This window comes from Lamprobacter sp. (assembly GCF_034860625.1).
Classification (GTDB): Bacteria; Pseudomonadota; Gammaproteobacteria; order Chromatiales; family Chromatiaceae; genus Lamprobacter.
Genome location: NZ_JAYESN010000035.1, coordinates 1 through 45,935 on the forward strand (window position 1 = coordinate 1; position 45,935 = coordinate 45,935).

The 45,935-nt window shown below is 61.8% G+C and carries 42 protein-coding genes, 2 tRNA genes and 2 pseudogenes; 19 read left to right on the forward strand and 27 right to left on the reverse strand.

Features of this window, described 5'->3' with window-relative positions:
* On the reverse strand, nt 1-764 hold a 764-nt coding region (locus tag VBE63_RS11145; RefSeq protein ID WP_323683100.1), incomplete at its 3' end, for an HAD family hydrolase.
* A gap of 329 nt (nt 765-1,093) precedes the next feature.
* Between VBE63_RS11145 and VBE63_RS11150 the strand changes: the two genes are divergently transcribed.
* Entirely contained in the window at nt 1,094-1,564 is a 471-nt protein-coding gene (locus tag VBE63_RS11150; protein ID WP_323683101.1) for a YbhB/YbcL family Raf kinase inhibitor-like protein, read from the forward strand.
* A 10-nt stretch (nt 1,565-1,574) separates the two neighbouring features.
* On the forward strand, nt 1,575-2,111 hold the full coding sequence (locus VBE63_RS11155) for a hypothetical protein (RefSeq protein ID WP_323683102.1): 537 nt from the start codon (nt 1,575-1,577) through the stop codon (nt 2,109-2,111).
* Nucleotides 2,112-2,155: 44 nt separating this feature from the next.
* On the opposite strand, the gene zwf (VBE63_RS11160) is transcribed toward VBE63_RS11155, so the two are convergent.
* The 3 genes from zwf (VBE63_RS11160) to glgX form a co-directional block, all read right to left on the reverse strand.
* The gene (zwf, locus tag VBE63_RS11160; RefSeq protein ID WP_323683103.1) at nt 2,156-3,721 is read right to left on the reverse strand and encodes a glucose-6-phosphate dehydrogenase; all 1,566 of its coding nucleotides are present in this window, start codon (nt 3,719-3,721) and stop codon (nt 2,156-2,158) included.
* Nucleotides 3,721-4,737, reverse strand: a complete 1,017-nt coding sequence (gnd, locus tag VBE63_RS11165; RefSeq protein WP_323683104.1) for a phosphogluconate dehydrogenase (NAD(+)-dependent, decarboxylating) — start codon at nt 4,735-4,737, stop codon at nt 3,721-3,723. Before gnd ends, zwf (VBE63_RS11160) begins: the two co-directional genes overlap by 1 nt.
* A gap of 130 nt (nt 4,738-4,867) precedes the next feature.
* Nucleotides 4,868-6,940 carry a glycogen debranching protein GlgX gene (gene glgX, locus VBE63_RS11170; protein WP_323683105.1) on the reverse strand — a complete coding sequence of 691 codons (2,073 nt, stop codon included), beginning with the start codon at nt 6,938-6,940 and terminating at the stop codon, nt 4,868-4,870.
* 185 nt (nt 6,941-7,125) lie between these two features.
* Between glgX and VBE63_RS11175 the strand changes: the two genes are divergently transcribed.
* The 7 genes from VBE63_RS11175 (at nt 7,126) to VBE63_RS11205 (ending at nt 14,807) form a co-directional block, all read left to right on the forward strand.
* Complete coding sequence (locus VBE63_RS11175) at nt 7,126-7,722, forward strand: NUDIX hydrolase (protein WP_323683106.1); 597 nt, start codon at nt 7,126-7,128, stop codon at nt 7,720-7,722.
* A gap of 588 nt (nt 7,723-8,310) precedes the next feature.
* Nucleotides 8,311-9,462 (forward strand): cobalamin B12-binding domain-containing protein, encoded by a 1,152-nt coding sequence (locus VBE63_RS11180; RefSeq protein WP_323683107.1) that lies wholly within the window; start codon nt 8,311-8,313, stop codon nt 9,460-9,462.
* Nucleotides 9,462-10,436 (forward strand): GGDEF domain-containing protein, encoded by a 975-nt coding sequence (locus VBE63_RS11185; protein WP_323683108.1) that lies wholly within the window; start codon nt 9,462-9,464, stop codon nt 10,434-10,436. The genes VBE63_RS11180 and VBE63_RS11185 overlap by 1 nt, the downstream gene beginning before the upstream one ends.
* Before the next feature lie 105 nt (nt 10,437-10,541).
* Nucleotides 10,542-11,717, forward strand: a complete 1,176-nt coding sequence (locus VBE63_RS11190) for a hypothetical protein (RefSeq protein WP_323683109.1) — start codon at nt 10,542-10,544, stop codon at nt 11,715-11,717.
* A gap of 109 nt (nt 11,718-11,826) precedes the next feature.
* Complete coding sequence (locus VBE63_RS11195) at nt 11,827-13,041, forward strand: HD-GYP domain-containing protein (protein ID WP_323683110.1); 1,215 nt, start codon at nt 11,827-11,829, stop codon at nt 13,039-13,041.
* Between the two features lie 387 nt (nt 13,042-13,428).
* Nucleotides 13,429-14,220, forward strand: a complete 792-nt coding sequence (locus tag VBE63_RS11200) for an N-acetylmuramoyl-L-alanine amidase family protein (protein WP_323683111.1) — start codon at nt 13,429-13,431, stop codon at nt 14,218-14,220.
* A 50-nt stretch (nt 14,221-14,270) separates the two neighbouring features.
* On the forward strand, nt 14,271-14,807 hold the full coding sequence (locus VBE63_RS11205) for a hypothetical protein (protein WP_323683112.1): 537 nt from the start codon (nt 14,271-14,273) through the stop codon (nt 14,805-14,807).
* 426 nt (nt 14,808-15,233) lie between these two features.
* On the opposite strand, the gene VBE63_RS11210 is transcribed toward VBE63_RS11205, so the two are convergent.
* The 12 genes and pseudogenes from VBE63_RS11210 to VBE63_RS11265 all read right to left on the reverse strand — a co-directional run bounded on the left by VBE63_RS11210 (nt 15,234) and on the right by VBE63_RS11265 (nt 26,237).
* Nucleotides 15,234-15,407, reverse strand: a complete 174-nt coding sequence (locus VBE63_RS11210) for a UPF0175 family protein (RefSeq protein ID WP_323683113.1) — start codon at nt 15,405-15,407, stop codon at nt 15,234-15,236.
* A gap of 39 nt (nt 15,408-15,446) precedes the next feature.
* Nucleotides 15,447-15,815, reverse strand: coding sequence for a recombinase family protein (locus VBE63_RS11215; protein ID WP_323683139.1), 369 nt, complete (start codon nt 15,813-15,815; stop codon nt 15,447-15,449).
* Nucleotides 15,816-16,136: 321 nt separating this feature from the next.
* A complete protein-coding gene (locus VBE63_RS11220; protein ID WP_323683114.1) occupies nt 16,137-17,423 on the reverse strand; it encodes a dihydroorotase in 1,287 nt (428 codons plus the stop codon).
* A 328-nt stretch (nt 17,424-17,751) separates the two neighbouring features.
* Nucleotides 17,752-18,714: pseudogene (locus VBE63_RS11225) on the reverse strand (aspartate carbamoyltransferase catalytic subunit); the annotation flags it as partial.
* Nucleotides 18,715-18,905: 191 nt separating this feature from the next.
* Nucleotides 18,906-19,424 (reverse strand): annotated as a pseudogene (gene pyrR / locus VBE63_RS11230) (bifunctional pyr operon transcriptional regulator/uracil phosphoribosyltransferase PyrR); the annotation flags it as partial.
* 13 nt (nt 19,425-19,437) lie between these two features.
* On the reverse strand, nt 19,438-19,950 hold the full coding sequence (gene ruvX, locus VBE63_RS11235) for a Holliday junction resolvase RuvX (protein ID WP_323683115.1): 513 nt from the start codon (nt 19,948-19,950) through the stop codon (nt 19,438-19,440).
* Nucleotides 19,951-19,985: 35 nt separating this feature from the next.
* A complete protein-coding gene (locus VBE63_RS11240) occupies nt 19,986-20,549 on the reverse strand; it encodes a YqgE/AlgH family protein (protein ID WP_323683116.1) in 564 nt (187 codons plus the stop codon).
* Nucleotides 20,550-20,693: 144 nt separating this feature from the next.
* Nucleotides 20,694-21,758 carry a TonB family protein gene (locus VBE63_RS11245; protein WP_323683117.1) on the reverse strand — a complete coding sequence of 355 codons (1,065 nt, stop codon included), beginning with the start codon at nt 21,756-21,758 and terminating at the stop codon, nt 20,694-20,696.
* Between the two features lie 80 nt (nt 21,759-21,838).
* Nucleotides 21,839-22,954: an FAD:protein FMN transferase gene (locus VBE63_RS11250; protein WP_323683118.1), complete on the reverse strand. Its 1,116-nt coding sequence runs from the start codon at nt 22,952-22,954 to the stop codon at nt 21,839-21,841.
* Nucleotides 22,944-23,909 (reverse strand): glutathione synthase, encoded by a 966-nt coding sequence (gene gshB / locus VBE63_RS11255; RefSeq protein ID WP_323683119.1) that lies wholly within the window; start codon nt 23,907-23,909, stop codon nt 22,944-22,946. Before gshB ends, VBE63_RS11250 begins: the two co-directional genes overlap by 11 nt.
* A 238-nt stretch (nt 23,910-24,147) precedes the next feature.
* Entirely contained in the window at nt 24,148-25,059 is a 912-nt protein-coding gene (locus tag VBE63_RS11260) for an efflux RND transporter periplasmic adaptor subunit (protein ID WP_323683120.1), read from the reverse strand.
* An 83-nt stretch (nt 25,060-25,142) separates the two neighbouring features.
* Complete coding sequence (locus VBE63_RS11265; RefSeq protein WP_323683121.1) at nt 25,143-26,237, reverse strand: hypothetical protein; 1,095 nt, start codon at nt 26,235-26,237, stop codon at nt 25,143-25,145.
* 205 nt (nt 26,238-26,442) lie between these two features.
* Here VBE63_RS11265 and polA point away from each other — a divergent pair, with 205 nt between their 5' ends.
* Nucleotides 26,443-29,256 carry a DNA polymerase I gene (gene polA / locus VBE63_RS11270; RefSeq protein ID WP_323683122.1) on the forward strand — a complete coding sequence of 938 codons (2,814 nt, stop codon included), beginning with the start codon at nt 26,443-26,445 and terminating at the stop codon, nt 29,254-29,256.
* 28 nt (nt 29,257-29,284) lie between these two features.
* Here polA and VBE63_RS11275 read toward each other — a convergent pair whose 3' ends face one another.
* The 7 genes from VBE63_RS11275 to VBE63_RS11305 form a co-directional block, all read right to left on the reverse strand.
* Nucleotides 29,285-30,016 carry a 16S rRNA (uracil(1498)-N(3))-methyltransferase gene (locus VBE63_RS11275; protein WP_323683123.1) on the reverse strand — a complete coding sequence of 244 codons (732 nt, stop codon included), beginning with the start codon at nt 30,014-30,016 and terminating at the stop codon, nt 29,285-29,287.
* 16 nt (nt 30,017-30,032) lie between these two features.
* Nucleotides 30,033-30,428 carry a DUF423 domain-containing protein gene (locus VBE63_RS11280; RefSeq protein ID WP_323683124.1) on the reverse strand — a complete coding sequence of 132 codons (396 nt, stop codon included), beginning with the start codon at nt 30,426-30,428 and terminating at the stop codon, nt 30,033-30,035.
* Nucleotides 30,429-30,604: 176 nt separating this feature from the next.
* On the reverse strand, nt 30,605-30,958 hold the full coding sequence (locus tag VBE63_RS11285; RefSeq protein WP_323683125.1) for a TusE/DsrC/DsvC family sulfur relay protein: 354 nt from the start codon (nt 30,956-30,958) through the stop codon (nt 30,605-30,607).
* A gap of 297 nt (nt 30,959-31,255) precedes the next feature.
* The gene (locus tag VBE63_RS11290; RefSeq protein ID WP_323683126.1) at nt 31,256-31,723 is read right to left on the reverse strand and encodes a DUF302 domain-containing protein; all 468 of its coding nucleotides are present in this window, start codon (nt 31,721-31,723) and stop codon (nt 31,256-31,258) included.
* 65 nt (nt 31,724-31,788) lie between these two features.
* Nucleotides 31,789-32,292 (reverse strand): hypothetical protein, encoded by a 504-nt coding sequence (locus VBE63_RS11295; protein WP_323683127.1) that lies wholly within the window; start codon nt 32,290-32,292, stop codon nt 31,789-31,791.
* Between the two features lie 216 nt (nt 32,293-32,508).
* Nucleotides 32,509-33,432 (reverse strand): hydrogenase nickel incorporation protein HypB, encoded by a 924-nt coding sequence (gene hypB, locus VBE63_RS11300; RefSeq protein WP_323683128.1) that lies wholly within the window; start codon nt 33,430-33,432, stop codon nt 32,509-32,511.
* Nucleotides 33,433-33,570: 138 nt separating this feature from the next.
* Nucleotides 33,571-33,939: a hydrogenase maturation nickel metallochaperone HypA gene (locus tag VBE63_RS11305; RefSeq protein WP_323683129.1), complete on the reverse strand. Its 369-nt coding sequence runs from the start codon at nt 33,937-33,939 to the stop codon at nt 33,571-33,573.
* A 138-nt stretch (nt 33,940-34,077) separates the two neighbouring features.
* Here VBE63_RS11305 and VBE63_RS11310 point away from each other — a divergent pair.
* The 3 genes from VBE63_RS11310 to VBE63_RS11320 all read left to right on the forward strand — a co-directional run bounded on the left by VBE63_RS11310 (nt 34,078) and on the right by VBE63_RS11320 (nt 36,247).
* Nucleotides 34,078-34,153 (forward strand) — tRNA-Lys (locus VBE63_RS11310).
* A 151-nt stretch (nt 34,154-34,304) separates the two neighbouring features.
* Nucleotides 34,305-35,213, forward strand: coding sequence for an OmpA/MotB family protein (locus VBE63_RS11315; RefSeq protein WP_323683130.1), 909 nt, complete (start codon nt 34,305-34,307; stop codon nt 35,211-35,213).
* 179 nt (nt 35,214-35,392) lie between these two features.
* Nucleotides 35,393-36,247, forward strand: coding sequence for a motility protein A (locus VBE63_RS11320; protein WP_323683131.1), 855 nt, complete (start codon nt 35,393-35,395; stop codon nt 36,245-36,247).
* A 111-nt stretch (nt 36,248-36,358) separates the two neighbouring features.
* On the opposite strand, the gene VBE63_RS11325 is transcribed toward VBE63_RS11320, so the two are convergent.
* Nucleotides 36,359-36,433: transfer RNA gene (locus VBE63_RS11325), tRNA-Glu, on the reverse strand.
* 106 nt (nt 36,434-36,539) lie between these two features.
* Here VBE63_RS11325 and pcnB point away from each other — a divergent pair.
* From pcnB to panD, 5 genes are all read left to right on the forward strand, one after another.
* The gene (pcnB, locus tag VBE63_RS11330) at nt 36,540-37,898 is read left to right on the forward strand and encodes a polynucleotide adenylyltransferase PcnB (protein WP_323683132.1); all 1,359 of its coding nucleotides are present in this window, start codon (nt 36,540-36,542) and stop codon (nt 37,896-37,898) included.
* Between the two features lie 4 nt (nt 37,899-37,902).
* Complete coding sequence (gene folK, locus VBE63_RS11335; RefSeq protein WP_323683140.1) at nt 37,903-38,511, forward strand: 2-amino-4-hydroxy-6-hydroxymethyldihydropteridine diphosphokinase; 609 nt, start codon at nt 37,903-37,905, stop codon at nt 38,509-38,511.
* 73 nt (nt 38,512-38,584) lie between these two features.
* Nucleotides 38,585-39,421 (forward strand): 3-methyl-2-oxobutanoate hydroxymethyltransferase, encoded by an 837-nt coding sequence (panB, locus tag VBE63_RS11340; protein WP_323683133.1) that lies wholly within the window; start codon nt 38,585-38,587, stop codon nt 39,419-39,421.
* Nucleotides 39,422-39,431: 10 nt separating this feature from the next.
* Entirely contained in the window at nt 39,432-40,355 is a 924-nt protein-coding gene (panC, locus tag VBE63_RS11345) for a pantoate--beta-alanine ligase (RefSeq protein ID WP_323683134.1), read from the forward strand.
* Nucleotides 40,356-40,495: 140 nt separating this feature from the next.
* Nucleotides 40,496-40,876 carry an aspartate 1-decarboxylase gene (panD, locus tag VBE63_RS11350; protein WP_323683135.1) on the forward strand — a complete coding sequence of 127 codons (381 nt, stop codon included), beginning with the start codon at nt 40,496-40,498 and terminating at the stop codon, nt 40,874-40,876.
* A gap of 103 nt (nt 40,877-40,979) precedes the next feature.
* Here panD and glgA read toward each other — a convergent pair whose 3' ends face one another.
* On the reverse strand, nt 40,980-42,491 hold the full coding sequence (gene glgA, locus VBE63_RS11355; protein ID WP_323683136.1) for a glycogen synthase GlgA: 1,512 nt from the start codon (nt 42,489-42,491) through the stop codon (nt 40,980-40,982).
* A 79-nt stretch (nt 42,492-42,570) separates the two neighbouring features.
* Here glgA and zwf (VBE63_RS11360) point away from each other — a divergent pair, with 79 nt between their 5' ends.
* Nucleotides 42,571-44,046 carry a glucose-6-phosphate dehydrogenase gene (zwf, locus tag VBE63_RS11360; protein WP_323683137.1) on the forward strand — a complete coding sequence of 492 codons (1,476 nt, stop codon included), beginning with the start codon at nt 42,571-42,573 and terminating at the stop codon, nt 44,044-44,046.
* Here the strand turns inward: zwf (VBE63_RS11360) and VBE63_RS11365 are convergent.
* Together VBE63_RS11365 and VBE63_RS11370 are read right to left on the reverse strand one after the other, a co-directional pair.
* Nucleotides 44,016-44,843, reverse strand: a complete 828-nt coding sequence (locus tag VBE63_RS11365; protein ID WP_323683138.1) for a biliverdin-producing heme oxygenase — start codon at nt 44,841-44,843, stop codon at nt 44,016-44,018. The two genes, zwf (VBE63_RS11360) and VBE63_RS11365, sit on opposite strands and share 31 nt — an antisense overlap.
* Before the next feature lie 220 nt (nt 44,844-45,063).
* Nucleotides 45,064-45,935: AMP-binding enzyme (locus VBE63_RS11370; protein ID WP_416274538.1), on the reverse strand; the 872-nt coding region annotated here is incomplete at its 5' end.

The following is a 45,935-nucleotide window of genomic DNA, read 5'->3' on the forward strand; positions in this document are numbered from 1 at the left end:
GTTGCTTCGGTTGCTTCGGTTGCTTCGGTTGCTTCGGTTGCTTGGGCTACTAGCGTTGCGGTCCCCGCTGTGGGCAGCGGCTCGGGGTCGAGCTGCAGGGCATGTAGGACGCGCCAGCCCAACTCGTCTGGCGAACGGCTGATGACCTCGGCGGGGATCTCGTGCTTTAGGTGCAGCCGGTCAAAGTCTTCGAAGCCGTAGGAGACCATGAACGGATGCATGCCTGAGTTGATAGCGGCGCGAAAATCCTTGGCCTCGTCACCGCAGGCAAAAGCGCAAGCGGGATTGATACTGAAGCGCTCCCGCGTCTGCCGGAAATAGCCGAGCTTATCCTCGCTCAGCGGCAGGTGCACGAGGAAATCCAGTAGATCCGGCTCGATGCCATGCCGATCGAAGAGTTTGGTCAGAGTCACCAGGGGTTCGTTGGTGATGTTGCGCGTGACGATGCCGACCCGCACATCGTCGGCAGCGGCAAGACGACGCACCAGCGCCTCGATGCCGTCGAACATGCGTGCCTCTTCGCGATAGACCTCGGTCAGTGTATCGATGAGCTTGGTGCGCCGTCCGGGGCCGATCTGGCGCCGCAGGTTCTGCGGCATCTCCTTGAATCCACCAATGTATTTGAACAGGTTGCGGCGCTTCTGAAACCGCGCGAGTGGGCCGATATCCATGCCGAGGTGAGCGAAGGCCTTCTCGATGGCGCGAAAGGCGTCGATCGTGGTGCCATCGGCATCGAGGATCACAAGGCGTTTGTTGCTAAACATTGCGCTTACCGGGCTCAGCAATGGTCTTAGAAAGGGCCTTGCAGTGGCGAGTTGGCGAGGGCTGGTGCTTCGCTGGTCGCCTGCTGTTCTTGGGGACGACGAATCGCACGGCGGCGTGATTTTCGCACATTGGCGGCCTCTGCGGAGCCATTCTGCTGCGCAACGCACCGCGATTCCGTCGCGTTCGTGGCGACCTGCTCGTTGCTGTCGACCGGGCAGGGCGAGTCTGTGCTTGCGACAGGGCCAAGCCAGCTAGTCCGGAGCCTGTACAATGAGCCCTTGCGCAGGTTTGACCCTTGTCGTTTCCTTGTCATCGCACCGAGGTAACCATGCCGTTAACGATTCGATCGAGCGCGTTTGCGGAGGGCGGGGTCATCCCGGTCCAGTACAGTTGTGACGGTGAGGACCGCTCGCCGCCACTGGAGTGGGATGGGGTGCCGGAGGGTACCGAGAGCCTGGCCTTGATCATCGATGATCCGGATGCGCCTGACCCCGCCGCGCCGACCATGACCTATGTGCACTGGGTACTCTACAACCTGCCGCCCTCGCTCGGCAGGCTGCCGGAGGCCTTTGAGCCGGCGACCCTGGCCACGGTGATCGGCGAAGGCATCAACGATTGGCGGCGCACGGCCTACGGTGGGCCCTGTCCGCCAATTGGCCGCCATCGCTACTTCCATAAGCTGTACGCGCTGGATACCAGCCTGTACGGCCTGCTGCGCCCAACCAAGGCCGATCTTGAGCGCGCGATGCGCGGACATGTGATCGAGCAGGCGACTCTGATCGGCACCTATCAGCGCTGAAATCCCAGACATGACGCTCAAGCTGCCGAAGCGCTATATCACCTTCCTCGCCATCTGCATGGTGGCGGGGCCATTCATCTGGCTGGTGCTGACCGAGGACGGTCAGCGGCGCAGCGATCTGTTTCTGCTGCATCTGCTGGGGCATCGGCCGTTCAATCTAGCGGTCGCGAACCTACTACCGGAGGTCGATGAGGAGGCGCTGCTGGCGCAGTTCTCGCGCATCGAGTTTGCCTGCGATGATCAACCGCGATCGTTTGGCGATCGCCGTTGTGCCGCTAAGATTGGCTCATTCAATGGTGTGCCAGCACGCAGCGCTGAGCTGTTCTGGAACAACGGCCAACTCAAGGCGGTGCGGATCGACTACCGGGGGCGCTGGCATCACATTCTGCTCGAAGAACTGAAACAGCGCTATGGTCCGCCAAGGCGCGACAGCATCGGCTCTGGCGTGGTGCTGGCTTGGCGGTTCGATGGGGGCATGCTACTGGTTCCAGAGGCGCTGGTTGCCGACGAGCCACCGGTCTTGATGTGGGTGAGCGGTCAGGGTTGAGCCTTCCGACTGGCTCGGCATGACCAACCTGTTGCGGGTGAAACTCAACCGCGTGGATGTGCCTTCGGCGTCTCAATGCGACGCCATTGGCGGCCGTCGCGCTTGATCATATCGCCAGCGGCTGGTGGTCCCCAGGTGCCCGCCGCGTAGTTGGGGAACTCGCGCGGTGGCAGCGCGGCCCAGACGTCGATCACCGACTGCACGATCTCCCAACCCTTCTCGACTGTGTCGGCGTGCTTGAACAGGGTCGCGTCGCCCTTCATGCAGTCGTAGATCAGGGTCTCGTAGCCGGTGGCCGGCTTGTTGCCGAAGTAGTCCTCGTAACAGAAGTCCATGTTAACGGTGCCGATCTTCATCGTCGGCCCCGGCACCTTGGCGCCGAAGCTCATCTGAATGCCTTCGTTGGGCTGGATGCGCAACACCAGCATGTCGGCCTCGAGTTCGTCGACGTCGGTGTCTTGGAACATGATGGTGGGCGCCTTCTTGAAATGGATCGACACCTCGGTGTACTGCGCGGTGAGCCGCTTGCCGGTGCGCAGATAGAAGGGCACACCAGCCCAGCGCCAGTTGTCCATGGTCAGCTTGAGCGCGGCGAAGGTTTCGGTGTGCGAGTTGGGCTTGACCCCGGGCGAGGTCCGGTAGGCCTTGACCTGCTCGCCATCAGGCATGGTGCCAGCGCTGTATTGGCCGCGGACCGTATGGGTGAGCACCTGTTCCGGCGTCAGCGGTTGGATCGCATCCAGCACCTTGTTGACCTCGTCGCGGATCGCCTTGGCATCGAACGAGTTCGGCGGCTCCATGGCCAGGAAACCCAGCAGTACGAGCAGGTGGTTCGGCATCATGTCGCGCAGCGCGCCGGCTTCCTCGTAGTAGGCGCCACGATGCTCGACACCGACCGATTCGGCCACCGTGATCTGTACGTGGTCGATGTGGTTGCGGTTCCAGAGCGGCTCGATGAAGCTGTTGGCGAAGCGGAACACCATGATGTTCTGCACCGTCTCCTTGCCCAGATAGTGGTCGATCCGATAGACCTGATCCTCGTCCATGTTCCGGTGCAGGTCATCGTTGAGGGCGATCGCGGAGTCCAGATCGCGCCCGAACGGCTTCTCGATGATCAACCGTCGCCAGTCGTCCTCGGTCTCATGCAGCAGCCCGACCTCGCCGAGATGATCGGTGACGATGCCGAACATGCTCGGCGGGATGGCGAGGTAGAACAGATAGTTGCCTTCGGTACCGCGCTCGGCATCGATGCGGCTCAGGTTCTCGCATAGCCGCTCATATTCAGAGCCCTCGAGCATGTCGATCTTCATGTAGTGGATGCGCGCTTCGAGCTGCGCCCAGACCTTTGGCTTGAACGCCTCGCCCGAGGTCTCGTGCAGGTGCTCCGACATCATGTTGCGGAAGCCTGCGTCGTCGAGATCCAGCCGGTCGAGGCCGAGCATCACGAAACTCTCGGGCAGTAGTCCGGCGGACCAGAGGTGATAGAGCGAGGGGATCAGCTTGCGCTTGGTCAGATCGCCGCCGGCGCCGAAGATGATCATGACGTTGGGTGGCGCCGGTGGCGCCGTGTTGAAGCCGGTATGGTTCAACGACATGGTTTGCGGTTCCATCAGCCCTCCGATTTCTCGTGGTGGCCGCCGAACTGGTAGCGCATCGCTGAGAGCAGTTGATTGGCGAAGCCGGCCTCGCCCTGCGAGTTGAAGCGCTCATAGAGCGCGGTGGTGAGCAATGGGGCCGGGGTGCCGCTCTCGATCGCGGCGATGCTGGTCCAGCGGCCCTCGCCGGAGTCGGAGACGCGGCCGCCGAAGGCCTTCAGCTCGGGGTCTTCAGCCAGGGCATTGGCGGTGAGATCCAGCAGCCAGGAGGACACCACCGAGCCGCGCCGCCAGACCTCGGCGATGCGTGGCAGGTCCATCTCATACTGATAAAACTCGGGGTCAGAGAGCGGTGCGGTTTCGGCATCGACGGCATGATCGGCGCGTCCAACGCCGGCGTGCTTGAGGATGTTCAGTCCCTCGGCATAGGCGGCCATGAGCGCGTACTCGATGCCGTTATGGACCATCTTGACGAAGTGGCCGGCACCGTTCGGCCCGCAATGCAGATAGCCAAGCTCGGCCTGGTCGTGTTCGCCACTGCGGCCGATGGTGCGCTCGATGTCGCCGGCACCGGGCGCGAGTGCTGCAAAGACGGGGTCCAAGTGTTTGACGGCATCGTTGTCGCCACCAATCATCAGGCAGTAGCCGCGCTCGAGGCCGAAGACACCGCCACTGGTGCCGCAGTCGACGAACTGGATGCCCTTGGCATGCAACCGCTTGGCGTGGCGGATGTCCTCCTTGTAGTAGGAGTTGCCGCCGTCGATGATCATGTCGCCGGGCTCGAGATGCGGCTCGAGCTGGTCGATGACCTTGTCCACCACGGCCGCTGGCACCATCACCCAAGCCGCGCGCGGCTTGCTGAGCTTGGCGCAGAAGTCGGCGATGTCGGTGCTACCCGTGGCGCCTTCTTTTTCGAGCTCCGCGACAGTGGCTGGGTCGGTGTCGTAGACGACGCAGTCATGGCCGGCGCGCATCAGTCGTTGCACCATGTTGGCGCCCATGCGCCCGAGGCCGATCATTCCGAGTTGCATGCTGGCTTATCCTCTCTGTCGTGGGTTCTACCGAGATTAGGCAAGGGGTTTGCACGGGTTGGCGCGGCGAGCTGACCTCGGCCGCGCGGGCGTTCAACAGATGAAGACCAGGGTCGACGCGCGGGTTGCTTCAGCGAGCCTCCAGCACCAGGACGCTGCGCGCCTGTGCACGGATGCCGTCGCGGTCGATCCGCTGCTGATCGTGAAGGGACCAGATGTAGGGTGCTTGGGCGGTATCGATGGCGCTATACCAGCGCCGGCCGGGCATCGGTGGCAGCTCGAACTCCTTCGGCTCTTTCCACATGTTCATGATCACATGCAGATGTGGTTCGTGCGGCTCAAATCCGGCCAGCGTGAAGGCGAGCACGCGGGTTCCCGGATCATCCCAGAGTGGTGTGTCGAGCTTGGTCCCGTGCCAGCGGATGTCCGGGATGCCGCCCTCGTGGGCGGGCTGGCCGGTGAGAAAACGGTCGCGCCGCAGCGTGGCATGGCGATGCCGAAAGGCGATCATCGCGCGGGTAAACGCGAGCATGGTGCGATTGTCATCGGCCAACCGCCAGTCGATCCAAGACAGCGCGTTGTCTTGGCAGTAGGTGTTGTTGTTGCCCTGCTTGGTGCGCAGCAGTTCGTCACCGGCAAGCAGCATGGGCACGCCTTGGCTGAGCAGCAAGAGTGCCATGAAGTTGCGCGCTTGTTGCTGGCGCAGGCGGAGGATCTCCGGGTCGTCGGTCGGGCCTTCGACGCCGCCGTTCCAGCTCAGGTTGTGATTGTGGCCGTCGCGGTTGTCCTCGCCATTGGCCTGGTTGTGCTTTTCGTCGTAGCTGACCAGGTCATGCAAGGTAAAGCCGTCATGGCAGGTGATCAGGTTGATCGAGTTGGCGGGGCGGCGACCGCGGCTCTGATAGAGGTCGCTCGAGCCGGCAATGCGGGTGGCGACGTCGCCGATCAGACCGCCATCGCCGCGCACGAAGGCGCGCATCACATCGCGATAGTTACCATTCCATTCGGCCCAGCGAAAACCCGGGAAATCGCCTACCTGATAGAGCCCAGCGGCATCCCAGGCCTCGGCGATGATGTGTGCGCGGCCTAGCTCGGGCGAGAGCTCGACCGACCAGAGCACCGGGGCGTGATACTGCGGCTCGCCATCTTCGCCGCGCGCCATGGCGCTGGCGAGGTCGAAGCGGAAGCCGTCGACGTGCATGTCGCGCGCCCAGTAGTGCAGCGAATCGATGAGGAAGCGCGTGACGATCGGGTGGTTGCAGTTCACGGTGTTGCCGCAGCCGGTGTAGTCGCGGTACTGGCTGCGGTCATTGAAGTCGAGGTGGTAGAAGACCTCGTTGCCCATGCCCTTGAAGTTCATGATCGGGCCCTCGGCGCCGCCCTCGGCGGTGTGGTTGTAGACCACGTCGAGGATCACGCCGATGCCAGCGCGGTGCAGCGCCTTGACCATGTCGCGGAACTCGTCACGCGCCTGGCGCGGGTCGCAGGCATAGTGCGGGTGCGGCGCGAAGAAGCTATGGGTGCTGTAGCCCCAAAAATTCTTTAGCCCCATCTGTGCGGTCTTCGGCGGCACGTCCTGGAGATCGAAGGCCATGATCGGCAGCAGCTCGACATGGGTGATGCCAAGCTCGGTCAGGTAGGGGATCTTCTCGATGATGGCGCGGAAGGTGCCCGGATGCTGGGTATCCGCCGAGGGATGACGGCTGAAGCCGCCAACGTGCAGCTCGTAGATGACGGCCTCGGTGAGCGGCACATGCAGATGCTGGTCGCCCTCCCAGTCGTACGCGTCGCGGATCAACAGCGAGCGCATCGCGGTGGCGAGATTGCTGCCTGGGCGACAGGCAGCGGCCCGGTCCCAGAGTCGATCACTCACGGCGGTGCACCAGGGGTCGAGCAAGAGCTTGTCGGGATCGTGGCGACAGCCGCTCTCGCGAGTATCACTGGGGCCGTCGATGCGCCAGCCGTAACAGATGCCGTTTGACAGTCCTTCAACCAGCACATGCCAGAAGAAGAAGGTGTGGTTGGTGTTGGGGTCAAGCTGGATGATCTGGAACGGTTCGCGGCTGTGTTCATGCTCGAACAGCAGCAACTCCACCTGGGTGGCATGCCGCGAGAAACAGCAGAAATTGACGCCGTTGTCGGCGAAGGTCGCGCCGGAGAGTCCCCAGTCTCCAGCTTGGGTGCGATAGTGCGTGGCGGCCATGAGCGGGGTTTCCTTCTAAGTCGGGGCTGTGCGAGCCAGGCGCCTTTCAGCTTGGCGCCGAGTCTCTCTTACCCCAATGGTAATGCCTTGGCGCAGGCGAAGATACGGCCCTGTGCTCAGGCCGTCGCCAATAAGGCGGCGGTGAGCGCGTAGAATGTCGAGAGTTCAATCTGAGAGCATCACGAATGCGATATTGCAGCGAATGTGGGTCGGGCGTCACCTTCACCGTGCCAGAGGGCGACAACATGCCGCGGCACGTCTGTGCCCAGTGCGGCGCCATCCACTATCAAAACCCGAAGATCGTCGTCGGCTGCATTCCCGAGTGGGAAGATCAACTGCTGCTGTGCAAGCGCGCCATCGAGCCGCGCTATGGGCTTTGGACGCTCCCAGCCGGGTTCATGGAGAATGGTGAGACGGTGCAAGAGGGTGCGGCACGCGAAACTTTAGAAGAAGCAGAAGCTCGGGTTGAGGTCGGCGCCCTCTATGCACTGTTCAACCTGCCGCACATCAATCAGGTCTACATGCTCTTTCGGGCGCGCTTATTAGCGCCCGAGTTCGGGCCGGGGACCGAGAGTCTTGAGACGCAGCTGATGAGCGAGTCCGAGATCCCCTGGGATCAGATGGCCTTTCCGGTGATTCAGGAATCTTTGCGGCTGTACTTCCGTGACCGCGCAGCCGGTCATTTTCCGCTGCGCGCTGGTAGCATTCGACGACTCGATGGACCCGGGCGACGCTACGAGGTCAGGCTCGAGGACCTCGCTGCGGGTGTGGGTGGCGGTTGAGTCGACTGGAGGCTGGAACCATGTCTTGCCAGAACCCCATGCCGCAAACGATTGGTCACAGGTTGCTGCGATGGACTGCTCTGTTAATGGCGCTGATGGGGCTTGCGGGCTGCGGACCACAGATCGTCTACGATTTTGTACCGCCGGAATCTAGCGAGGGGCGTCTCTGCACTGCTCAGTGTCAGCATTCAGCGGCCCAGTGTCGTCAGATGAAGCAGATGGCTCGTCAACAGTGCCAAACAAACTACAGCGCGATGCGGCAGAACTACAACGCCTGTAAAGAGAGTGGCGCTAAGCACTGTGTTGGACCAACCCCCTGTCCCTATGACAGCACGAGGGAGTGCGATCAGAATTTTCGCGAATGCTTCGCCGCTTGCGGTGGTCAGGTGATCGCTCGCGTTATCCATTAGGGACATGCGTGTTGGTGCGCGAAGGCGCTCAACGGCTGCCGGGCGGGCATGGACGCATTTAGTGTCCGCGTTTGAGTTGATCTGGTTCGTCCAGCTGTCCATAATTCTGGCAAGGGTAAACCGTCAAGGGTAAAAGTCTTGTATTTGCTATGGATAACCTTATTCCAAGAGCAGAATGATGGCCGCATCCGAGCGACAGGTTGCACTCTTTGCGAGCAGCAAGATGCTGCCGGCAATCCCCCCGGAGGCCAGCACTGGCTACACCCAGGTGTTGCCAGAACTGGTGCTTGCGGTCAATGAACGGATGCGCGCCCATCCAAGCTACGCCGAGTGGTTGGGGGCCCATCCCCCGCAGTTGCTGTCCGACAACCATCGCCATGCCGGGCAATTCATGGATGAGATCTTTGCGACCAGCAACTTTGATCTGCTCGCGGCCAGCCTACCTTGGGTCTACAACGCCTATCACATGCGCGGCGTACCTTATGACTATTTCCAGCATGAGCTTAGCTGTTGGAAGGAGGTTGTTGCAGGTGCGCTGCCCTCACAGCAGGCGAAGGCGATAAACCAGGTCTATGACTGGATGCTTGCTCAGCATGAGTCTGTGATCGCGCTGGCCGCGGAACGTGCGCCCCTGGTCAAACCAGTCGACCCTGAGCTCGCCGAGATCTTCGCGTCCGTGATCGATGCAGCACTCGCTCACGACGCCGATCGTGTCTTGCAACTCTGCCGGGCGAAGCGCGAGGAGGGGATGACGTTGCCGGCACTGTTGCAGCTGTTGATCTATCCACTCATGAGGCGCGTCGGTTGTCTCTGGGAGACGAATGAGCTGTCATTCTCCGCCGAGCATGAGATCACGGCGATGATCAACCGAGTGCTTGCGGCACTGTACTTTGATCAGCCGTTTCCGATGCCGGCACGCGGTCGAGCGCTGGTTGCCGCGAGCATGAATGAGTACCACGAGATGGGTGCTTGGATGGTCGCGACCTGTCTTGAGCTCGATGGCTGGGATGTGGACTATCTCGGCGTCAACCTAGACCAGACGGCGCTTCTGAGACGAGCCGGCGAGTTCCAGCCGCACCTGGTTGCATTGTCGGTTTCGATGCCCTTTAACTTGCGTGCTGCCCGACAGGCCATTGCGGCGCTGCGGGAACAACTGCCAGGGACGACCGTCATGATTGGCGGTCAGGTCTTTCAATTGCTACCGGAGCTCGCCGAGGGAATGGGAGCCGATGTCTGTCTGCATGATTGCCAGGCGGCGATGCATTGGGCGCGCTCAATGTCCTGCGGCTTCGACGGTGATCAGTCGCTCAATGGCAGAGAGGATGACTGATGTTGGGGGCCGATAGTGACGCGTTTCGGCAAGCGCTGGATGATTTCGCCCTCGTTTCCGGTTATCTCATCGTCGCCATTGTCGATCGGTCAGGCATCGTTCGCGACATCAATAAGGGCTTCGAGATCGGGGTTCGCCCTGCGGGCGACCCCCGTGGGCAGCCCTTGGCCAGCTTCTTGACAACGGCCTCAGAACAGCCCCTGGATGTGCTGCCCGGTCTGCCTGGTGGCGCGCCGTTGCCCTATTGTTTGCGCACTTGGGATGGGAAAGACCTGCTTGTAAACGCCTACCCCCTCGCCGATGAGCTTGTGCTCTTGATTGGTGCTGTCACGAGCCCCGATGAGTCACAGACGGTTCAACGCATGTCGCGACTGACAACCGAGATGGGGAATCTGGTGCGCTCACTAAGACGCGCAAATCAGCGCATCCAGTGCCTTGCTGACCAAGACGGGCTCACCCAGCTGGCCAACCGTCGCTATTTCATGGAACGCTTGGGGGTCGAATTGGCGCATGCGCTGCGTCACGGGCGGCCGGTCTGTCTGCTGATGCTGGACCTGGATCACTTCAAGCGTATCAATGATCGTTTCGGTCATGCGGGTGGTGACACCGTATTGCGAGGGTTTGCTGAACTGTTAAGAGCGCGTGCGCGTGCTTCTGATCTCGCGGCGCGGTTGGGTGGCGAAGAGTTTGTCCTGATGTTGCGCGATGCCAATCCCGAGGATGCACTAGAGGCTGCTGAGCGTATTCGTTGCGATGCCGCGTCCCTCCGTCTGCTTGGGCGAGAGAATCTGCTCACGGTGAGCATTGGCGTTGCCGTGCAGCAGATCGGGGATGAGCCGGATGCCATACTCATGCGCGCCGACGAAGCACTCTACGCGGCCAAGCACGCAGGCCGAAACCAGGTGATGAAGATGGGAGTAACCGGCCAACAGGATATCGATCACAGGTTGGCTTACCCGCATCCGATGCGCTGAACCCTGGGGCGTCACCACGGCTGAGCGCTAAACTTTTTTGCCATGCAACCGATATAGATAAGGTAAAGAAGGACGTTTTTTCGCCTTGCGCGCCCCGAGGTTATCATGAATGTTGTCAGCAGCGAATTGAGCTTAGCTTCCTCTCGGACCTACAGCCGAATCGAGACTTCCACCGAGCGTCTTGAGATCAGCGGACGGGCTCGCATCATCCCGAGCGACGCTGCGCAGAATCGCGCTGGGCCAAGGCCAGAGGCTAGCGCTACTGCGGTAGTGCTCTCCGGGCAAGGGCGAGCGCTTGTGGCCGCTGAGCTAGCCTATGGCGAGTTGGGTCACAGAGGTCGCACGGATGACAAAGGTCATCACGCGGGTCATCCAGGCGGAGCAACAGCCGATGCCATCGAATCCGCTGCTGAAGAGGCGCGCAAAGATCCCGGCAACCAATTGCTGATTGCGCTGGTGGAGTATCTCACCGGCAAGCGGATACGCTTCATTGAGAGTAAGGACTGTCGGTCGGATCAGTGCGCGCCTGGGAAAACGACGCAGTCCGGCGCTGCTGATCCTCATCCCAGATCGGCTGCTAGATCAACAGCGGCGCCTGGTCAGCAGCTGGGCGTCTCGGTCCATTATCAGCGTTCTTACCGTTTGGAAGAGCATGAGGCCATGCATTTTTCCGCCGAGGGTGTGATCCGCACCGCCGACGGCAAGAACATCCGCTTTGCAGTTGAGTTGGGCATGCAGCGCTCCTATCGCGAAGAAAGCCATCTGGAGATCCGGATGGGGCCACTGGGCCAACGCGAAGACCCCATCGTGATCAATTTTCCCGGCATGGCTACGCAGCTGCGCGATCAACGCTTCGACTTTGACCTGAATGGCGACGGGGAGCTGGAGTCGCTCCCCCTGTTGGCCAATGGGAGTGGCTTCCTGGTCTTCGATCGAAATGCCGATGGTCAGGTGAACGACGGTACCGAGTTGTTTGGCGCGCTGAGTGGCGATGGCTACGCGGATCTCAAGGCTCTGGACGAGGATGCGAACGGCTGGATCGACTCCGCCGACTCTGCCATGCATCAGCTCTATCTGTGGCTGCCAGAGGCAGGCGGCGATGGTAAGCTCATGACGCTTGAGGAAGCCGGAGTAGCGGCCATTTCAACATCCAGTATTGCCACCCCGTTTGAGCTCAGGGGGCAGCACAATGCCGATCTCGGCGCGGTGCGCTCCACCGGGCTGTACCTGAGCACGGATGATCGCGTCGGGACTACGCAGCAGATCGACCTGACGGTTTGAGCCCACTAGAACCAGCGAGTCCGGCATCCTGCCGGACAGCGGTTTGCTGTGGGCCACGCGAGCGAGCAGACACAGTACAGGCAACTTGAGGCAAAGAGAGCGGGACGCCTTGATCAAACGTATTCCAGTCGAACAGCTTCGCCTTGGCATGTATGTGCATAGCCTCAACTGCGACTGGACGAATCATCCCTTTCTGCGCAATCGTTTTCGGCTGGAGGACGAGGGCCAAATCAGGCGCATACGCGAGATTGGCGTGTCTGAGATCGATATCGATACCGATCTTGGGCGCGACGTCCCGAACGCTTTCCGTGTCAGCGAGATGGCCCAGCCTCCAAGCCGATCGTTTGATGCCGCAGCGCGGCAGCGACCACCCGCGTTTCACGGCACAACGCTCACCGAAGAGCGTGCTCGAGCGCGGCGAATCCTTCGCGAGGCGAATCGCGTGGCGGAGCTGATCATGGAAGATGCTCGCCTAGGGCGACAGCTCGAGCTCGATCCTGCCCGCGAACTGACCAGTCAGACCATCGCCTCGATTGTGCGCAACCAGGATGCCCTGCTCGGACTGAACCGCATCCGTTCCGTTGACCGTTACACCTTCGAGCACTCGATCAACGTCAGCGTGCTGATGGTCGCCTTTGCGCGCTCGCTCGGGATGGAGCGGGCAGTGATCGAGGAGATTGGGCTGGGCGCACTCTTGCATGATGTGGGTAAAAGCCGGATTCCGGAAGCCATCCTCAACAAACCCGGCGCTTTAACAGACGCCGAGTTCGAGATCATGCGCCTGCACGTCTCCTACGGGCAAGACATCTTGGGGCAGATCTCGGGCGTGCCAGCGACTGCCCTTGATGTGGTGCTCGAGCATCACGAGCGTCTCGATGGAAGCGGCTATCCCCTCAAGAAGGCGGGTCAGTCGATCTCGCGCTTTGGTCAGATGGCGGCCATCGTCGATGTCTACGATGCGCTCACGACTCAACGGGTTTATCACAGCGCGATGTCGCCGCATGAGGCGCTGCGCAACCTCTTGCAATGGAGCCCGCGACAGTTCGATCGAACCTTGGTCGAGCAATTCATTCGTTGCGTCGGCATCTACCCGATCGGAACCCTGGTGCGGCTCGAAAGCGAGCGTTTAGCCGTGGTTGTAGAAACCGGTCGCGAGCAGTTCTTGAAGCCTGTCGTGCGCCTCGTCTTCGACATCAACAAACGTCGGCGTCTGATGCCCCAAGACATCGACCTAGCAAAGCCCACAGCCTACGGGCAGGACCGGATTATCGATGCGGTCGACCCCGCCGACTGGGGCCTACGGCCAGAGTACTTGCTGCGCTAGCCTGCTGGCGCCAAGTCCTCTTCCGTGCCTGCCGCCGACGCGACTGGGCTGGTTTAATCAGTGATCGATCTAAGCTGGTGTTCTTGCGCTCCGTCAGCAGGACTCCGCCTCAAATCTAGGTGCTGAAAAGCACAGGGTAGTGCGTTTTCTCGGGATTCGCATCGCTCCACCGCATGAACTGAACCATGACCGGCCGCCCGCGGTGGTGCAAGATCCACCAGCCGCCTAACGCTTCTCGCCTCCGCGGCTAGCGGGAATTGCTGTTGCTGGAACTGGAAAAGACAGTCAAGTTGCTATATTTTCGACGGCAAGGTTCACGGCTTCAAGAGTTGCCGGGATCGAAAGTTTCCAACTCCTCATGATTTTCATACCCTAGGAGGTCATTTCATGGGAAACAAGAGCTATGCGCTAGTATCAAAAATGCGAGATCCTTCGGTGAGAATGGCGCTCGCGAATGCTTTGAAAGACGATGGGAGATTGAGTTACGACGAAATCCTCATGATTGTCGCTAGCACCTATGATTGGGGCATCGTAACCTGGCATGAATTCAACGATCTAAAGACAATCTTGAATGAAGCTAAGACGATCGATCAGCGCTCCAAGAACTATATCAACAATTTCCTAAACAAATTGTATCACGATTATTTAGCGAATCAGTCTAAAAAGAAGGCATTCACACTGCCCTATACTAAGGACCATATTCCAAAGACAACAAATAATAGCCGCCGCCCCGGTTATGCGATGACACCCCAGTATCTGACAATTCACTCAACTGCTAATCCAAAATCGTATGCAACAGGAGAGCGCAAATGGCTAACGAATCCAACCAATAATCGTACTGCTAGCTTTCATTTGGTTGTCGACGAAAAGGAGGCGATTGAGTGTTTGCCACTAAATGAAGTCGCTTGGCATGCCGGAGATGGCGGAAAAGGGACAGGAAATCGCAAGTCGATTGGGATGGAGATCTGTGAGTCTGGAGATCGTCAAAAGACACTTGAAAACGCTATCTCTCTGGCGGCAAAAATTCTCAAGGATCATAGTTGGGATACTACGAAATTGAAACGTCACTACGATTGGACGCAAAAGATCTGCCCACGCATCCTTATCGACAGTGGTCAACGCGACAAGCAAACGCAAACCTGGGAGTGGTTTACCAAGCAAGTGGCTACTCTGCTGTGAGTACGCGGTGGTTTCGGCTTCTTCTGGCAGTTCTTTGGCTACTTACGGGATTGTCCCGTGCAACTTGGGCTAGTGAGCACGAGCATGAGCAGTTGCTTTCCGCCGCGAACCAAGTATTGATGGCCCTTAGAACTGGGGATTTCAATCGCTTAAGCGAGCAGATTCACGAGAATACGGGAGTCGGCATGTCTCCCTACAGCCGGAATTTGACGGAACTCTTCGTGGTAAAGTTCAACAGAGAACAAGTCATTGCTTTTGATGACGACGAAACGCTCTATCTGTGGGGTCGCTATGACGGTATCGGTGATCCGATTCGGTTGACAGCCAAATCATATTTTAAGGAATTTGTCTACGATATCGATTATTCCAGCATGGCGAAGGTGTACGTGATACCGTCGGAGAAAAAGATTCCAGCAGAATTTTCGGCATTAAGAGCGGCTTATCCCCACGCTTCGATTGTCCACTACCATTATCAGGGTAGCGAGGATGTAGCGCACAACGATTTTCGGGATCTGCTGATGCTGTTTGATCAGATTGATAACCGTTGGTTTTTAATTGGCATCAGCCACGGTGAGCGCACGATTTGATTTTTTTATCCACGCCAGTGCTGGATCGTGATTCGGTTATTGTGCCGATTTGGCCTTGATCATCGGTTGGTTGGGTCAGGCTGCAATGATTGCTTCCTTGGTCTCACCGGCGCGAGAGTTTGTCAACAGTTGGTCGAAACCTTCGATCTGCAGCAGCGTATGTAAGATTCAGGTATCGCGCAGATAGAGCTTTGGCGAATCCCCAGCCTTATCTTCAGGTTGGTCTCGACGTCTTTGATCGCCGGACGAAACAAACCGGACAACGGGTCTGATCAGGATACGTGTAAATTTTAGTCATCTTGCCCAGACGCTGAGCGTTCGCCTACTTCCCGAAGGAGTTTCTGGACCAAGTCGTCTGAAGCGTAGAGCCCGATTTTCCCCCCCTTGCCAAGCAAGATCAACGGCGAGGCGTTGAGGACCCAGCGGCTAGGCGCCATGGATCTCCTCGGCAAGCTCCGCCGCCTTTCCCTGTGACACGATCCCTTGTGCGTACCACTGGACTGCTGCGGCGATGCGCATCTCCCGTGCGAACTCCCTCGGCGCCAGGCGGAGCGCGCCGAAGGCCGATGCATCGAAGTCGAAGGTGATCGTGGTCGTCATGGCTTCGCTCAGGGTTGTCACAGGTATCAGTTAGCGGAGTCAAGGTGCTGGGCTCGGGGCCGGTCCATGCACAACAGGCTGCAGGGTGCTGATGCCGACGCCCAACTCGGTGGCGATCTTCTGGATGCCTTTGCCTTGTCGACGCGCCGCTCGGATCCGTTCTTCGACACGTTCAGGCGTGCGCGGCCGACCGAGGATTTTGCCCTGTGCCCGCGCTCGCTCCAGGCCAGCGCGAACTCCCTCGCGGATCATGGCGCGCTCGAACTCGGCAAACACGCCGCACATCTGGAGCATGGTCTTCCCGGCCGCGGTGGTGGTGTCGATACCCTGTTGATGCAAATACAGATCGACACGCTTGGCCTGCAGGTCCGAAAGCAGCGCCACGAGTTGCTGCAGCGACCGCCCCAGTCGATCGGCCGACCGTTGTAGAGCTGGTCATATCCGGGTCGCCGGTCCCGTCCCTTGGCACCGCTGATGCCTTGGCCGATGTACTCTGCCGCAACTTGCCAACCCATGCGCTTGGAGCTGATTATCCTGCGTCTGCTCGCCTGTCGAGACCCTGGCGTAGATGGCAATCCGCTTGTTCATCGATCCAAGGGTATACCAAAAACAACTCTTTTTAGGATAAAGCAGCAAGGGCCTGCGAGTCCTCGCAGGGCAGGGGAGTTGGTGCGGTCTTGCCCCGATCGACTAGCGGCAAGGGAAGATGCCTGCTTGGTTGGAACGGGATTAGGCGCGCTCGTAGACTAGCCTGCCATTGCTCAGCGTGTAACGCACGCGACCCTGCAGCTCGCGGCTAAAGAAGGGAGTGTTCTGGCCGTGGCTGAGCCAGTGCTCGGCTGTGGGGCGCCAGCGCTCGTTGGGGTCGAACAAGCAAAGGTCCGCGCGGGCGCCGATCTCGATGCGGCCATAGGGGCGATTCAGGATATCCGCCGGCTTGCAGGTCACCCGCGCTAACGCGGTGCTGAGGTCCATCACGCCATCGGCGACGAGCTCGAGCACCAACGAGAGTAGGGTCTCGAGCGCGGAAATCCCGGGTCGTGTCTGCGGAAAGGGGGCGAGCTTGGCGTCGGGCTCGTGCGGGCGATGATCGGAGCAGATCGCCGAGATGGCGCCGCTGGCGACCGCCGCGCGCAGGGCATCGCGATCGCGTTCGGTGCGCAGTGGTGGGATCACATGGGCGTTGGCGTTGAATCCATACAAGTCATCTTCGGTCAGGAACAGCTGATGGGCGCTGACGTCGGCGCTGGCGGCGATGCCGCGGCTGCGGGCCTCGGCGAGCATCTCGGTGGCGCGGGCGGTGGAGAGGCCGCGAAAGTGCACGCGGGCGCCAGTCTGCTCGGCTAGCGCGAGATCGCGGGCGACGGCGACGGTCTCGGCAGCTTCGGGGATACCGGGGAGTCCAAGCTGGGTGCTGACGCGGCCTTCGTGCACCAGGCCGCCCTCGCTGAGGTCGTGATCGGCGGGGTGCAGGAAGCAGGTGAGATCGAAGGTGGCGGCGTATTCCAGTGCCCGACGTTTGACGCGGGTGTTACTGATGGTGCGATCGGCATTGCCGACTGCCGGACAGCCGGCCTCCTTGAGCGCAGCCATCTCGCTGATCTGCAGCCCGGCTAGCCCCTTGGTCAGGGCGCCGACCGGCAAGACGCGCGCTTGGCCGCGCGTCTTGGCGCGGCGGCGGATCAGCTGCGCGACCGCCGGGGTGTCGATCACTGGGTTGGTGTCAGGGGGGCAGCAGAGGGTGGTGATGCCGCCGGCTGCGGCGGCGCGGGTCTCGCTTTCAATGGTGCCCTTGTGCTCGAGCCCGGGCTCGCGCAGACGGGCGCAGAGATCGACCAGGCCGGGGCAGACGACGAGGCCGGTGGCATCGATGATGCGTTGCGGCTCAAACCCGTCGGGCATGGCGCCGATGGCGACGATACGCCCGCCGATCAGATGCAGGTCGATGATTTGGTCGAGACCGCTGGCGGGGTCGATGACCCGGCCTTGCTGGATGCTCAGGCGCCGCTCAGCCATGAAGTGTGCCGTCTTGGTTGCTGCTGGTCTGATGACTGGATTGGTCGAGACTGGTCTGGTCGAGATGAGCGTCGCGCCTTGAGTCTGGCTGCGGCTGACCGGCGAGCTGGGGACCGAGCTGGCGCCAGCGTTGCAAGAGTGATTGGCCTGGCAGGTCGGCCTCGAACCCAGGCTCAAGCGGCTCGGCTCCAGACTCGGCGCCAGCTCTAGCCCCGGCCCCGGCCCCGGTATCAGCCTCAGCCTCAGCCCTTACTCCGGTCTTTACATCCGCGGCCCCTTCGACACCGACCTCGCTCGCCTCCGCGCCGCGGCTGGCCTTGGCCAACGCCAGATTTTGGGTGCCAATGCACATCGACATCACCGCCATGCGCACCGCCAGCCCATTGCTGACCTGCTCGAGGATCACCGAGCGCGGGCCATCGGCGATCGCGGAGTCGATCTCGACGCCGCGGTTGATCGGGCCTGGATGCATGACGATGGCATCCGGCTTGGCCTTGTCAATGCGTTGTTCGGTGAGGCCAAAGAGCTGGAAGTATTCGTGTTCGCTGGGTAGGAAGGCGCCGTTCATGCGCTCACGTTGCAGCCGCAGCATGATGATCACATCGGCATCGCGGATGCCCTCGTCGAGGCTGGCGCAGACGCGCACCCCGAGCGCCTCCTCGGCCAGCGCTGGGATCAGGGTGCGCGGGGCGACCACGCGCACCTCGGCAGCACCCAGCGTGCGTAAAGCGCCGATCTGCGAACGGGCGACGCGCGAGTGCAGCACATCGCCAACGATCACCGCGATCAGCGGCTCGAACGCGCCCTTGTGGCGGCGGATGGTGAACATGTCGAGCATGCCCTGGGTCGGATGTGCATAGCTGCCGTCGCCGGCGTTGATGACGCTGACGAAGGGCGCGGCATGCTCGGCGATGAACTGCGCGGCACCGCTGTCGGCGTGGCGCACCACGAACATGTCGACGTTCATCGCCTCCAGGTTGCGCAGGGTATCGAGCAGCGTCTCGCCCTTGGCGGTGGCCGAGGTGCTGATATTCAGGTTCAGTACATCGGCTGAGAGCCGCTTCGCCGCCAGCTCAAAGGTGGTGCGGGTGCGGGTGCTGTTCTCGAAGAAGACGTTGGCGATGATCTTGCCGCGACAGAGCGGGACCTTCTTAACCGCCTGACGGGCGACGCCGAGAAAGCCCTCGGCGCGATCGAGGATCTCGGTGAGCAGGGCGCGATCGAGGCCGTCGGTGGTGAGGAAATGTTTGAGTCGGCCCTCGTCGTCGAGCTGCAGCTGGCGCGGGTCCATCAGCCGGCCCCGCTGGAATGGCCATTGGCGTGACCCTTGCCATCGTCACTCGCGTGATTGTCTGAATTGCCGCTAACCTGACCGTTGGAATGGCTGCCCGCCTGGCTGTTAGCTTGGTCAGTCGGGCCGAGACCTGAGCGTGCAGTTGGATCAGCGTTGAAGGCCGCGCCGTCCTGATGACTGTCGGGATCGACGCGGCCGCGCTTCAACGTCAGCGGCTCGGGACCGGTCAGCTTGATCTGCTCGCCTGGCTCGAGCTCGGCGTAGAGGCCGACCACATCGGGCTCGATCGGCAGCTCACGGCCATCGCGACCGGCGAGGATGGCGAGCACCACCGAGGCCGGGCGGCCGTAATCGAACAGCACATTCAGCGCGGCGCGGATGGTGCGGCCGGTTTGCAGCACGTCGTCGACCAGCACGATGTGTCGGTCATCGACCGGCACCGGGAGATCCGACGGGCGGACCTGCGGATGGGTGCCGATGCGAGTGAAGTCGTCGCGGTAAAACGAGATGTCGAGCTGGCCCATCGGCTCTTGCAGGCCAAGGCGCCGGTGCAGCCGTTCGGCGACCCAGACCCCGCCGCTGTGGATGCCGACCATCAGTGGCCGGTCGATGGCGCGGGCGGCCAGGAGGGCGCCGAGCTGATCGGCCATCTGGCCGATCGCGGTATCGACCTCGTCGGCGGACTGCCAGGTGTTCATGGTGGTCATGGCATAAGGTTCCTTAGGATGCGCCGGGGGCGGAGGGCGGCGGTCGCTCAGTGGCGGATTGGACAGATGACACCCTGGATGCGGATGAGGGTGCGGATGAGACTGCGGATACCACCTCGGCTGATGGGGCATCGGCGAGCCAGGTCTCGAGGATCAGCTTGGCGGCTTGCGCATCGATCCGGTCGTCCGCTCTGTACGGACTCAGCTTGAGCTGGCGCCGGGCTTCGAGGCTGGTCAGGCGCTCGTCGACCAAGTGGACATGAAGGCCAAAGCGACCCTGTAATTGGCGCGCGAAGCGGTGCACGCGATCGCTCCAGCGCTCCTCGCTGTCGTCCATGTTGAAGGGTAACCCCACCACGACGGCATCCGGCTGCCATTCGCGGATGATGGCTTCGAGCCGTTGCCAGTCGGGGCGCTGCCCTTGGGCGCGAACCGTCTCCAGTGCCGTTGCCGTGCCCGTGATGGTTTGGCCAACCGCGACGCCGATTTTGCGTGGGCCGAAATCGAAGCCGAGCAGGGTCGCCACGGTTGTCGCTGCCTACTGGTCTGCGCGATGCCCGATCAGGCGTGGCCAGCTTGGCCGCTGAGCAGGTTGAGATCAACGCCGAGCAATTGCGCTGCTGACTGCCAGCGCTGCCCCGATGGCGTTGAGAACAGGATCTGCCCATTGGCAGGGCCACTGAGCCAGGCGTTGGCGATCATCTCCTGCTCGAGCTGTCCGCTTCCCCAACCGGCATAGCCGAGGGCAATCAGTCGATTGGCCGGGCCTTGGCCCTTGGCGATGGCCTCGAGCACGTCACGCGACGTGGTGACCTGGATCTGATCGGTGACCCGCAAGGTGGAATCAAAGTTGAAGTTGCCGTCGTGGATGACAAAGCCTCGATCGGTCTGCACCGGGCCACCCAGATAGACCGGGGCATTGCTGACATTGCTGACTTCGGGCTCGATCTCGAGCTGGGCTAAGACTTCGCCGAGCTGGATCTCCATCGGTCGGTTGATCACGATGCCCATGGCACCCTCTTCGGAATGCTCACAGACATAGGTCACCGTGCGCGCGAAGTTGGGATCTTGTAGGCCCGGCATCGCGATGAGAAAGTGGTTAGTCAGCGAGGTTGCATCAGTCATAGCGATAGTATCCAGTCCGCTCGAGCACCTGGCAAGCCATTGCTTTTCTGCTAGCCCCTGGTCTGCTCGAGACCGCGGGCTGTCATCCTGAGACTGCGGGGCCAGTCCATGGCTGATTTCAGCCATCGCTGCTGAGTGGTCCATTCAATTGCCCCAGCCCAGTGCATGATTGCGTTGAAACTGCCAGGTTCGCGTGATATCGAGCACATCGGTTTCATGCTTGATGTTGGGCGGGAAGGGGGCAAAGGGCGCCGCGAGCTCAACGATGCGAATAGCCGCATCATCCAACACCTGATGGCCGGACGAGCGCACCACGCGAATGCCCTCGAGGCTGCCGTCGGCGCGAACCGCAACGTGCAGGATCAAGCTGCCAAACAGGCCCAGCTCTCTGGCCTCGCGTGGATAATTGAGATTGCCAATGCGCTCCACCTTGCGCCGCCAGGCCTCCATATAGTTGGCATAGAGGTATTCGCGGGTTGCGGTGCTGATCGCCTTGCGTCTGGTGCGGCTCGCATAGGCATGGCTGCGCTCTTCGATGCGGGCCGCCAAATCGGCCATTTCGGCGTGACGGCTGGCAAAGATGTCCGCCGCTGAGACCGAGGGCAATGGCGGCTGATCGAGCTCCGAGCGGCTGATTGATGGCGGTGACGGGGCGTTTTCACGCGGACGCTCCGCGTCCTTTTGTCGCTCAGCCGCCATTGGTCGCTCAGACAGGGCATCAAGGTCGAGGCTGCTGGCCAACAGGGGCTCCGCCGGGGCGTGGATTGGCTTCGTCGCGAGCACTGGCGCGAGGCGCTCAGCAGGGGGCGCTGGCTCGGGTGCGGCTGTTGGCGCCGGCAGTGGATCAGCCGTCTGGGCTGGATCAAGCCGCTCGCTGGCATCCATCGCCGGGGTTGGCCTGAGGAGATCGGTCACTCCGAGCGGTTGCTCGAAGCTTTTGGAAGCCTTGGCTGCAGTGAGATCAGGGCTGTCGGGGGTGCCATGGATGGCGTTCTCGAGCTCAGGCAACAGGGCTTGGGTTTCGCCAGCTCGGTCAGACTGCGCATGCACTACTGCCGCAACTCCAGCCGCCGATTCCTGGGCGGGTTGGGTCACAACCAGCAGCTCGAGGGTCTGCGTTGGCCTGGTGCTCGGTGAGGGGGCCTTGATGCTCAGTCCGAACAGCAGGACTGCATGCAACGCCAGCGCAATCGCGAGCGCGACCGGCATCGACCAACCGCCTGCTGTCGGCGGCCTGGTTGAGCTGAATGATGCGCGAAGTGCCGCGGCCGCAGCAGTCATGGCTTATCTCAGGGTGTTGATCTCGGTTCGTCCTCCTCCGGGACGCGGATGATCTGCTCCGCCTTGGTGTCGAGCAGTTCGATGAGCCCAGCCATCGCAGGGGTCATCTGGACCCGCCCGAGCCTGTCGATGAGCAGGGCATAGCGAATGCCCATCCGCCCAGCGATGCCTGGCCAGTCTTCGCTGCCGGCGATCATCAACGCGTTTGCCGCGGCCGCCGCGGTGAGCGCATCGCCCTCAAAGAGCACCGTTGCGGAAGCGGCTGCCTCGGCTGGGCGCCCAGTGCGTGGATCGATCACAGAATGATAGAGCTCACCTTGGTAGACGAAGTTTCGGTCTTGGCTGCTTGCGGTGAACAGGCTGACATCACCGCTCACATCGACGATGCCGATGACTCCGGTTCCGCTGGCGCGGGGAACGGGAAGACGCCATGCGCGTCCGGAGCGGCTGCCAATCGCGCGCACATTGCCGCCGATGTTGATCAAGGCGCTGCGCACCGACTGAGCCCGTAGTGCCTGAATGGCGAGGTCCATTGCATAGGCCGTGGAGACCGGGTCGAAGTCAAGCTGGACCGCAGGGTTGCCACTTTTCAGCTCAATGTCCTTGAGGTCAAGATCGTCCATGCTCGGCTGAACAGCGAGCAGAGCGTCGATCGCGGCCTGACTGGGTGGTGGATTCGATTGCGGGTTTGAGCGATCGAGACCCCAAAGCCTAGTGAAACGTCCTAGAGCTGGATTGAAGAGGCCATCGCTGAGGCGAAAGAGTGCTTGGCTTTGAGTCAGCAGCGGCAATAGCGATGGCGGTACTGCAAAGGGCTCACCGCTGGCAAGCCGTTCGTTCATGCGCAGCATCCGTCCCGCATTGTCTGCGTAGAGAGCCTGATCGAAGAAGAGCAGATCGCGTTCGATATCCGCTGCCGCGGCCGCCGCGCGTTCGCGTTGAATGCCAACGATGCTGAGATCAACAGCGGTGCCGAAGGCAGGGAACTGGGTCGTATAGACCGGAACTTCGCTGCTGTTGCAGCCGGTCAGGAGCAGCGTGATCAGCAGTATGGTGGCCCTGGGCTGAAGCCTCCTGAGCGCAAGATTGCCGCGCGCTTTCAGCCTCTGCCAATCAGCGCGCACTGAGCTGCGCCTCGATCGCTGTCATCAGATCCTGAGCGATGTCGGTGCCCGAGGCACGATCGATCTCACGGATACAGGTCGGGCTGGTGATGTTAATCTCGGTGAGCCAGTCGCCGATGATATCGAGCCCGGCGAAGAGTACCCCGCGTGCTTTCAGTTCCGGTGCCACTTGAGCGGCAATCCAGCGCTCGCGCGCGCTGATGGGCCTGACCTCAGCGCGCGCGCCTGCCGCAAGGTTACCGCGCGATTCGCCGGCTGCTGGAATGCGTGCCAGTACATAAGGGACCGGCTCGCCGTCGACGATCAGCAGGCGCTTGTCGCCATCTGCGATCTCGGGCAGGAATCGCTGAGCCATGCAGAAGCGCTCTCCAGCGCCACGGCTGACGCCGATCAGCGCTTCGATGATCACGGAGGTATTGGGGTCGCCACGGCGGACGCGGAAGATTGAGCGCCCGCCCATGCCGTCGAGTGGCTTGAGTACGATCTCCTCATGCTCGGCGAGGAATGCCCGCAGGACATCGGCTCGGCGGCTGATCACCAGCGGTGGGCAGCAGTGTGGGAAATGCGTGGTGAAGACCTTCTCGTTGGCATCGCGCAAGGTCCGCGGTGCGTTCACGACTCGGCAGCCAGCGGCTTCGGCGAGTTCGAGCAGATAGGTGGCGTAGACATATTCCATGTCGAATGGTGGGTCCTTCCGCATCAGCACCGCGTCGAGCTCGGCGAGGGCGAGTGTTTCGGGGGCCTCGAGCTCAAACCATCCATGGGGATCATCCCTCACCCGTAGCTGGCGCGTCTGCGCCCTGACCTCTCCGTCGGCGACGAAAAGATCGGCGATCTCCATATAGTAGATCGGCCAGCCACGCGCTTGCGCTGCAAGCAGCATGGCAAAACTGCTGTCCTTACTGATCTTGATGGACCCGATCGGGTCCATGACGACACCAAGCTTGTACTTCATCCGGCCAGTGTACCCCTTGACGGCTTTCGTTCGCGAGGCCCGGTTGTCTTGGTGCAAAAGAAACCCCGGCGATCGGGGGGAAACGCCGGGGTAACAGTATCCCGGTTATGGGGGAGCCGGGAGACAAGGCCGCCTAGGGAGGGGGAGCCCGCGGCGGCCTAGCGCCTTGTTGCGCTTGCACTTTAAGAGTTTAGCAGTTGTTTATAGTTCCGCTAGGGCAAGATTAGCTAGGGCAAGATTACGGAAGTGTCACCTGGACAAATTCCGAGGGCCTCAGGATCTCGTCCGGCTTGCTGTCGAAGATGACGTCCAGTTCATAGACAGCTCCGTCCGGGTCGATCCGAACCGCCTCGACGCCCAGGCTATAAATGACGCCGGTGCGCGGCTGGCCGCGGACGCTGACCTTGGCCGACTGTCCGGGTCGGTAACGGCGCAGGATGTCGGAGGTGACCAGCACGCGTGCGAGCATCTGGCTGGTCGGGGCGACGGCGATCAAGGGCTGCTGCTGTAAGGTCTTGTAGATCACTGTGCCCTGATAGCCGTTCTGCTCGACGATGATGCCGTCGAATGGGGCGTGCAGCTCGGTGCGCTCGAGCAGTACGTCGGCGGCGGCTTGCTGAGCCTTGGCCGATTCAAGCTCGGCCTCTGCGACGGCCATGAGCAGTTCGGCGTCTTTCAGCTCCTCGCTGGCAATCAGCCCGCGATCGAACAGTTCTTGTGCCCGCTCCAGCGCGCGCTCGGCGTCTTCGCGAGCGATCTGCTGGCGGGCAACCCCGGCCTTGGCCTCAAGGCTCACCGCGCGTGCTTCGCGTTGATCCATCCGTAATAGCAGATCGCCCTCATCGACGTGCTCGCCCGGTGCGACCAGAACCTCGGCGATGACGCCGTTTTCGACCACGCGCATCTCGACCTTGCGCACCCATTCAAGCCGGCCGCTGAGCTGCAGCGCGGCTGACGCATTGCTCGCCAATAGCGACAGAACGAGCGCGCCAAGCGTCAGGTTCAGCGCTGGAGCAAGTCTGTAGCGCCGCTGGGAAGGTCGCGCCGAGCTGCGTTGTCGGCTTTGCGAATGCTCATGCGCCGTCTTCGACGCCGGAGCGGTTCTGGGCCATTGCCAGCCAAAGAGCGCGTCGAGTATGGCTGCGAGCATGACTGCAGCCTGGGTCGGGTGGGTCGAGGAGGAGTTCAGCCTCCGAGGTGCAGCGCTTGCTGGTGAGGCGTCACATGGCTCGATCATGGCGCGAGCCCCTGCAGTGCGTTGAGCTCGGCGTGGGTCAGGGCGCGGCAGAAAACGGTTTCCTGCTCATCGCGCCGCGCCTTGGTTTGTTGGCTCATCGAGAAGCCGAGATCGGCCTTAGCCTCCAGTTCGTAGAGGGTGCGGCTCTCATCGAGCTTGAGATCGCGCCAGTCGGATTCGCTGCGAGCCTGCTCGGCGATCACCTGCAGCAGTTCGAGCCGAGTGAGCAGTTCCAAGGCGCGCTCGCGCAGGGCCATACGCACCAAGGCCTGCTCGGCGTCGCTACGGTCTTGCATCAGGATCTTGATGCCCTGGTTGTTGTTGAGGGCGGCGTTGACGATGGCGTCAAGCGCTGGCGGCTCTGCGGGAGAGGCATCGAACGCTGGCGTCACCAACTGGCGAGGCAGCGAGCTTGGATGACCCAGCGCCGTTGCCAGCAAGGCGCGCGTTAACCTTTGCGCTGCCTCGCTAGCGGCGCGCTGCCCACGGATCAGCTGATACTCGGCTTGCAGCTCGGCGGTGCGCAGAGGCGAAAACTGCCCCAGCTCCTCGCGTGCCTCAGCGCGATCGAATTGGATGAAGGCGACCGCCATGGCCTCGTTGTCACGCGCGAAGCTGAGGTCGGCCAGCAACACGTCGTAGAAGCGTTGCATGATCTCGAGCCGCTGAGCATCGGCGTTGCTCAGCAGGGCGGACCAAGCGACATCGCGCTCGGCGTCGTGATCGCGCGCGCCACGAAAGGCGAGCGAATGACAGCCAAGATAGAGCGGCTGCGCACGCGGTAGCTCAAGTGGCCCTGCTGCAGAACCAGATACAGAACCGGCTGCTGAACCCGCTGCTGAGCCGGCTGCCTTCGCTTCGGACCTCAGCAGTTGGTCGGCTGCGATCACCCGCGGATGTGTTGTCGCGAAGCTGAGGGCCTGTTCGAGGCTGAGCGGGTCGGGCACTTCGGCAAGCGTCTCATCGGCGCTCGCGAGTGCCGGTACGAGTATCGCCAGCAGCATTGCGATGGCCAGTGAGGCTGCAGCGACCTGGCTTGTCAAGAGGGTAAGGCTCAGGGGTAGGGGGTCGCCAACCGATGATGGGCTCATCGCAATTGCTTCCTCATAAGCTGGGGCAGGTCGGTCTTCAGACTTGCCTCTGACCTCTGCGCACTATCGGGTTGGCCAAGTCTAATGGCTGTTCGATCGTTTATGCATCAGCCGCCATCGATTAGACTCCAGTATCAGGCAGCACTCGCTGACATTGAGCGGCTCAAAGCTCAGCTCCGCGCCCAAGAGACCGACTGACCCAACCATGACATCCCCCCAGTACGCGCTCGTCCTCGTCGATGCCTCCGGCTACCTCTTCCGCGCCTATCACGCCCTGCCGAAGCTGACCAACTCGAAAGGCGAGGCCACTGGCGCCCTGATCGGCGTGCTGAATATGCTGCGCAAGCTCATCGATGAGACCGCGCCGACCTACATTGGGGTGGTCTTCGACGCCCCCGGGCCGACCTTCCGCGATGCGATCTATCGCGAGTACAAGGCCCATCGACCGCCGATGCCGGATGAGCTGCGCGAGCAGCTCGGCCCGCTCAAGGCCATCATCCGAGCGATGGGGCTGCCGCTGATCGAGGTTCCCGAGGTCGAAGCCGATGATGTCATCGGCACCCTTGCCAGCCGCGCCGCGGCGGAGGGGCTACGCACCCTGATCTCGACCGGTGATAAGGACATGGCGCAGCTAGTCGATGCCCGCATCAGCCTGATCAACACCATGACCGATAGCCTGCTCGATCCCGATGGCGTGCGCGCCAAGTTCGGAGTGCCGCCGGAGCGGATCATCGATTATCTCAGCTTGATGGGCGATAGCGTCGACAACATCCCGGGTGTGCCGAAATGCGGCCCTAAGACTGCCGCCAAATGGATCGAGCACTATGGCGACCTCGACGGCGTGATTAGCCATGCCGACGCGATCAAGGGCAAGGTCGGCGAGCACCTGCGCGCGGCGCTCGATCAATTACCGCTTGCCCGCCAACTGACGACCATCAAACGCGATGTCGAGCTGGAGCTGGGGCCGACCGATCTCAGCCCCCGTGAGCCCGACCGCGAAACCTTGCGCGCTTGGTACCAGCGCATCGAGTCCAAACGGCTGCTGGCAACCCTCAATGGCGGTGCTAGTTCCACGACCGGTTCCGCAACCGGCTCCACGGCCGGTAGCGCCCCCGACTCCGCAGATGCGGGTGCCGACGGCGCAACGAGCGGTTTGGACGAGGGGTTGCTAGGAGAGGCGACAGGCGATAGAGGTCTGGACAGCGCGGCAAGCGCGTATCAGACCATCCTCACGCAGGCTGAGCTTGAGCCCTGGCTCGAACGCCTGCGCCAAGCCGAACTCTTCGCCTTCGACACCGAGACCAATGCGCTCGACTACATGCGAGCCGATATCGTCGGCGTCTCGGTTGCGGTGAGTCCACATCAGGCCGCCTATATTCCGCTCGCACACGATTATCCCGGTGCTCCGGATCAGCTCGACCGAGATCAGGTCCTGAACGCCCTCAAGCCCCTGCTCGAAGACCCCAAGCGCCCTAAGCTCGGCCAGAACCTCAAATTCGACATGAGCGTCTGTGCCCGCGCTGGAATCCACCTGCAGGGCATCGCGCACGACAGCATGCTGCAGAGCTATGTGCTCGACAGCACCGCCACCCGGCACGATATGGATTCGCTGGCAAAGAAATATCTCGGTCAAGACACCACCAAGTTCGAGGCCATCGCCGGCAAGGGCGCCAAGCAGCTGACCTTCAACCAGATCCCGCTCGAGACCGCGGCGCCCTATGCCGCCGAAGATGCGGACGTGACCCTGCGGCTGCATCAAACCCTCTGGCCACGCATCGAAGCGTTGCCGAGCTTGACCCGGATCTACCGCGAGATCGAAATGCCCTTGGTGCCGGTGCTCTCGCGCATCGAGCGCCTCGGCGTGCGCGTTAATGTCGATGAACTGAACAAGCAGAGCCGCGAGTTGGCCGAACGCGCCGCCGAGCTTGAGGAGCGTGCCTATGCCGAGGCCGGCAGCCGCTTCAACATGGGCTCGCCGAAGCAGATCGGCGCCATCTTCTTCGAACAGCTCAAGCTTCCGGTGGTCGCCAAGACCCCGAAGGGCGCCCCTTCAACCTCTGAGGCCGTGCTCGAGAAGCTAGCGGAGGATGGCTATGAGCTGCCGCGCTTGATCCTTGAGCACCGCGGCGTCACCAAGCTGCGCTCCACCTATACCGACAAGCTGCCGGCGATGGTCAACCCGGATACCGGCCGTGTGCATACCAGCTATCACCAGGCGGTTGCCGCCACCGGTCGGCTCTCCTCCAGCGACCCGAACCTGCAGAACATTCCCATCCGCAGCGAGGCTGGCCGGCGCATCCGCCGCGCCTTTGTGCCAGAACCCGGCTTTCGCATGCTCGCCGCCGACTATTCGCAGATCGAGCTGCGCATCATGGCGCATCTCTCCGGCGACGAGCGCCTGCTCGCGGCCTTCGCCGCCGGTCAGGATATCCATCGCGCCACGGCCGCTGAGATCCTCGGCCTGCAGCCGGGCGAGGTCAGCAGCGAACAGCGCCGCTCGGCGAAGGCGATCAATTTTGGTCTCATCTACGGCATGTCCGCGTTCGGGCTCGCGCGCCAGCTCGGCATCGAACGGCAAGAGGCGCAGGACTATGTCGACGCCTATTTCACGCGTTATCCGGGCGTGCGCGCCTTCATGGACAAGACTCGCGAGCAGGCGCGTCAGGATCGTTATGTCGAGACCCTCTTTGGCCGCAGGCTCTATCTCACCAATATCGGCCACAGCAACCATCAGCTGCGCACTGCTGCCGAGCGCACCGCGATCAACGCGCCGATGCAGGGGACCGCTGCGGATATCATCAAGCGCGCGATGATCAGCGTCGATGCCTGGATTCGCAACGAACAGCCCCCGGTGCGGATGATTATGCAGGTGCACGACGAGTTGGTGTTTGAGGTTGCAGAAGAGGCATCGTCCTCGGCCTCGGCGCAGATCTGCGCGCTGATGCAGAACGCGGCCGAGCTGGCGGTTCCGCTGCTGGTCGAGGCCGGCGTTGGCGACAACTGGGACGAGGCGCACTGAGCGCGAAGAGAGGGTCCAAACCGAGCGGCTAGTCCCTAAAATCCCCCCAGAGTGCCTGGATGGTCGCAATCGCTGCGAGCGGGGCGGTCTCGGTGCGCAGCACCCGAGGGCCGAGCCGCACCGCTGAGAAGCCTTGGGCCTGAGCATACTCACGCTCTGCTGGCTCCAGACCGCCTTCGGGGCCGATGAGCAGCCTGAGGTGTCCCGCTGGAGGTGGCAGCTCGGTGATCGGTCTGACGGCTTCATGATGAAGCAGGATGCCGCCAGACTGCTCTTGCTTGAGCCAGTCGAGTAGCGCGAGCGCAGGCATGAGGGGTGGAAGCCTCCGGCGCCCGCTTTGCTCACAGGCGGCAATGATGACGCCTTGCCAATGCTGGGCGCGTTTAGCGAGACGGTCGCCGCTCAGACGCACCAGGGTGCGGCTTGCGAACAGGGGTTGAATACTGCTGACGCCGAGCTCAACGGCCTTTTGCAAGGCAAGATCCATCCGCTCGCCGCGCGAGACTCCAAGCGCTAGGTGAATCACCAAGGGGGGCGGGGGCTCAGGCGTGCCGACACTGAGAATATGAACACTGACCTGGCCGCGCGTGCTGGCTTCGATCTTGGCGCTGTAATCCTGGCCGTCGCCGTTGAACAGCGTCAAGGGCTCACCGCTGCCGAGTCGCAGGACCTGAGTGGCATGTTTGGCAGGGCGCGATTCCAGCTCGATGCAGGCGCCAACCTTGAGTGGTTGCTGGGTGTAGAGGCGAATGTCACGCATGCTTGGCGATGCTTGCTTAGCCTGGGGACTTGAGCTTGAGGGTCGCGGCAGCGGTGACGCCCCAGCCTGTGACCAAGAGCAGGCCGCCGACTGGGGTGATCGCGCCGAAGGCACTGATCTTGGAGAGCACCAAAACGAATAGGCTGCCGCTGAAGATCAGGGTGCCTATCACGAGTAGCCAGCCGGCGATGCCGAACAGACGCTGCGCGGCGGCCGGTGTGTTGGTTGACCAGCTGAGGGCGGCAACTGCAAGCAATGCCGTTCCCTGCCAACCCAGGTACTGCGTGGCGGTTGACCAGACTTCGGCCCGTTCTGGGGTGATGCGGCCTTCTAGCGCATGGGCACCAAAGGCACCTAAGATCACGGCACCGAGTCCAAACAGGGCGCCGACAGTGGCGAACAGACGGGTCATCAGGGGTGAGCTCCTCTCGTCGTTAGGTCGCGCGCTTCAGGAGGGCGCAGACCTTGGCGGTCAAGAGGCTCAGCATACTTCAGTCTGCCTCGCTTCGGGAGTGAATCGCAGCGGCCCAGCAGGATGTTTAAGACCTTGGTCTCAGGGCACCCTGCTGGGGTGGGGGTTAGCGAGGATCAGCAAGAATGGCAGTAGTGATCAGGAAGACCGGCGATTCGGCAGGCCTGCTTGCAGCCGCCATTCGGGAATAAGCCTTCAAGCTTCTTGCGGGTGCAGGGGGTGTGCTCGGAGACCTTTTCGCCGATGGTGCGAATGATCACCTTTGGCGACGGAGGGATCTCGTGGAAGGCATAGTACTCGCGCAAAAATTCGATGACCGTCCAATGGCACTCGGTGAGGGCGAGGCCCTCTTGTTGCGCCATTGCATAGGCGAGGTCGTTGTCCCAATCCTCGAAGCGAGCGAGAAAGCCCTTTTTGTTGAACTGGACATCGCGTCCGGCGATTGCGCCGACAACATTCATTGCAGTCATTCGATGTGCTCCTCCACCTTAGGGTTGGTGGATATTCGGTTGATCAGGATCGAACTGCCGTTTGCAGGCTGCTGCGGCCCCTTGGTGGGGACTCAGCGCGCCATTGGTGTATCGGCTTATCATTGTATTAGTGAATTGTGGATCAGCATCCTTTGCTGCTGTCAATGAAATATAGACCTATATTCCGGGGTATGTTCCCCGAGAACCAAGATCTGGATCAATTGACTGAGCGATCGTTGCTCAATCCGTTGCTCAATCGCCTCGAGTTTGTGGGCTGTCCTTCGCCGCGAGGCCCAGTTACCAGCTCACTGCATCTCCAGCGATCGCTTCGAACATGGTTGCGACCTCTTTCATGGCTGGACTCTGCTCGGTCTCAGCCACTGGGATCTTGCGGTGCGCGACGTAGGTCGTGTCGGGTGCATCGGGAAGGGTGTAGACGGCGATGATAAAGGGGCAATTCACGATTCGACGTGGATCTTCGCTGATCATCTTGCGCGATAAGACGGCGCTGCAAAACTCTACCGACTCGGCTTGGCCGAACAGCGGGCCACCGAGGTCGAGGTCTGCGCCGGTCCGTTCGAGCATCTCATTCATCTGCATCACATTGTTGATGAACATGCCACGTTGCTCGATGGCGAGCTTGAGCCCATCCATTACGTCGGAAAAACGGCTGTCGCTTTCGTAGACGACGTAGTCTGCAGCCGCTGTTTGCGCGCTTAGGGAGAGTAGTAGCAGGCTCAACATCACTGCCTGGAATGCTTTCATCTGGGCGACTCCTGATCTATCAGCCTGCGGTAGCAGGCACCGCGGTGTGGGCTCTGTCGGTTAGGCTAGTACTGGTCCATCGGCCGAAAGGCCGGTGCTGATGGCCAGCCCTCGTCAGGGTTCTGTCCCCTGGGCGGCTGCGGTCGGCTTGGGGGTGCGTTGCGCGATTCGAGCTGCTCAATGCGCTGCTTCAGCGCTTCGATCTCGCGATCTTTAGCGCTGTCGCTGGGGTTGGACGTCGCATCCTTCGGCTGAGTCGGCGCTGGGGCCGAGTAGGTCGGTGCTCCATAGGGGGGAGCAGCATAGGGTGCTCCAGGAACGCCATAACCGGGTGTGCCGTAAGGGGCATAACCATAGCCGCCGTAAGGGGCGTACCCAGGCGCAGCATAGGCGCCTGGGCCATAGGGGCCCCATGGCCCTTCGTAATAGTCGTCGTTACTGTTGCCGCTGAACCAGCGGCCCGGGTTGAACATGTCGCCGAAGCCAACCGCTTGGACATTTGCTGTGGTGATGACTAGGAGTGCGGCTAGCGTGATGGCCTTGCGAACAGGGTTTGCTGCAGTTGACAAATCGAGATCCTCCGTCCGAGTCACTGAACTAGGTATTTTACGAGGGGGTCTTTCGTCTTGGGGTCGATTGACGGTCTTTAACAGCCAGGCGCGGCCAGCGAAGTCGCGCCGAGCTCGCCAAGAATACTAGCGCGACGCTTGAGGTCTGTCTGGGCCAATGGGTAGTGTCGAACAGCGGCCGGTTGGCTTGAGTGGATTCCTGCCTGAGCGCATGCGTTAGGCGCTGATCTGGGTGTGCCGTTCTGGGGCTTCTGCTGGAAACTGGTGGTGGTGACCATGACCATGACTATGACCATGCGCGGCCGCTCGATCAGTAGCCTGCGCCTGTGTATGCAAACGCGCCCCATCGGGCTGGACGCTTGGGCGGGCCGTCTTGCCAGCGGCGCGGCGTCGGCCTTGGGCTGCCAGCTCCGAGCGCAGCCAGTCGAGCCAGGGTGCGAGCCGCTTCTGCTCACCCCGAATCGCGACTTGCTCGAAGGGAACGCTGCTGGCTAGGTGGCGCAGATAACCTTCGGCCCGCGCCGGATCGAAATCGTCGAGCACAGGGAGCAGATCTGCCTTGCTGAGCAGTACGAGATCCGCGGCGCGAAACATCACTGGATACTTGGCCGGCTTATCGTCGCCCTCTGGGACCGAGAGCAGCGTGACATTGCGATGCTGGCCGAGATCGAAGCTGGCAGGGCAGACGAGATTGCCGACATTCTCAATGAAGAGTAGGTCGATGTCAGCGAGGTCGAGCCGATGCAAGGCATCGTGAACCATGTGCGCATCCAAGTGGCAGGCGCTGCCTGTTGCGATCTGGATCGCCGGCACACCTTTGGCGCGAATGCGCTCGGCGTCATTTTCGGTCTCGAGATCGCCTTCGATCACCGCGATGCGTAGTTCGTCCTGGAGCGCATCGATGGTGGCCTCAAGCAGACTGGTCTTGCCCGCTCCGGGTGATGACATCAGATTCAGCGCGAGGACGCCGTGGCTATCGAAATGCTCGCGGTTGTGCAAGGCTTGGTGGTCGTTCTCATCGAGTAGGCTGGTCAGCACCTCGACCGCGGCCCTACCATCGACAGTCTTGCTATGTTTGCCCTCGCCGCGGACGAGATGCTCATTACCAGGCGTGATGTTGCAGCCACAGGTCTCGCACATGATGGTCTCCAAGGATTTGGAATGGTTGCGTTGGGCAAGCCCAGCGCGAAAGGCTTGACTATAGCAGCGTTGTCCGCCGCTGGCGCAAGACGCCTCGCTGCGCAAGAGGTGCTCGGCTAGAGGCCCGCTAGATGCCTGTTAGAGGCGATCAGTCGCGTCTTCAGGGATGCTCATTTCGAGGCTGGCAAGCAACATCTCATCGCCACTGGTCAGGCGGGTGTGATAACTACCGCAACTCGCACAGAGCAGTCGGTTGGTTGTTGCGGCGCTCTCCTCGCCACAGTCGACACAATGAACCCGCACCGGAGCCGGCTCGATATCCAGTTGTGCGTGCTCGGCAATGGTGCCGGCAGCAGCCAGTGGATAGGCATTGATGAGCAGGGGCGCCTCGACGCCGGACAGTGGGCCGACGCGCAGCAGGATGCGCTCGACACGTTCGGCACCATGCTCCTGGGCGATACGCTGGACCTGGTCGAGTAACGACAGGCAGATTGAAAGCTCGTGCATCCTGGGTCTCCCGCAGCTGTTAGCCTGCTTGATCGGTCGATCTTAGGGGTGGACGCCACGGATGGCGCTGAATTATCATAAGCGGCTTGGTCGGGTCGCGGGTTGCATGTTCTGTCTCTCTTGACCCTATGCCGATAGGGGCCGTTAGCTCAGCTGGTAGAGCAGGGGACTCTTAATCCCTTGGTCGTAGGTTCGAATCCTACACGGCCCACCATCTTTTTCTGGCTCTCGATAACTGGCTCGTGAGCATGCATGCTAACGCAGTCTAACCCCTCAGAACGACCGGCCCAACCTGCATTTCGCTCGCGTGCAGACGGGTGTCGGCGGTAGGATCTTTCGATCCGCTTACAGAGCCGTTCGTTGATATGGCCGATAGGCTTAACCAACCCCCGATACTCGGCGGTCAGTCAGAGGCTGCTGCTGCTGCTGCAAAGTCTGTTGAGTCGGCTGAGCTGCCAACGGCGACTCCAGAGCTGATACCGACTGGCCCGCAAGCCTGGTCCAGGAATGACCGCCTCGCGCTCGCTCAGGCTGACCCCTTTGGTGGCAGTCAGTGGGCGGTGCCTTGGTCTGATCTCATGATGGTGATGTTCGTCCTGTTCGCGGTTCTGGTGGCGTTGCAGATGCGCGAAAACCGCGAAATGGTCGAATCCGCTGACCATCAAGAGCCCTTCCCGGTGTCGGTACCAACCCCGACGCCCGACCCAACACCCACGCGAATCCCTAGCTTCGAGCCGCTGATGCGGGTGAATGTCTTTCAACGAAGCCAAGACGCCGTGCGTGATGCGCGCATCGACAACGTCGAGATCCTGTTGATGAGCGATCAGTCTGTGAAGGTCAGTGTGCAGGGGCCCATGTTCTTCGAACTCGGCGAGGCAGCACTGATGCCCGAGGTGCGTGAGTTCCTCGACCGTTTGGCCCGTGTCATCGGGCAGACCAAGTTTGCGGTCCAGGTGATTGGGCACACCGACGATCATCCTGTCGATACCGAGGCCTTTCCGAGCAATTGGGAGCTGTCCGCAGCTCGTGCGGCTCGCGTCGCCCGTTATCTGATCGAGAGCGCTGGCATCGACCCGCGGCGGTTTACGGTGATGGGGCGTGCTGAATATGAGCCGGCGGTCGCCAACAGGGATGACGCCAGCCGGGCGCTCAATCGGCGCGTCGAGATTATTATCACTCGCGACGAGGTCGAGCCGGCGGAAGTGCCTGAGGCTGAAGGCCCGGTGAGCGGCAACCTAGAGCCCGAAGTCGATGCTGATGCTGATGCCGAGTGAAGGGCTTGGTGGCGAGCCCCAGTGTCCGGTCTACAGTGTCAGACTGCGTGTTCACTACAGGCCCTACCACAGTGCCTGACAGCGGAAAGCCTTAACAACGCGACCCTGGCGCTATCGGCCGCAAAGCCCCTTTAGGGGAAACGCCGCGGCGCTGCGATGTCCAGCACGGAGACGAGCCGATGACCCGAGTCAATTATCTAGCTGCCATCGTCTTTGGCGGGCTCTTTGTCGCGAGCTTTCTGCTGAGCAGCGACGTCGCGCTGTTTGTCAATCTAGTCGCGCTGACGATCGTCATTTCAGGCACCCTGGGTGCAACCTTTCTCAGCTATCCCGCCAGCGACATTCTTGCGGCCTTCTATGTTGCCCGCAACAGCTACACGCAAAGGCCGCCTACCGAGCACGAGATCATCGATTCCCTGCTGGACGTGGCGGTGCGCTCGCGGCACAGCGGCCTTCTGGCATTGGAAGTCATCGAAGAACAGATGACCATCAGCTTTCTGCGCTCTGCCCTTGGCATGCTCGTCGACGGTTACAAGCCGGCTGAGGTGCGCGACATCCTCAGCACCGAGATGCACTACTTCCGCCAGCGCCGGGTCCAACAGGAGAAACTGTTTCGGCACATGGCTCGCTTGGCGCCGGCCTTTGGTGTTGCCGGCTCGGTGGTTGGCCTGATTGGTATGGTGGCCGGTATTGGCGACCCCGATGTCATCGTCAGCACCATACCTGTCGCGTTAACCTCAACCCTTTACGGCATCGTGATCGGCAATTTCCTGCTCACGCCGATCGCTGAAAACATCAGTGCCAAGACCGAGAAAGAGCTGATGCTGCAGATGCTGATCGCCGATGGTGTCATGGCCATCTTGCAGGAGCACAACACCATCAAGCTGGCAAAAAAGCTGGAGTCCTTCCTCACGCCTGCTGGCCGCACGGAGCCTGCGCGCAGCCTGCTTGAGATCCGTGATCGCTATCGTGCGCTGCGCGGTGAACCGACGATCCTCGATGAGTCGCAGCCAATGCCAGTCGATTTGAGGTGACCGGCAGCAGCGCCCTCGTGCGGGCAGGATAGATTCTGCGAAGCCGCCTGTGCGAGCAGAAGGGAAAGCGCAAGAGGAGCAAAGCGGCTTAGGGCGACGTTGCCCAAGAGATGGCGCTCCCTAGGGGATTCGAACCCCTGTTACCGGCGTGAGAGGCCGACGTCCTAACCACTAGACGAAGGGAGCGGAAGCGCGTAGCAGAATCGCGTATTATACGCAGGTCGCCGTCGCGCTCAAGTGTTTCAGCGTTATCGGTTCAATTGTCTTCAAATCTTAAGGAAGCCTGGTTCGCTTGCTCTCCGCTAACCTCCCCGAGCCTCTCATCATTCCGCGCCCGGAGCATCCGATCTCCCGCGCCAACATCAGCCCGAACGCGCTCAAGGTGCTTAATCGGCTGAAGCAGGCCGGGTTTCAGGCGTACCTGGTCGGCGGAGGTGTGCGCGACCTGCTGCTTGGCCATGAGCCGAAAGACTTCGACATCGCGACCAACGCGACGCCGGAGGAGGTTCGCGGTGTGTTCCGAAACTGTCGCCTGATCGGACGGCGGTTCCGGCTCGCCCATGTCTTCTTTGGCGGTGAGATCGTCGAAGTCGCGACCTTCCGCGGCAGTAACGCCGACGGCGATAGCGACGCGCAGGTGACCGAGCAAGGCATGATCCTGCGCGACAATGTCTATGGCAGCATCGGCGAGGATGCGCTCCGTCGCGACTTCACGGTCAACGCCCTCTATTACAATATTGCCGACTTCTCACTGGTCGACTATGCCGGCGGTCTTGCTGACATTGAGCAGGGCCGGCTGCGGCTGATCGGCGATGATCCGGTGGCGCGCTACCGCGAAGACCCGGTCCGGATGCTGCGTGCGGTGCGCTTTGCCTGCAAGCTGGGCTTTATCATCGATCCGGACTGCGCAGCACCGATCCGCGGGCTTGCCGAACTGCTCGGTGAGATCTCCCCGGCGCGCCTGTTCGAAGAGACCTTGAAGCTGTTCCATAACGGTTATGCACTCCATGCCTTCGAAAAACTGCGCCACTACGACCTCTTCGCGCAGCTCTTTCCAGAGACCGATGCTTGCCTCGCCCGCGAGGATCACGCGTTTCCGATCACCTTCGTGAGCCGCGGGCTGGATAATACCGACCGGCGTATCCTCGACGGCAAACCGGTGGCGCCGGCGTTCTTGTTCGCGGTCCTGCTGTGGGAGCCGGTTCGTCTTCGCTATCAAGCACTGCTTGACGACGGCATGCCGTCGGCCGATGCGATGGCACTGGCCTCGCACGAGGTCGCCTCGGCGCAACAGCGCTGGGTCGCCATCCAAAAGCGTTTCGCACTGCCCATGCGCGAGATCTGGGCGCTGCAGCCGCGACTGGAGCGTCGTCAGGGTAAGCGGCCGATGATGCTCTTGAGTCATCCCCGATTCCGGGCGGCCTATGACTTCCTGCTGTTGCGCGCCGAGGCGGGCGAAACCGATCCTGAGATCGCCCAATGGTGGACCCGCTTTCAGGCTGTGGATACCGCTGAGCGGGCGAAGATGCTCGGGAGCACGGTGCAGCGTAAGCGGAAGCGACGCCGGCGCAAGCCGAAATCAGACCCGTCCACAGCGGGAGCGGCAGCGGTTGGGGCGACGACTGGAGCCTTAGAGAAGGACGATGATTGAAGCGATGATTGAATCTTGCCGGAACACAGCAGTGCCGTCCGTGTCGGCCTATATTGGTCTGGGTGCTAATCTTGGCCATCCGCGCCGCCAGGTCGAGCAGGCTCTGTTGCAGTTGCAGTCCCTGCCGCAATCCGACGTCGTCGCGGTGTCGTCGCTGTATCGGACGGTGCCCGTTGGTCCGGTCGATCAGCCTGATTTCATCAATGCTGTGGCGCGGCTCGACACGCGACTCAAGCCGCTTGCGCTGTTGGCAGCACTGCAGCAGATTGAGCGTCAGCATGGGCGCATCCGCAACGGCCAGCGTTGGGGGCCGCGCACCTTGGATCTCGATATTCTCCTTATGGGTGAGCAGGTGCTGCGGCTGCCACAGCTTTGCGTTCCGCATCCGCAGATGCACTGCCGGGCATTCGTGTTGGGGCCGCTGGCCGAGATTGCCCCGCCCGGGCTTGAGATCCCCGGTCAGGGCCGCGTCGATCAGCAGCTTGCTGCCCTGGCTGGCGAGGTCGCCAGCATGGTTCGGCTGAGTGTCGATGCCACCAACGGCTCAGTCTCTCCGGTTGATGATGGCGTGGCGGCCTTGATGGATCGGCACGTTTGCGCTTGTCAGGGTTGAGGCCGCGCAGCTGGGTGCTGTGCTCGGCATCAGCCCTTTTCTGCTTCTGCCCGTTTTGGAGCCTCTGAGTTTGATGTCAGCAAGAACCATCACCACGGCCAGCCTACTCGCGTTCAAGCAGCGCACTGAGCCCATCGCCTGCCTAACCTGTTACGACGCCGCCTTTGCCCAGGTGCTTGAGCGGGCCGGGGTCGAGGTGCTGTTAGTGGGAGACTCCCTCGGCATGGTGGTGCAGGGGCAGCCGACCACCCTGTCGGTGACCTTGGAGCAGATGGTCTACCACAGCCGTTGCGTCACCCGAACGGCCGAGCGCAGCCTGGTGATTGCCGACATGCCGTTTATGAGCTACGCAACGCCAGAGCGGGCGGTGGAGGCTGCGGCGCGGCTGATGGGCGAGGGCGGCGCGGCGATGGTCAAGCTCGAAGGTGGTGCGCCGCTGGTGGATACCGTTGCGCGTCTGACCGCATTCGGCGCCCCGGTCTGTGCGCATTTGGGTCTGTTACCGCAATCGGTTCACCAGCTTGGCGGCTACCGTGTTCAGGGTCGCGAGGCGGCTGATGCCGAGCGTATCGAGGCCGATGCGCTGAGGCTGCAGGATGCGGGGGCCTCGCTGCTGGTGCTGGAGTGCGTGCCCCGCGCGCTCGCCGAAGCGCTGAGCAAGCGGCTGAGGATTCCGGTGATCGGGATCGGCTCTGGAAACGCCTGCGATGGTCAGGTGCTTGTTTTGCATGATGTGCTTGGGCTCACACCTGGAAAGGCTCCGCGCTTCAGTAAGAATTTCCTCGCTGCGGAGTCCGCTCCTGCAACAGGCGAAACAGTCTCCGCATGTTGCATTGAAGCCGCCATTAAGGGCTATGTCGCAGCGGTGAAATCCGGCGCCTTTCCAGCCCCCGAGCACAGCCTAGCCTGAGGTCACAGCCATGCAACATCTCAACCAACTGCAAGCGCTGCGGCGCCAGCGCGCGGAGTGGCGTCAGGCAGGGCTGAGGGTCGCGCTGGTGCCGACCATGGGCAATCTTCATGCCGGCCATCTGTCGCTGATTCGCAGGGCCGCAGCCTCGGCCGATCGGATCATCGCGACGGTCTTTGTGAACCCGCTGCAGTTTGGCGCTGGCGAGGATTTTGCCGCCTATCCGCGCAGCCTAGAGCGTGACTCCGACATGCTGCGTGATGCGGGCTGTGATCTGCTGTTTGCGCCCTCTGAGGCTGAGGTTTATCCGCGCGGGCGTGATCGGCAGACCTATATCGAGGTGCCTGGGCTCTCGGATCAACTGTGCGGCGCCAGTCGGCCAGGGCATTTTCGCGGCGTCGCGACCCTGGTTGCCAAGCTCTTCAATCTGGTGCAGCCGGAGGTGGCGATCTTCGGCGAGAAGGATTTCCAACAGCTGCTCGTGATCCGCCGCATGGTCGAGGATCTCAATCTACCGATCGAGGTGGTTGGGGTGCCAATCGTGCGCGAGTCTGACGGGCTGGCCATGAGCTCGCGCAACAGCTATCTCAGCGCTGCTGAGCGTGCGATTGCGCCACGGTTACAAGCAAGCCTGATCACCGCTGCAGCGCGTTTGCGCTCGGGCGCCAACGTCGCAGAGGTTGAGCTTGATGCCAAGGCCGCCTTGGCCGCGGCGGGGTTTGAGCCGGATTATGTCAGCGTCCGGCGTCGCGCGGACTTGGCTGAGCCTGAGCCTGAGCCTGAGCACGAGACCCGGCTGGGCTTGGGCAGCGCGGAAGATCGGGCCTTGATCATCCTTGCCGCTGCGCAGCTCGGCCGGGCGCGACTGATTGATAATCTGGTCTGCGATCTCGATGCACCACTTGCCGAACCCGCCCGAAATCTGAGACCCTAAACACTTGCTGCGCTGCAGCATATGCGAGACCGATCAAGATGGATCGCCCTGCGCAGGTGCTTGTCAGGCTCAGCCAACTCCGCTATTACCCAGAGGGCGGCAGCCTAATTGATCGCAGCTGCCCCAGAAGAGGACGACCGATGCAACTGACGCTGCTCAAGTGCAAGCTTCATCGTGTCTGCGTGACGCAGGCCGAGCTTGATTACGAAGGCTCCTGCGCCATCGATGAGAGCCTGATGCGTCAGGCCGGCATCCGTGAATACGAGCAGCTGCATATCTACAATGTGGCCAATGGTGAGCGCTTCAGTACCTATGCGATCCGCGCCGAGGCTGGATCGCGTGTGATCTCAGTGAACGGCGCTGCGGCGCACAAGGCCAGCCCAGGCGATCGGTTGATCATCTGCTGCTATGTGGGGATGAGCGAGCAAGAGGCAGTGGGCTTTGAGCCCACACTGGTGTACTGCGACGAACACAATCATGTGATTCGCGTCGGTCATCAGATACCGGCACAGGCAGCATGAGCTAAGGCGCTGTTAGCTGCAGCGCTGGCTCCTGAGCTTGGCGAGCATCGCCAGGTCGCTAACTAGATCAACGCAGTTCTGCGGGTCACGCAGGTCTGCGCAATCAGGCGGAAAGTGCCGTCCCCTGCTGTGCCCGCGACGCGAGTGCTTCCTCGTAGAAAGCTTGGTAGGACTTGGCGCTGGCCTCCCAGCTCAGGTCCCTTGTCATGCCGTTCTGCATCAAACGGCGCCAGGTTGCGGGCTCTTCGCGATGGAGCCTGAGCGCTCGCTCGATGGCGCTCCAGAGCGCTTCGGCATCTGCGGAATCGAACAGAAACCCCGTGGCCTCATCGTTGGCGAGGCTGTCCGGCGTGGCGTCGACCACGGTGTCGGCGAGTCCGCCGGTGCGCCGCACCACGGGCACTGTGCCATAGCGCAGGCTGTACATCTGATTCAGCCCGCAGGGCTCGAAGCGAGAAGGCATCAGGAACAGATCGCTGCCGGCCTCGATCAAATGCGCCCGTGCCTCGTCATAGCCAATCCGCACACTCAGGTGCTGTGGGTGCTGAGCGGCCTGATCGAGCAGCCGCTGCTCCAAGACGCGATCGCCTTCGCCTTGCACGACTAGTTGAATGTGGCCCTGTTCGATGAGGCGAGGAAGCAGCTCTAAGATCATATCGACGCCTTTCTGTTCGACCAAGCGGCCGATATGGCCCAACACCAGGCTCTGCTCATCGTGCGGCAGGTCAAATTGGTGTTGTAGCGCGAGCTTATTGGCGGCCTTCAGCTCAAGGCTGTCGAGATCGTAATTTTGGACTAGGCTCCTATCCCGCAGCGGGTTCCAGGTCCGATAATCGATCCCATTCAGGATGCCGCGGAAGCGGCTTCCCAGCTGTCGCAGCAAGCCATCAAGGCCGCAGCCGAAGTGCGCGGTGCGGACCTCATCGGCGTAGGTTGGGCTGACGGTGTTGATGCGATCGGAAAAGACGATGCCGCCCTTCAGAAACGACATACGCTGGTGGAACTCGACCCCACCGATCGACCAGAGCGCTGGGGGCAGCCCCAGCCGATCGAAGGTCGCGCGATCGAAGATCCCCTGGTAGGCCAGGTTGTGGACCGTAAACACGGTCGCCGGACGCTCCTCATAGCGGTTCAGGAAGACCGGCGCGAGGCCTGTTTGCCAGTCGTTGCAGTGCAGCACATCTGGCCGCCAATCCAGTGTTGGCAGACCGAGCGCAACCCGGGCCAACACCCGAGCAAACAGCAGAAACCGTTCGGGATTGTCGCCCCAGTCGCCGCCGCTGACATCGGTATAAGGATTACCTTCGCGGCAGAAATAGGCCGGCGCCTCGACTAAGAAAACCGGAAGATCGCGGTCTGGCAAGAAGCCACCGAGCAGTGAGACTGGCCCCTGAGTGCCTTTGAGCCCCAGATCGCTGATCACCCGCAGCTCGCGCACCAAGCGCTTGGCTTGAGGATAGGCCGGTATGATGAGCCGAGCGTCATGGCCGAGCTCGCGCAGCGCTGCCGGCAGGCTGGCAGCGACATCGGCGAGGCCACCGGTCTTGATCAAGGGGTGCGCTTCGCTGCTGGCGAACAGGACGGCTTGGCCACCGGGAGCGACAGAAAGAGGCATGGGCGGGTCCAACGCTTGTGTTGTGGATGAAACTCTCCAACTGAAACTAGCACAAAACTCTTGACTCTAGGAGAACCTAATGCGGGACGATTGCACACTGGTGATCTTTGGCTCGACCGGGAATTTAGCGCAGATCAAGCTGCTGCCCGCGCTTTATCACCTCGAAGTTGCCGGCCATCTGTCCCCGTCGATGCGGGTGGTGGGCTTTGGTCGGCGCGATTGGTCCGACGCGCATTGGCGCGATGAGGTGCGCGACTGGGTCAAGCAGTCGGCGCGTGGCACGCTCGATGAATCCGCGCTGCAGCGCCTTCAAGAGCGCCTCTACTTCGTTGCAGGGGATCTCACCGATGCGGGGGGCTTCGAGCGGCTGGCACAGCGCCTGCGCGGCGATGAAGGCTTTCCGCGCAACCTGATCTTCTATCTCGCCATCGCGCCAGGGCAATACGGCAACACGGTTGATGGTCTGGCCGCGCAGGGGCTCAACCAGCAAGGCGGCGGTTGGGCGCGCCTAGTGGTCGAGAAGCCCTTTGGCTACGACCTGGAGAGCGCCGAGATCCTCGACCAACAATTGCGCCGGCATTTCGATGAGGATCAGATCTACCGTATCGATCATTACCTGGGCAAGAGTACGGTGCAGAATGTGCTGGTGTTCCGCTTCGCCAATCTGCTGCTCGAGCCCCTTTGGAATCGCAACTACATCGACCACGTTCAGATCACCCATGCCGAGGCGCGCGGTATTGGTTCTCGGGCCGGCTTTTACGATGGGGTCGGAGCGCTGCGTGACATGATCCAGAGTCATCTGCTGCAGCTGTTGACGCTGGTGGCGATGGAGCCACCGCCAAGCCTGGATGCCGAGGCGCTGCGCGATGAGAAGGTCAAGGTGCTGCGCTCGATCCGCCCGATTAGTCGCCAGGCGGTGCATGCGCAGGCGTTCCGCGCCCAGTACCGGAGTGGCGAGGTTGATGGCGAAAAGGTCGCCGGTTATCTCGACGAGCCGGGGATCGATCCGCAGAGCGCGACCGAGACCTATGCCGCGCTCAAGCTGTATATCGACAACTGGCGCTGGCGCAACGTGCCCTTCTACCTGCGCACCGGCAAGCGCATGGGCGAGACCAATTCGCTGGTCAGCATCCGCTTCCGGCATCCGCCGCAGCAGCTGTTCAAGGACACACCCATCGATCAGCTGAAGCCGAACTGGCTGATGATCAACATCCAGCCGAATGAGTGCATCCGCCTGGAATTGCAGGTAAAGCAGGCCGGGCTCGAGATGCGTACCGTCACCGAGCATCTTGACGCCAATACCTGCCATCTCGGCAGTGAGCAGATCGATGCCTACGAGGCCTTGTTACTGGATGCGATCGAGGGCGATCACTCACTGTTCCTGCGTTACGACGAGGTCAACTACGCCTGGCGCATCGTCGACCCGGTACTCAAGCTCTGGGCCACCGAGCGCGACTTCATCCACACCTATCCGGCCGGCTCCTGGGGACCGGCCGAGGCCACTCGGCTGTTTGATAAGGAGGATCAGGATTGGCGGAATGATCTGGATGGTTGATGAGTCGGCGATGGATCGAAGGTGTCGAGGAAGCATTGGTACGCGTGCACGGCGCCTGCAGAGATGGCGGCCACCTCCTCGGCGTCCTTGGCTGGACGCGCGAGCAAGTGGGCCAATGCGGTCCAATCGGCGCTTGCGGCGTCGAGCAGTGTCCAGTAGGCAACGGCCTGCTCGGCGTGCAACCGCGGCAATTGCACAGTGACCTGGGCCGAGATCATCTTTCCGCCTTGGGTCGCGCCCTCGAGCACATAGCGGATGCCAAGGTAATGCGCCTGAGCTTGCGCAGCTGAACCGGCGCCGGTGAGCGCGGATGCCGTCGGCGATTGCCGGGATTGCTGCGATTGCGCTGGCTGATAGGGATACGGCAGATGCGACTGATGCCCCGACTGATTGGCAGCCATGGGTGATCGCTCGGCGTTGGCAGCCGCATCGCCGCCTGTCTCCGGCTCGGGTTGGATAGATGATGGCTCGCTGATTTGAGAGGGCGTGCTCGTTGGGGCGGTCTTGCTCGCGAGCCGGCTGAGGTCAGATAACAGCGCCGGAACCCGTGAGCGATAGACTGGCAGCAGGTTCGGACAGATGCCGGGGTGGTCTTCGACTAGCTGCTGCAGCTGGTGCTCTACCCTGCGGTGCGCATCCAACAGGCCCTGCAGCGCAGTCACATATTGCGCCAGCGTCAACTCTGGTCGGATGAGTTGGCGTAATCCTGGTGTGCTGTCGAGTCTGCTGTGCCAAGCCGTGGTGTTGGCCTTGAGCAGCTGATGGAGGCTGGTGTCTTGGGTCTTGGTCAAGTTCAATCCGGGGTCCTGCCGCGGTCCTATTGTTGATGGCGAGCACGCTGGGCTTGTCGTCGGCGCGGCGCCTGCCCGCGTGCTCGGGCGGCAGACGCTTTTTGGCTGGGCTTGGACGATGGGCTCACTCTGATTGGCTCGTGTGGCGGGCTGCCTCTGACTGGGCTGGCAGGCTCACTCAGGCTTGGTCACGACGGGCTGACTTGGCTCGGCTTGGGCAAGCGGCTTAGCCAGGCTCTGAAGGGTCCTCAGCGGGCCAATCGATCAGCTTGCCCGCGGCTGAGCGTGGTAACTGCTTGCCGATGCGGATAGCCCGTGGCCGCTCCAGTGCGGTGACACGGCTAGCGAGCCAGGCATCCAGCCGCTGTGCAAGTGCCTCAGGTTCGGCGCAGTCGCTGACTGGCGCCACGAAGGCCTTGAGTCGACCACCTTGCTCGGCGCTGGCCTGGCGGACAGTCGCCTCGGCCACCTCTGGATGCGTGCAGAGCAACCGCTCGATGCGCTGCGGAAAGACATTGACCCCGCCGATCTGCACCGCGCCATCGCGGCGTCCGAGGACGAAGAAACGCTCATGGTCCAGCCAATCCAGATGATCTTGTAGCTCGATCTGCGTCAGGACGCGGCATGCAGCCGCAGCCGCCGCCGTTTCCGAATCAGCATCCGAAGCCGAAGCCGAAGCCGAAGCCGAAGCCGTCGCGGTATCCGCAGTCTGTTCGACGCGATTCGACTGATCCCAGGTCAGCGCGTCAACAGGCTGCAGACGATCTATCGTCTTGCTGACGCGCGTCCAATGGGGCAGCAACCTGAACGGGGCATCCGCGGCCTCGCGCACGCCGATGCCGGCGTGCTCGGAGCTGCCATAGATCTCGATCACCCGCGCGCAGCCGGCGCCGAGCAGCTGCTGCCACAGGCTTGGCGGGCAGGGGGCGGTGGAGGTCAACGCGATGACATCGTCCGCAACGGCGCAGTCGCCGCGAGTCGCCAACCCGAAGAACGCCGGATGACCGACGATGAGATCGCCCGGTTGCGCCTGAGCGAGGGCGCTACTCGGCAGCCCGGCGCGCAGGTCGAGCACCGGAACCCCGAGCAGGGCAGGGA

What these genes read in the sequence shown, in the direction of transcription:
- VBE63_RS11190 (WP_323683109.1), top strand. Translation starts at nt 10,542, where the DNA reads ATGAATGTTGTCAGCAGCGAATTGAGCTTAGCTTCCTCTCGGACCTAC.
- gnd (WP_323683104.1), bottom strand. Translation starts at nt 4,737, where the DNA reads ATGCAACTCGGAATGATCGGCCTCGGGCGCATGGGCGCCAACATGGTG.
- VBE63_RS11260 (WP_323683120.1), bottom strand. Translation starts at nt 25,059, where the DNA reads ATGCTCGCAGCCATACTCGACGCGCTCTTTGGCTGGCAATGGCCCAGA.
- VBE63_RS11285 (WP_323683125.1), bottom strand. Translation starts at nt 30,958, where the DNA reads ATGACTGCAATGAATGTTGTCGGCGCAATCGCCGGACGCGATGTCCAG.
- glgX (WP_323683105.1), bottom strand. Translation starts at nt 6,940, where the DNA reads ATGGCCGCCACGCACTATCGCACCCAAGCTGGAGACTGGGGACTCTCC.
- zwf (WP_323683103.1), bottom strand. Translation starts at nt 3,721, where the DNA reads ATGGAACCGCAAACCATGTCGTTGAACCATACCGGCTTCAACACGGCG.
- VBE63_RS11220 (WP_323683114.1), bottom strand. Translation starts at nt 17,423, where the DNA reads ATGGCTGAGCGGCGCCTGAGCATCCAGCAAGGCCGGGTCATCGACCCC.
- VBE63_RS11210 (WP_323683113.1), bottom strand. Translation starts at nt 15,407, where the DNA reads ATGACGACCACGATCACCTTCGACTTCGATGCATCGGCCTTCGGCGCG.
- VBE63_RS11240 (WP_323683116.1), bottom strand. Translation starts at nt 20,549, where the DNA reads ATGACTGATGCAACCTCGCTGACTAACCACTTTCTCATCGCGATGCCG.
- VBE63_RS11180 (WP_323683107.1), top strand. Translation starts at nt 8,311, where the DNA reads ATGGCCGCATCCGAGCGACAGGTTGCACTCTTTGCGAGCAGCAAGATG.
- VBE63_RS11200 (WP_323683111.1), top strand. Translation starts at nt 13,429, where the DNA reads ATGGGAAACAAGAGCTATGCGCTAGTATCAAAAATGCGAGATCCTTCG.
- VBE63_RS11320 (WP_323683131.1), top strand. Translation starts at nt 35,393, where the DNA reads ATGACCCGAGTCAATTATCTAGCTGCCATCGTCTTTGGCGGGCTCTTT.
- polA (WP_323683122.1), top strand. Translation starts at nt 26,443, where the DNA reads ATGACATCCCCCCAGTACGCGCTCGTCCTCGTCGATGCCTCCGGCTAC.
- VBE63_RS11245 (WP_323683117.1), bottom strand. Translation starts at nt 21,758, where the DNA reads ATGCCGGTCGCGCTCGCGATTGCGCTGGCGTTGCATGCAGTCCTGCTG.
- VBE63_RS11155 (WP_323683102.1), top strand. Translation starts at nt 1,575, where the DNA reads ATGACGCTCAAGCTGCCGAAGCGCTATATCACCTTCCTCGCCATCTGC.
- VBE63_RS11175 (WP_323683106.1), top strand. Translation starts at nt 7,126, where the DNA reads ATGCGATATTGCAGCGAATGTGGGTCGGGCGTCACCTTCACCGTGCCA.
- VBE63_RS11290 (WP_323683126.1), bottom strand. Translation starts at nt 31,723, where the DNA reads ATGAAAGCATTCCAGGCAGTGATGTTGAGCCTGCTACTACTCTCCCTA.
- panD (WP_323683135.1), top strand. Translation starts at nt 40,496, where the DNA reads ATGCAACTGACGCTGCTCAAGTGCAAGCTTCATCGTGTCTGCGTGACG.
- VBE63_RS11315 (WP_323683130.1), top strand. Translation starts at nt 34,305, where the DNA reads ATGGCCGATAGGCTTAACCAACCCCCGATACTCGGCGGTCAGTCAGAG.
- VBE63_RS11265 (WP_323683121.1), bottom strand. Translation starts at nt 26,237, where the DNA reads ATGAGCCCATCATCGGTTGGCGACCCCCTACCCCTGAGCCTTACCCTC.
- VBE63_RS11275 (WP_323683123.1), bottom strand. Translation starts at nt 30,016, where the DNA reads ATGCGTGACATTCGCCTCTACACCCAGCAACCACTCAAGGTTGGCGCC.
- gshB (WP_323683119.1), bottom strand. Translation starts at nt 23,909, where the DNA reads ATGAAGTACAAGCTTGGTGTCGTCATGGACCCGATCGGGTCCATCAAG.
- glgA (WP_323683136.1), bottom strand. Translation starts at nt 42,491, where the DNA reads ATGCCTCTTTCTGTCGCTCCCGGTGGCCAAGCCGTCCTGTTCGCCAGC.
- VBE63_RS11185 (WP_323683108.1), top strand. Translation starts at nt 9,462, where the DNA reads ATGTTGGGGGCCGATAGTGACGCGTTTCGGCAAGCGCTGGATGATTTC.
- panC (WP_323683134.1), top strand. Translation starts at nt 39,432, where the DNA reads ATGCAACATCTCAACCAACTGCAAGCGCTGCGGCGCCAGCGCGCGGAG.
- hypB (WP_323683128.1), bottom strand. Translation starts at nt 33,432, where the DNA reads ATGTGCGAGACCTGTGGCTGCAACATCACGCCTGGTAATGAGCATCTC.
- panB (WP_323683133.1), top strand. Translation starts at nt 38,585, where the DNA reads ATGTCAGCAAGAACCATCACCACGGCCAGCCTACTCGCGTTCAAGCAG.
- VBE63_RS11280 (WP_323683124.1), bottom strand. Translation starts at nt 30,428, where the DNA reads ATGACCCGTCTGTTCGCCACTGTCGGCGCCCTGTTTGGACTCGGTGCC.
- VBE63_RS11150 (WP_323683101.1), top strand. Translation starts at nt 1,094, where the DNA reads ATGCCGTTAACGATTCGATCGAGCGCGTTTGCGGAGGGCGGGGTCATC.
- folK (WP_323683140.1), top strand. Translation starts at nt 37,903, where the DNA reads ATGATTGAATCTTGCCGGAACACAGCAGTGCCGTCCGTGTCGGCCTAT.
- zwf (WP_323683137.1), top strand. Translation starts at nt 42,571, where the DNA reads ATGCGGGACGATTGCACACTGGTGATCTTTGGCTCGACCGGGAATTTA.
- VBE63_RS11305 (WP_323683129.1), bottom strand. Translation starts at nt 33,939, where the DNA reads ATGCACGAGCTTTCAATCTGCCTGTCGTTACTCGACCAGGTCCAGCGT.